Raw genomic sequence first — 57,671 nt, forward strand, 5'->3', positions numbered from 1 at the left:
GCCTCTCCCTCACCCTCCCCGCCCTGCACCACGCCCGCCAGGTGTGGCTGCTGGCCGCCGGCCCCGACAAGGCCGACGCGGTCGCCCTGGCCCGCACCGCCCCGGGAGCCGCCACGGCCCCGGCCGGCGCGGTCACCGGCACCGAGCGGACCTTGTGGCTGCTGGACGAGGCGGCGGCGGGCAAGCCCGCCTGAGTCCGCACGTCGCACGAGGCCCGGTCCGGTTCCCCGGACCGGGCCTCGTGCGTCCTGCTACAACTCTGCTGTGGAGACGGAGAACAGCATCACCGGCGGCAGCTTCGCGGCGGGCGTCCTGCAGGTCGGCTCGCTCAGCCTGGACAAGCCCGCCACCCGTCCGTCCGGGCTCCCCCCGCGCGGACTCTTCGTCGGCCGCGAACCGCTCCTCGCCGACCTGGTCACCGAACTCGCCACCGGCGAGGGCCCGTTGCTGGTCTCCGCACTCGCCGGACTGGGCGGCATCGGCAAGACCGCCCTGGCCGTCGAAGCCGCCCACCGCACCCGGCACCTCTTCCCCGGCGGCACCCTCTTCGTCGACCTGCGCGGCTACGACGAACACCCCGTCGCCCCCGAGCAGGCCCTCGACACCCTGCTGCGCGCCCTCGGCGAGGACCTCCCGCCCGAGGACCCGGCCGCCAAGCAGCACCGCTACCGCACCCTGCTGGCCGCCGCCGACGGCCCGCTGCTGCTGATCGCCGACAACGCCTCCTCCCCCGCCCAGGTCACCCCGCTGCTGCCCGGCGACCCGCGCCACCGCGTCCTGGTCACCAGCCGCCACGTGCTGTCCGACCGCACCCTCACCCCGCACCACTTCCGGGTCGGCACCCTGGACGAGGACGAGTCCGTCGCCCTGCTCACCGAGCTCTCCGGCCACCCCGACCCCGCCTTCACCGAAGTCGCCCGCCTCTGCGGCCACCTCCCGCTCGCCCTCCGGGTGGCCGGCGCCCTGCTCACCGACCGCACCCCCGCCGAACTCGCCACCGACCTCACCGACACCCGCGAACGCCTCACCGAACTCGACTACGGCCCCGACCTGACCGTCCGCACCGCCTTCGACCTCTCCCACCACCACCTCGCCCCCGCCGAGGCCCGCCTCTTCGCCCTCCTCGGCCGTCACCCCGGCCCGGACCTGGCCCTGGACGCCGCCACCGCCCTCGCCGACCTCCCCGAACGCGAGACCCTCCGCCTGCTGCGCTCCCTGACCCGCGCCCACCTGGTCGAAGCCGCGGACCGCCGCTACCGCCTGCACGACCTGGTCAAGCTGTACGCCGCCGAACGACCCGCGGACGACGCCGAGCAGGGCATGGTCCGGCTGGCGCGCTTCTACGCCGCGGTGGCCGCCACCATCGAACCGAACTTGCGGGCCCGCGGGGAGTGGATCTCCGCCGAGGGCGAGAACGTCTTCGCCACGCACCATGCTGTCGGATTCGGACTCGACCCCCACGTCTCCGCCGCACTGGATGACGGCATCACGTGGTATCTGCTGCAGAGCGCGGTCTTCCGAGCCATCGCGGTCGGGAACGTCGGGGCCGCCCGGGGCAGTGCCCCGCACCGTGAGGACCTCACCGAAATGATCCGAATCGAATCGGTCGACGATCTGTTCACCAGCTCCGCCTCCCTGCCCCGTGGTCCCGAGTTGAGCAGCCTGCTCGTACTGCTGAAGGAACTGACCGCCAACGCCGCCCAACCCGAGCTGACCCCGGACGTGCTGCCCGAGTATTTCCGTCTGCTCTCCGACGGCCTCTGCCGTTTCCGGGCCGGCGCCGAGCGGATGGGCGGCCTGCTCGGCCCACAGGAGGCGGAGCTCCGCGAGCTGGAGGAACAGCTGACCGACATGGCGAAGGGCGCCACCGGTGGCCGGTGACGCCCTTCGCGTGGTGCTGTCGCGCTCAGATCTCGCCGCGCAGCTTGGCCAGCGCCTCGGCGAGGATCGCCTCGCCGTCGGCGTCGGTGCGGCGCTCGCGGACGTAGGCGAGGTGGGTCTTGTAGGGCTCGTTGCGGGCCGGGGCGGGCGGGTTGTGCTCGTCCTGGCCGGCCGGGAAGCCGCAGCGCGGGCAGTCCCAGGTGTCCGGGATGGCCGCCTCGGCGGCGAAACTGGGGCGCGTCTCGTGCTTGTTGGCGCACCAGAAGGAGATGCGGTTGCGCGGGGCGGATTCACCGCGCTCCGCCTCGCCCATCGGGCCGGCGCCGACTCGGCTGCCTCGGATCGCGTTGCCACTTGCCACGGTCTGACTCCCTGCGTGCTGGTGCCGTCCGGCCGCGGCTGGGCGGACGGTGGCGAAGTCGTCCTAGTGTAAGCGCGAGTTAAGCCGGCGCCACCATCGCCCGGCGACTTCCTGTCAGTTGTTCTTGAGCAGCAACCCGAGCACCACGATGCAGGCGAACCACGCGATCCCGAGGATCACGGTGATGCGGTCGAGGTTGCGCTCGGCCACCGCGGAGCCGCCACCGGTCGAGGCCGCGCCGCCGCCGAACATGTCGGACAGGCCGCCGCCCTTGCCCTTGTGAAGCAGCACCATCAGGATCATCAGCACGCTCAGGATGATCAGAGCAATCTCGAACCCGAGAACCACGACGGGACCAACTCTCTCGAATCTTCGGCGAAGGGGCCGGGCCCGCTCCACGCGGTCCGGCCCCAAAGCCTACGTTGCTGCGGCGGCGTTAGCCTACTGCCTGCTCACGGTAGCGCACGATCTTGACGAACTCGTCGGCGTCCAGGGAGGCTCCGCCGATCAGGCCGCCGTCGACGTCGGGCTTGGCCATCAGGCCGGCCGCCGACGAGGACTTCACCGAACCGCCGTACAGGACACGGACCTTGTCGGCCAGCTCGGCCCCGTACAGCTCGGCGAGCCGGGCCCGGATCGCGCCGCAGACCTCCTGCGCGTCCTCGGGGGTGGCCACCTCGCCGGTGCCGATCGCCCAGACCGGCTCGTACGCGACGACGATGCTCTCGGCGTCCGAGGCCGGGACGCCGTCGAGGGCGCCGTCGAGCTGGGCCAGGGTGTACGCGACGTGGGTGCCGGCCTTGCGGATCTCCAGCGGCTCGCCGATGCACAGGATCGGGGTGATCCCGTTGCGGTAGGCGGCCTTCACCTTGGCGTTGACGATCTCCTCGTTCTCGCCGTGGTACTGGCGGCGCTCGGAGTGGCCGATCACCGCGTAGGCGACCTTCAGCTTCGCCAGCATCGGGCCGGACACCTCGCCGGTGTAGGCCCCGCCGTCGTGCTGCGAAATGTCCTGCGAGCCGTACTTGAGCTTCAGCTTGTCGCCGTCGACCAGGGTCTGCACGGAGCGCAGGTCGGTGAACGGGACCAGGACGGCGACCTCGACGGCCGCGTAGTCCTTGTCGGCCAGCGAGAACGCCAGCTTCTGGGTGTGCTGGATGGCCTCGAGGTGGTCGAGGTTCATCTTCCAGTTGCCCGCCATCAGCGGGAGACGCTCAGTCATGATCCTTCTCAGTCCTCCAGGGCGGCGAGACCGGGGAGGGTCTTGCCCTCCAGGTACTCGAGGCTCGCGCCACCGCCGGTCGAGATGTGTCCGAACTCCGTCTCGTCGAAGCCCAGGGTGCGCACCGCCGCCGCCGAGTCGCCGCCGCCGACCACGGTGAACGCGTCCGAGTCGAGCAGCGCCTGGGCGACCGCGCGGGTGCCGTCGGCGAACGCCGGGTGCTCGAAGACGCCCATCGGGCCGTTCCAGAACACGGTCTTCGCGTCGGCGATCTTCTCCGCGAACAGCTGCGCGGTCTTCGGGCCGATGTCCAGGCCGAGCGCGCCGTCCGGGATCGCGTCCACGTCGACGACCGCGTAGTCCTCGACCGGGGCGCCGCCCTTGACGTCCGGGAAGCTGCCCGAGACCGCGGTGTCGACCGGGATCACGAACTCCACGCCCTGCTCGGCGCCGCGCTTCAGGTAGTCCTGGACGACCGGGATCTGGTCCTCCTGGAGCAGCGAGGCGCCGACGCCGTGGCCCTGGGCCGCGATGAAGGTGTACATCATGCCGCCGCCGATCAGGATCCGGTCGGCCTTGCCGAGCAGGTTCTCGATCACGCCGACCTTGTCGGAGACCTTGGAGCCGCCGAGCACCACCACGTACGGGCGGGCCACGTCCTCGGTGAGGCGCTTGAGGACGCCCACCTCGGTGGCGATCAGGTCGCCGACCGCGTGCGGCAGCCGGGCCGGGAGGTCGTAGACGGAGGCGTGCTTGCGGTGCACCGCGCCGAAGCCGTCGCCGACGTACACGTCCGCCAGGGTGGCCAGGGCGTCGGCGAACGCGCCGCGCTCGGCGTCGTCCTTGGACGTCTCGCCGGCGTTGAAGCGCAGGTTCTCCAGCAGCGTGACCTCGCCGTCGCCGAGGGCGGCGACGGTGGCCTTCGCGCTGTCCCCGACGGTGTCGGTGGCGAACGCCACCGGCCGGCCGAGGATCTCGCCGAGGCGGACGGCCACCGGCGCGAGGGAGAACTTCGGGTCCGGCTCGCCCTTGGGACGGCCCAGGTGGGAGGCGACGACGACGCGGGCGCCGCGCTCGACGAGCTTGGCGATGGTCGGCGCGACGGCGCGGATCCGGCCGTCGTCGGTGATGGTGTCACCGGACAGCGGCACGTTGAGGTCGGCGCGGACGAACACCCGCTTGCCGGAGACCTCCAGGTCTTCGATCGTCTTCACGGTCTTGCTCCTCAGGGGGTGGAACGGTGCGCAGACGGCGACACGACGGCGGGCCACCGGTATCGAGGGGTAGGACGGACGGGGGCGGGCGCAGCGGCAGGGCCCGGTCGGCGGTGACAGCCGTCCGGGCCCTGCCCCTCACGTCACGTCAGCTACCGCTGGGATCAGAGCTGGTCGCCGACGAGCGAGACCAGGTTGACCAGGCGGTTCGAGTAGCCGAACTCGTTGTCGTACCAGCCGAGCACCTTGACCTGGTTGCCCTGCACCATGGTCAGCTGCGAGTCGAAGATGCAGGAGTGCGGGTCGTTCACGATGTCCGAGGAGACGATCGGGTCCTCGGTGTACGCCAGGTAGCCCTTGAGCGGGCCCTCCTGCGCGGCCTTCTGGAAGGCGGCGTTGACCTCGTCCTTGGTGACCTCGCGCTCGAGGGTGACCACCAGGTCGGTGATGGAGCCGGTCGGGACGGGGACGCGCAGCGAGGTGCCGTCCAGCTTGCCCTTGAGCTCCGGCAGGACCAGGGCGGTGGCCTTGGCGGCACCGGTCGAGGTCGGGATGATGTTCTGCGAGGCGGCGCGGGCGCGACGCAGGTCCTTGTGCGGGAAGTCCAGGGTGACCTGGTCGTTGGTGAAGGCGTGCACGGTGGTCATCAGGCCCTTGACGATGCCGAAGTTCTCGTGCAGGACCTTCGCCATCGGCGCCACGCAGTTGGTGGTGCAGGAGGCGTTCGAGATGATGTCGTGCGCCGCCGCGTCGTACTTGTCCTCGTTGACGCCCAGGACGATGGTGATGTCCTCGTCGCTGGCGGGCGCCGAGATGATGACCTTCTTGGCACCGGCGGTGATGTGCTTCTTCGCAGCATCGGCCTTGGTGAAGATGCCGGTGGACTCGACGACGATGTCGGCGCCCAGGGCGGCCCAGGGAAGGTTGGCGGGGTCGCGCTCGGCGGTGACCTTGAAGGTGTGACCGTCGACGGTGATGCTGTCCTCGGTGTGCGAGACCTCGCCGGGGAAGGTACCGAGAGTGGTGTCGTACTTGAGCAGGTGAGCCAGCGTCTTGGTGTCGGTCAGGTCGTTGACACCGACGATCTCGATGTCAGCGCCCTGGGACTTGACCGCACGGAAGAAGTTGCGGCCGATGCGGCCGAACCCGTTGATGCCTACCCGGATCGTCACGAACCGATCTCCTCTTAGGTACGCCGGGCCGGAGCCCGACGGGGGTGAAATTTGGGTTGTCCCCGACCACTGCTGACCCTACCTCCCCCAAGTGTTGCAAGGCACATCGCCTCACCGGTTGGGACGGGGCGGCCCGGGTGCGCGGAAGGGGCGCGCGGAGCGGGTGCGGCGGCTGCCGCGGCCTGCTCCGCGCGCCCCTCGGTGCGCGGTCGGACGGTTGACTTCCCGTCAGTCCCGTCAGTTCAGGGCCATCTCCTCGGTCAGGTTGGCCTCGGTGTTCGGCAGGCCGAGCTCGGCGGCCCGCTTGTCGGCCATCGCCAGCAGCCGGCGGATCCGCCCGGCCACCGCGTCCTTGGTCAGCGGCGGGTCGGCGAGCGCGCCGAGCTCCTCCAGCGAGGCCTGCTTGTGCTGCATGCGCAGCGCGCCGGCCGCGGCCAGGTGCTCGGGCACCTCCTCGCCGAGGATCTCCAGGGCGCGCTGCACCCGGGCGCCGGCGGCGACCGCGGCGCGGGCCGAGCGGCGCAGGTTGGCGTCGTCGAAGTTGGCCAGCCGGTTGGCGGTGGCCCGCACCTCGCGGCGCATCCGGCGCTCCTCCCAGGCCAGCACCGACTCGTGCGCGCCGAGGCGGGTGAGCAGCGCGCCGATCGCGTCGCCGTCGCGGATCACCACCCGGTCGACGCCGCGCACCTCGCGGGCCTTGGCCGGGATGCCGAGCCGGCGGGCCGCGCCGACCAGGGCGAGCGCCGCCTCGGAGCCGGGGCAGGTGATCTCCAGGGAGGAGGAGCGCCCGGGCTCGGTCAGCGAGCCGTGGGCGAGGAACGCGCCGCGCCAGGCCGCCTCCGCGTCGCAGGTCGCGCCGGAGACCACCGCCGGGGGCAGGCCCCGGATCGGCCGTCCGCGTCCGTCCACCAGCCCGGTCTGCCGGGCCAGCAGCTCGCCGTCCTTCACCACCCGCACCACGTACCGGCTGCCGCGTCGCAGCCCGCCGGGGGCCATCACCACCAGATCCGAGGAGTGTCCGAAGATCTCCAGGAGGTCCTTGCGCAGCCGCCGGGCCGCAATGCCGGTGTCCAGCTCCGCCTCGATCACGATGCGGCCGCTCACAATGTGCAGTCCGCCCGCAAAACGCAGGATCGCCGAGACCTCCGCCTTGCGGCAGCAGGCACGGGTGACGGGAAGCCGGGAGATCTCGTCTTTCACCGCTGCCGTCATCGCCATGGGCCGATCCTTCCATGAGTCCGGAAAATCCGGTCGTACGCCGCGGCCAAGAGCTCCGCGTCGTGTCGCGGCGTCCCGTCGTCGCGGGCCACCGAGTCGAGCACCAGTGCGGCGCCCATCCGCTCGGCGGCCTGTTCCAAGCCGGCCAGGTCGGCCAGGCCGAAGGCGCCGCCGCTGACCGCGCGCTCGTCCACCAGGATCGCATCGACCGCCAGGCCGGGGGCGTGGTCGGCGATCACCTCCAGGTGGCGCTGCGGGGTGAAGCCCTCGGTCTCGCCGGGCTGCGGGGCCAGGTTGAGGGTCAGCAGGCGGCGGGCCCGGGTCTCGGTGAGCGCCTTGGCGAGCTCGGGGACCAGCAGGTGCGGCAGCACGCTGGTGAACCAGGAGCCGGGGCCGAGCACCACCCAGTCCGCCTCCAGGACGGCCTGCACGGCCTCCGGGACGGCGGGCGGCTCGTCCGGGAGCAGCCGGATCGACTGCACGGTGCCGGGCGTGACGGCCACCGACGCCTGTCCGCGCACCGCGGTCACCTCGGCGGGGCGCAGCGGGTCGTGGCCGCGCACCAGGGCCTCGATGTCGAGCGGGACGGCGGACATCGGCAGCACCCGGCCCTGCACGTTCAGCAGCCGGCCGACCCAGTTCAGCGCCTCCACCGGGTCGCCGAGCTTCTCCCACAGCGCGACGATCAGCAGGTTGCCGACCGCGTGGCCGCCGAGCTCGCCGGTACCGGCGAAGCGCTGCTGGATCACCTCGGACCAGGTGCGGCCCCACTCGTCGTCGCCGCACAGCGCGGCCAGCGCCTTGCGCAGGTCGCCGGGCGGCAGCACGCCGAGCTCGGCGCGCAGCCGGCCGCTGGAGCCGCCGTCGTCGGCGACGGTGACCACGGCGGTCAGCTCGGTGGTCAGCCGGCGCAGCGCGGACAGCGAGGCGGACAGGCCCTGGCCGCCGCCCAGCGCGGCGATCTTCGGCACGCCGGGCCGCGGTGACTGGACGGCCCGCTCGGCAGGTCTGGTCCGGAGCTGCAGCCGCGCTGGCACGTATCCCGTCACGCCGACCCCATGTTCCTGTCTCGTGCTCGGCCGGGGCGGCGGTACGGGGGTTTCCCGGCCGCTTACTCCCGGCCCATGTCCCGGTGGACCAGCACCGTTTCGACGCCGTCCGCGATCAGACGCTTCGTCAGCTGCTCGGACATCGCCACGCTGCGGTGCTTGCCTCCGGTGCAGCCTACGGCAAGCGTCATGTAGCGCTTCCCCTCGCGGCGGTAGCCCTCGGTGATGATCCGCAGCAGCTCGGTGTAGCCGTCCACGAACTGCTGCGCCCCGGGCTGCTGGAACACGTACTCTGCCACGTCCGGGTCGGTTCCGGTACGGGCCCGCAGCTCGGGCACCCAGTGCGGGTTGGGCAGGAAGCGGCAGTCCACGACCAGGTCGGCGTCGACCGGCAGGCCGTACTTGAAGCCGAAGGACATCACGGTGGCGCGCAGCTCCGGCTCGTCCTGGCCGGCGAACTGGGCGTCCATCTTGGCGCGCAGCTGGTGCACGTTGAGGTTGGAGGTGTCGACCACCAGGTCGGCCTCGCCGCGCAGCTCGCGCAGCAGCTCGCGCTCCTGGGCGATGCCGTCGACGATCCGGCCGTCGGCCTGCAGCGGGTGCGGGCGGCGGACCGACTCGAAGCGGCGGACCAGGGCGTCGTCGGAGGAGTCGAGGAAGACGACGCGCAGCCGGACGCCGCGCTTCTCCAGCTCCTCCAGCGAGGTCAGCAGGTCGTCGAAGAAGGTGCGGCCGCGGACGTCGACCACGACGCCGATCCGCGGCACCGCGCCCTGCGAGCGGGCGCCGAGGTCGACCATGGTGGGGATCAGCGCGGGAGGCAGGTTGTCGACCACGAACCAGCCGAGGTCCTCCAGGCACTTGGCGGCGGTGGAGCGGCCCGCCCCGGACATCCCCGAGATGATCACCAGCTCGGGGGTGGTCTCCCCCCCGTTGGACACTGTCACGTCTCTTCCCCGCTTCTCGGTACTGCTGTGGCCGTGCTGTCTTCGATGATCTCGCCGGTCGCGGTGTTGACCGCGAATGCGGCAGGTGTACGGGAGGCCAAGGCTGCGGCAACAGTCTCGGCGGTGCGGCGCCCGACCCCGGGCACTTCGCACAGTTCGTCGACGGTCGCCGCGCGCAGTTTCTTCAGCGAACCGAAGTGCTTGAGCAGGGCCCGGCGGCGAGTCTCGCCCAGCCCGGGGACGGAGTCCAGCTCCCCCGCCGTGAGCCGCTTGGCGCGCTTGGCCCGCTGGTAGGTGATGGCGAAGCGGTGCGCCTCGTCGCGCACCCGCTGCAGCAGGTAGAGGCCCTCGCTGGAGCGCGGCAGCACCACCGGGTCGTCCTGGCCGGGCAGCCAGACCTCCTCCAGCCGCTTGGCCAGCCCGCACACCGCGACGTCGTCGATGCCCAGCCCGTCCAGCGCCCGGACGGCGGCGGCGACCTGCGGCTGCCCGCCGTCGACCACCAGCAGCTGCGGCGGGTAGGCGAAGCGCTTGGGGCGGCCGTTCTCGTCGGTCAGCGCCTCCTCGCCCTCGGCGGGCTCCTGCTCCGGGACCGCCCACTCGCCGGTCTGCTCGCGCTCCTGGAGGTAGCGGCGGAACCGGCGGGTGATCACCTCGTGCATCGAGCGGACGTCGTCCTGGCCCTCGAAGGTCCTGATCTGGAAGCGCCGGTACTCGCTCTTGCGGGCCAGGCCGTCCTCGAACACCACCATGGAGGCCACCACGTCCTCGCCCTGGAGGTGCGAGATGTCGAAGCACTCGATGCGCAGCGGCACCGAGTCCAGCTCCAGGGCGTCGGCGATCTCCTGGAGGGCCCGGCTGCGGGTGGTGAGGTCGGAGGCGCGCTTGGTCTTGTGCAGGGCCAGCGCCTGCTGGGCGTTGCGCTGGACCGTCTCCATCAGGTCCTTCTTGTCGCCGCGCTGGGGGACGCGCAGGTCGACCTGGGCGCCGCGCAGGGCGGACAGCCACTCGTGCACGGCCTCCCCGGGCAGTGCGGGCACCAGCACCTCGCGCGGGACCTGCTCGCTGCCCTCGCCGTACAGCTGCTGGAGGGCGTGCTCGACCAGGCCGGCGGTGTCCACGTCCTCGACCTTGTCGGTGACCCAGCCGCGCTGGCCGCGGACCCGGCCGCCGCGGACGTGGAAGATCTGCACGGCCGCCTCGAGTTCGTCCTCGGCGACGGCCAGCAGGTCGGCGTCGGTGCCGTCGCCCAGGACGACCGCGTTCTTCTCCATCGCGCGCTTCAGCGCGCCCAGGTCGTCGCGCAGCCGGGCGGCCTTCTCGTACTCCATCTCGGCAGCGGCCTGCTGCATCTGCTGTTCGAGCCGGCGCAGGTAGTTGCCCGTCCGGCCGGCCATGAAGTCGCAGAACTCCTCGGCGAGTTCGCGGTGCTCCTCGGCGGACACCCGGCCCACGCAGGGCGCCGCGCACTTGCCGATGTACCCCAACAGGCAGGGGCGGCCGACCTGTTGGGCCCGCTTGAAGACGCCGTTGGAGCAGGTGCGGACCGGGAAGACCCGGAGCATCAGGTCGACCGTCTCGCGGATCGCCCAGGCGTGCCCGTACGGGCCGAAGTAGCGCACGCCCTTCTTGTGCGCCCCGCGCATCACCTGGACCCGGGGGTACTCCTCGTTGAGGGTGACCGCCAGCTCCGGATAGCTCTTGTCGTCCCGGTACTTGACGTTGAACCGCGGGTCGAACTCCTTGATCCAGGAGTACTCCAGCTGCAGCGCCTCGACCTCGGTGGAGACCACCGTCCACTCCACGGACGCCGCGGTGGTCACCATCGTCGCGGTGCGCGGGTGCAGGTGCGCCACGTCCTGGAAGTACGAGGAGAGCCGCTGGCGCAGGCTCTTCGCCTTCCCCACGTAGATGACCCGGCCGTGCGCGTCGCGGAACTTGTACACCCCGGGCGAGAGCGGGATCGCCCCCGGTGCGGGGCGGTAGGTGGACGGGTCAGCCATGCCCCTACCGTACCGACTGGCGCCGACACTCCGCGGCGCCCGCCGCGGTTCGTCAGCTCTTGGTGACCTGGAGGTTCCCGTTCTGCACCGCCACCTGGTAGGCGGGCAGCGGCTTCGGCGCCGGGCCGTCCTGGACGGCGCCGTCGGCGATGCCGAACCGGCTGCCGTGGCACAGGCACTGGATCTGCTCCTTGACCACGCCGTTGACCAGGCATCCGGCGTGCGTGCACTTCGCGCTGAACGCCTTGTACTCCCCCGCCGTCGGCTGCGTCACCACGACGCCCTGCTCCCGGTAGACCTTCCCGCCGCCGACCGGGACGTCCGCGGCGGCGCCGAGGTCGACCGGGCCGGTCGTCGACTTCGCCTCGTCCTTGCCTCCACCGGAGGAGGAGCACCCGGCGGCCGTGGCACCGGCCAGCGCGACGGCCGCGCAGCACAGGACGGTACGGCGGGAGGCGGTGGGCTCGGGCATCGGGACTCCTCGGTGCGGGGAAGGGCGCCAGCAACCCAGCAACGTAGCACGCACCGACGGGTCCGCCCGGGGAGCGGCGGGCGCTCCCCGGGCGGACCCGGTGGACGGCGGGCTACTTCTTGCGGCGCTTCGCCGCGGGCGCCGCGTCCGAGACGCCCGGCAGGATGTCGCGCAGGAACTTCCCGGTGTGGCTGGCGGTGGTGGCCGCGACCTCCTCCGGGGTGCCCTCGACGACCACGCTGCCGCCGCCGGAGCCGCCCTCGGGACCCATGTCGACCAGCCAGTCGGCGGTCTTGATGACGTCGAGGTTGTGCTCGATGACGATGACGGTGTTGCCCTTGTCGACCAGCCCCTCCAGGACCTTGATCAGCTTGCTGATGTCCTCGAAGTGCAGGCCGGTGGTGGGCTCGTCCAGGACGTAGACCGTCCGCCCGGTGGAGCGCTTCTGCAGTTCGGCGGAGAGCTTGACGCGCTGGGCCTCGCCGCCGGAGAGCGTGGTGGCGGGCTGGCCGAGCCGGACGTAGCCGAGGCCGACCTCCTTGAGCGTCTTCAGGTGCCGGGCGATCGCGGGGACGGCCTCGAAGAAGTCGAGCGCCTCCTCGATCGGCATGTTCAGCACCTCGGCGATGGACTTGCCCTTGTAGTGGACCTCCAGCGTCTCCCGGTTGTAGCGGTCGCCGTGGCAGACCTCGCAGGGGACGTAGACGTCCGGCAGGAAGTTCATCTCGATCTTGATGGTGCCGTCGCCGGAGCAGTTCTCGCAGCGGCCGCCCTTGACGTTGAACGAGAACCGGCCGGGCAGGTAGCCGCGGACCTTGGCCTCCTGGGTCTCCGCGAACAGCTTGCGCACGTGGTCGAAGACGCCGGTGTAGGTGGCCGGGTTGGAGCGCGGGGTGCGGCCGATCGGCGACTGGTCGACGTGCACCACCTTGTCGACCAGGTCGGTGCCGGTGATCCGGGTGTGCCGGCCGGGGACGCTGCGGGCGCCGTTCAGCTCGCGGGCCAGGTGCGCGTACAGGATGTCGTTGACCAGCGTGGACTTGCCGGAGCCGGAGACGCCGGTGACGGCCGTGAAGGTGCCCAGCGGGAAGGCGACCGTGACGTCCTTGAGGTTGTGCTCGCGGGCGCCGTGCACCACCAGCTGGCGCTTCTTGTCCCGCGGGCGGCGGGCCGCCGGGATCGGGATGGCGCGCTTGCCGGACAGGTACTGGCCGGTCAGCGACTCCTCGTTGGCCAGCAGTTCCTTCAGCGAGCCGGAGTGCACCACCTTGCCGCCGTGCTCGCCGGCGCCGGGGCCGATGTCGACGATCCAGTCGGCGGTCTTGATGGTGTCCTCGTCGTGCTCGACGACGATCAGGGTGTTGCCGATGTCGCGCAGCCGGACCAGGGTCTCGATCAGGCGGTGGTTGTCGCGCTGGTGCAGGCCGATGGACGGCTCGTCCAGCACGTAGAGCACGCCGACCAGGCCGGAGCCGATCTGGGTGGCGAGCCGGATCCGCTGGGCCTCGCCGCCGGAGAGCGTCCCCGCGGCACGGTTGAGCGAGAGGTAGTCGAGGCCGACGTCGACCAGGAAGCGCAGCCGCTCCAGCACCTCCTTGAGCACCCGCTCGGCGATCTGCTTGTCCCGCCGGTCCAGGCGCAGTTCGCCGAGGAAGTCCGCGCAGTCGCTGATCGACATCGCGGAGACCTCGGCGATCGAGCGGTCCATCACCGTGACGGCGAGGACCACCGGCTTGAGCCGGGTGCCCTTGCAGGTCGGGCAGGGCACCTCGCGCATGTAGCCCTCGAAGCGCTCGCGGCCCGCGTCGCTCTCCGACTCGGAGTGCCGGCGCGTCACGAACGGGACGACGCCCTCGAAGGCGGTGGTGTACGAGCGGTCGCGCCCGTAGCGGTTGCGGTAGCGGACCTCGACCTGGGTCTTGTGGCCGTACAGCAGCGCCTTCTTCGCCCGGACCGGCAGGCCGGCCCACGGGATGTCGGTGCGGAAGCCGAGCTCGCCGGCCAGCGCGTTGACCAGCCGCTGGAAGTACTCCTTGGTGGCGCCCTGCGACCAGGGGTGGATGGCGCCCTCGTCGAGCGACTTCTCCTCGTCGGGGACGAGCAGCTCCGGGTCGACCTCCATCCGGTTGCCCAGGCCCGAGCAGTCCGGGCAGGCGCCGAACGGGGAGTTGAAGGAGAAGGAGCGCGGCTCCAGCTCCTCGAAGGAGGCGTCGTCGTACGGGCAGTAGAGGTGCTCCGAGAACATCTTCTCGCGCTCGGGGTCGTCCTCCGCCAGGTCGACGAAGTCGAGCACCACCATGCCGCCGGCCAGCTTGAGGGCGGTCTCCACCGAGTCGGTGAGCCGGCGCTTGGCGCTCGACTTCACGGTGAGGCGGTCGATGACCACCTCGATCGTGTGCTTCTCCTGCTTCTTCAGCACCGGCGGCTCGGTCAGCTGGACGGTCTGCCCGTCCACCCGGGCCCGGGCGTAGCCCTTGGACTGCAGGTCGGCGAAGAGGTCGACGAACTCGCCCTTGCGCTCCCGGACCACCGGGCTGAGCACCTGGAACCGGGTGCCCTCGGGCAGCTCCAGCACCTTGTCGACGATGGCCTGCGGCGACTGCCGAGCGATCGGGCGGCCGCAGTGCGGGCAGTGCGGCTTGCCGATCCGGGCGAACAGCAGGCGCAGGTAGTCGTACACCTCGGTGATGGTGCCGACGGTGGAGCGCGGGTTGCGGTTGGTGGACTTCTGGTCGATCGAGACGGCCGGGGAGAGGCCCTCGATGAAGTCCACGTCCGGCTTGTCCATCTGGCCGAGGAACTGCCGGGCGTACGAGGAGAGCGACTCGACGTAGCGCCGCTGGCCCTCCGCGAAGATCGTGTCGAAGGCGAGGGAGGACTTGCCGGACCCGGAGAGGCCCGTGAAGACGATGAGGGAGTCCCGGGGCAGGTCGAGCGAGACGTTCTTGAGGTTGTGCTCGCGTGCACCACGGACGACGAGGCGGTCTGCCACTGCTACTGGCGCCTTTCTCCGGGTCGAAGGGAGGAGGGAGTTGAGCTTCTTCAGTGCTTCTTCCAGGATGCGCCCGCCAGCGTACTGGCTCATTCGTTCGAATCTGAGCCTGTCCAGCCGGAGCCACCCGGACGGGTGAACGGCACCCGCGCTCGACGGTAGCGTCAACGACTGACAACCGACTCGGGCAACGCCCGGGTCCGGGTCGCACCGCCGTGCCCCGTCCCACCCGACCGTCGAAAGGCACCGCCCCGATGAGCGACGCCACCGCCGCAGCCGCCGCAGCCGCCGAGCAGCTGCGGGCCACCGCGGAGAGCACCGAACTGCTGCTGCACACCCTCGCCGAGCTGGAGCCCGCGCAGCTGCCCGAGCCGTCCGGACTGCCCGGCTGGACCCGCGGGCACGTGCTGACCCACATCGCCCGCAACGCGGACTCGCTGGTCAACCTCCTCACCAGCGCCCGCACCGGCGAGAACATTCCGCAGTACCCGAGCCCGGAGGCCCGGGACGCCGACATCGAGGCCGGCGCCGGGCGCCCGCTGGCCGAGCAGGTCGCCGACGTCCGGGCCAGCCAGCAGCGCTTCCAGGACGCCGCCGCCCTGCTGGCGCCCGAGCACTGGACCGTCCCGCTCACCCACCGCTCCGGCTACGTCTTCCCGGCCTGGCAGCTGCCGGTGAAGCGGCTCGCCGAGCTGGAGTACCACCACGTCGACCTGAACGCCGGCTACACCCCGGCGCACTGGCCCGAGCCGTTCGCGGTCGCCGAGTTCCGGCGGCTGGGCGCGCACTTCGGCGAGCTGCCGGGCCTGCCCGCCGTGCTGCTGGTCGCCGAGGACGCCGGGCTGGAGGCCCGGCTCGGGGGCGACGGCGACGGCGGCGGCAGGCCCGGGCTGGTCGCGGAGGGTCCGGTGCGGGCGCTCACCGGCTGGCTGTCCGGCCGCTCGAACGGGGACGGCCTGCAGGTCCACCGCGGTGACGAGGGCCTGGTCGACCCCCGCACGGCGCTGCCCGAGCTCCCCCCGATGGGATGATGGGGCCGGTTGACGGGAGAACCCCCAGCGGCGAACGAGGAGCGGCGTGATGACGTACCACGGAGCGGTGAAGGTCGGCGGGGCGCCGGACGTCCGGGAGCTGGCCCACCTGATCGTCACCAAGGTGGCGGTCGGCCCGCACGACAACAACGCCTACCTGCTGCGCTGCCGGGCCACCGACGAGCAGCTGCTGATCGACGCCGCCGCCGACGCCCCGGTGCTGCTGGAGACCGTCGGCCCCCGGCTGGCCGCGGTGGTCACCACCCACCGGCACCGCGACCACTGGGGCGCGCTGGCCGAGGTGGTGGCCGTCACCGGGGCCCGCACGATGGCCGGGCGGATCGACGCGGAGGGCATCGACGTGCCCACCGACCTCCCGCTGGAGGACGGCTCGGTGCTCCGGTTCGGGCAGATCGAGCTGACCGTCCGCCACCTGGTGGGCCACACCCCGGGCGCGATCGTGCTGGTCTACGACGACCCGCAGGGCCACCCGCACCTGTTCACCGGCGACTGCCTGTTCCCCGGCGGGGTGGGCAACACCTGGGGCGACCCGGCCGCCTTCGACTCGCTCCTCCGGGACGTCACCGAGAAGATCTTCGACCGGCTCCCGGACGAGACCTGGGTCTACCCCGGCCACGGCGACGACACCACGCTGGGCGCCGAGCGCCCGCACCTGCCGGAGTGGCGCGAGCGCGGCTGGTGAGCCGCACGCCCGAGGGCCCCCGCCGACTCCGGCGGGGGCCCTCGGGCGCGGGCGGGATCAGGCGTCGATCCGCTCCGGCTCCGCGGCCTCCTCGGCCGCCTGCTTCTTGGCGGCGACCAGGCTGGTGACGGTGGTGACCGCCAGGGTCAGCACGATGAAGGCCAGCGAGACCGGGATGCTGATCTCCGGCACGTGCACGCCGCTCTCGTGCAGCGCGTGCAGCACCAGCTTGACGCCGATGAAGCCGAGGATCACCGACAGGCCGTAGGAGAGGTGGACCAGCTTCTTCAGCAGGCCGCCGATCAGGAAGTACAGCTGGCGCAGGCCCATCAGCGCGAAGGCGTTGGCGGTGAAGACGATGTACGGGTCCTGGGTGAGGCCGAAGATGGCCGGGATCGAGTCCAGCGCGAACAGCACGTCGGTGGTGCCGATGGCCAGCATCACGATCAGCATCGGGGTGACCAGCCGGCGGCCGTTCTCCCGGACGAAAAGCTTGGTGCCGCGGTAGTCGCCGGTAGCCGGGACGCGCCGCTGGACCGACTTGAGCAGGCGGTTCTCCTCGAACTCCTCCTCTTCCTCGTCGGCCCGGGCCTCCTTGATCAGCTTCCAGGCCGTCCAGACCAGGAAGGCGCCGAAGAAGTAGAACACCCAGGAGAACTCGGAGACCAGCGCCGCACCACCGGCGATGAAGACCGCCCGCAGCACCAGGGCGATGATCACGCCGAACATCAGCACCCGCTGCTGGTAGATCCTCGGCACCGCGAACTTGCCCATGATCAGGATGAACACGAACAGGTTGTCGACGCTGAGCGACTTCTCGGTGATGTAGCCGGCGAAGAACTCACCGGCCGGCTTCCCGCCGCCGTGCCACCAGAGGAAGCCGCCGAACAGCGCGGCCAGCGCCACCCAGACCGCCGTCCAGATGCCGGCCTCCTTGACGGAGACCTCGTGCGGCTTGCGGCCGCCGATGAAGAAGTCGGCCACGATCAGGGCGATCAGCACCGCGATGGTGCCGGCCCACAGGCCTGCGGATACGTCCATGTCTGCTCCTCCGGCAGATAGGCGAACACTCGTCACTGCCGGAGGTCTCTTCCGCCGCGCGGCCCGCACCCGGCGGGCACCGCACGGCCAGCGCCCCGGGACGCCGCGATGGGCGCCCGTGATGACGGGGTCGCTGAACGGGGAATACTCCCCTCCGCTCCCAGAAGGTTAACAGGAAGCCCAAGGGAAGGTAAAGAAGGTAAAGAACCCCCTCGGTCGAACGGTCGGACGGCCGAATGATCAGGCGTCAGGTCCCGGAACGCGGATCACGGGTCCCGGATCAGAGGAAGGGCTCGATGAAGGGCAGCATGTCCCGGAAGGTGCGGCCGCTGGCGGGGGCGCCGATCGCGGTCATCTTCCAGCCGCCCTCGCCGTCCCGCTCGACCTTGGCCATGATCTGCCCGGTGTGCGGCCCGCCGCCGGTCAGCTCGTAGCGGGCCAGCTCCTTGCCGGTGGTCTCGTCGACCAGCCGGCAGTGGGCGTTCTGGACCTCCATGAAGTTCTGGCCGGTGTACGAGCTGACGGTGAAGACGATCTGGGTGACCCGGCGGGGCACCTTGGTCAGGTCGACCATGATGCTCTCGTCGTCGCCGCCCGCCCCGGCCCCGCCGACCAGGTTGTCGCCGGTGTGCCGGACCGAGCCCTCGTTGCTGACCAGGTGGGAGAAGAACACCACGTCGCTCATCACCTTGCCGTCGTACAGCAGGGCGGACGCGTCGAGGTCGATCTCCTTGGGGCGGCGGCTGAAGAAGCCGCGCTTGCCGGGGGCGGACTTCCATCCGAGGCCCATCCGGACCACGGACAGAGTCTCGCCGGTGGACTTCAACAGGCTCACGCTCTGGCCCTTGGCCAGGTTCACGGACACGCTGCCGACCTCTGCTTCCTCCGGGCCCCGCCCGGCGTCCTGTCGCACGTCCGGCCGTACCCGGAACGTCCTGGCCCCGGGCAGACCGCGCCCCACCCTACGCCGCCGTTCCGCCCTCGCGCCGCCCCTGCGGCGGGGAACGGGCGGGCTGTGGCCAAACTACGACACAGCGCCCCCGGCCGGGCGGAGAATCGGCTGCGCCCGACCGGAGGTGACGCCGGATCAGGCCATCCCGGCCTCGCGCATCTGCCGCAGCTCGCGCTTGAGCTCCTTGACCTCGTCCCGCAGCCGGGCCGCCACCTCGAACTGCAGCTCGGCCGCGGCGGTGTGCATCCGGTCGGTCATGTTCTGGATCAGCTCGGCGAGCTCGGCCGCGGGCAGGCTCTTGGCGGGCTTGCGGTCGATGCCCAGCGCCGGGACCGGCGCCTTGCCCTTGCCCTGCTGCCGGTACCCGGTGGCGAGCAGCTCCTCGGTGTCGACGTCCTCCCCCGCCATGGTGGAGAGCAGGTCGCCGATCTTCTTCCGCAGCGGCTGCGGGTCGATCCCGCGCTCCTCGTTGTACGCCTGCTGGACGGCGCGCCGGCGGTTGGTCTCGCTGATCGCCAGGTCCATCGCCGGGGTGATCTTGTCGGCGTACATGTGCACCTGGCCGGACACGTTGCGCGCCGCGCGGCCGATGGTCTGGATCAGCGAGGTGCCGGAGCGCAGGAAGCCCTCCTTGTCCGCGTCCAGGATCGCCACCAGCGAGACCTCGGGCAGGTCGAGGCCCTCGCGGAGCAGGTTGATGCCGACCAGCACGTCGTACTCGCCGGCCCGCAGCTCGCGCAGCAGCTCGATCCGGCGCAGCGTGTCGACGTCGCTGTGCAGGTAGCGGACCCGGATGTCGAGGCCGAGGAAGTAGTCGGTGAGGTCCTCGGCCATCTTCTTGGTGAGCGTGGTGACCAGGACCCGCTCGTCCTTCTCCACCCGCTGCCGGATCTCGTGCACCAGGTCGTCGATCTGGCCCTCGGTGGGCTTGACGATCACCTCGGGGTCGATCAGGCCGGTCGGGCGGATGATCTGCTCGACCTGGCCGTCGCCGCGGGCCAGCTCGTACTTGCCGGGGGTGGCCGACAGGTAGACGGTCTGGCCGATCCGCTCCTGGAACTCCTCCCACTTCAGCGGCCGGTTGTCCATCGCCGAGGGCAGCCGGAAGCCGTGCTCGACCAGCGTGCGCTTGCGCGAGGCGTCCCCCTCGTACATCGCGCCGATCTGCGGGACGGTGACGTGCGACTCGTCGATGACCAGCAGGAAGTCGTCCGGGAAGTAGTCGAGCAGGGTGTTCGGCGGGGAGCCGGGCTCGCGGCCGTCGAAGTGCATCGAGTAGTTCTCGACGCCCGAGCAGGTGCCGATCTGGCGGAGCATCTCGATGTCGTACGTGGTGCGCATCCGCAGCCGCTGGGCCTCCAGCAGCTTGCCCTGCTTCTCCATCCGGGCCAGGCTCTGCTCCAGCTCGGCCTCGATGCCGGCGATCGCCCGCTCCATCCGCTCCGGGCCGGCCACGTAGTGCGAGGCGGGGAAGACGTGGATCGCGTCGTCCTGGCTGATCACCTCGCCGGTCAGCGGGTGCAGCGTGTACAGCGCCTCGATCTCGTCGCCGAACATCTCGATCCGGACGGCGAGCTCCTCGTACACCGGGAAGATCTCGATGGTGTCGCCGCGGACCCGGAAGGTGCCGCGGGTGAAGGCGAGGTCGTTGCGGGTGTACTGGATGTCGACGAAGCGGCGCAGCAGGGCGTCCCGGTCGACCTCCTCGCCGACCTTGAGCCGGACCATCCGGTCCACGTACTCCTGCGGGGTGCCGAGGCCGTAGATGCAGGAGACCGACGCGACCACCACGACGTCCCGCCGGGTGAGCAGGCTGTTGGTGGCGGAGTGGCGCAGCCGCTCGACCTCCTCGTTGATCGAGGAGTCCTTCTCGATGTAGGTGTCCGTCTGCGGGACGTACGCCTCGGGCTGGTAGTAGTCGTAGTACGAGACGAAGTACTCGACCGCGTTGTTCGGCAGCAGCTCGCGGAACTCGTTCGCCAGCTGGGCGGCCAGCGTCTTGTTCGGCGCCATCACCAGGGTGGGGCGCTGCAGCTTCTCGATCATCCAGGCCGTGGTGGCCGACTTGCCGGTGCCGGTCGCGCCGAGCAGGACGACGTCCTTCTCGCCGGCGCGGACGCGGCGCTCCAGCTCGGCGATGGCCGCCGGCTGGTCACCGTTGGGCTGGTAGGGACTGACGACCTCGAAGGGCGCCACGGACCGCTCGATACTCGTGATGGGACGCACGCCCCCCACCGTACGACCGGCCACCGACAGAGCGGGTGCTACTTCGCGGAGTCCCGGGCCAGCGCCACCAGCCGGGAGACCGCCCGCAGGTACTTCTTGCGGTAGCCGCCGCGCAGCATCTCCTCGGTGAACACCTGGTCGAACGGCACGCCGGAGGCGGTGATCGGCAGCTCCCGGTCGTACATCCGGTCGGCCAGCACCACCAGGCGCAGCGCGGTCGACTGGTCGTCGACCTGGTGCACCCCGCGCAGGAACACCGCGCCGACCTCGTCCAGCAGCGCGCCGTACCGGCTGGGGTGCACCTCCTTCAGGTGCTCCAGCAGCGCGTCGAAGTCGTCCAGCGAGGCGCCCGGGGTGCGGGCCGCGCGGGCGGTCACCTCGGCGTCGTCGTACGGCGGCGGGGCGTCCGGCAGGCCGCGGTGGCGGTAGTCCTGGCCGTCGATCCGCACCGGGCGGAAGTGCGCGGACAGGCCCTGGATCTCCCGCATGAAGTCGGCGGCGGCGAACCGGCCCTCGCCGAGCTTCTCCGGCAGCGTGTTCGAGGTCGCGCACAGCTTGACGCCGTTCTCCACCAGCTTGCCGAGCAGCGTCGACACCAGGACGGTGTCGCCCGGGTCGTCCAGCTCGAACTCGTCGATGCACAGCAGCCGGTGCGAGCTGAGCGTGCGCACCGCGCCCTGGAAGGTCAGCGCGCCGACCAGGTTGGTCAGCTCGACGAACGTCCCGAACGCCTTCGGCCCGGGAACCGCGTGCCACAGCGAGGCCAGCAGGTGCGTCTTGCCGACGCCGTACCCGCCGTCCAGGTAGATCCCGGCCGGCCCGGTGGGCGCGGGCGCCGAGCGCCGGAACCAGCCGCGTTTCGGGGGCTCGGCGGCGCCGTTCAGCCCGGCGGCGAAGGACTCCAGGATCTGGACGGCCTCGTACTGGCTCGGCTGCGCGGAGTCCGGCAGGTAGCTGCCGAAGCTCACCCCGGCGAAGCGCGGCGGCGGCACCATCTCCGCGACCAGCCGTTCGGCCGGTACCACCGGACGCCGATCGGACAGGGCTATCGCGGTGTGAATATCGGACTCCGAGGCTGCAGACACGAGACAACAGGGTACTCGCGCCGGAAGACCCGCCGCCTCCGCCTGCGAGACTCGGACCCATGAGGCAACTGATCGGCGAGACCCCCGGCACCCCCGGCAGCTTGGAGTGGCTGGCGCAGGCGTACGCGTACCCGGACGACGGGGCGTGGCTGCGGGCGAACATGGTGACCTCGCTGGACGGTGCGGCCCGGTTGGACGGCCTCTCGGAGGGGCTGTCCAGCGAGGCGGACAAGCGGATCTTCGGGGTGCTGCGGGCGCTGTGCGACGTGGTGCTGGTGGGGGCCGAGACGGTGCGGGCCGAGGGGTACCGGCCGGCGCGGGCCCGGCCCGACTTCGCGGAGCGGCGGGCGGCCGCGGGCCAGTCGCCGGCGCCGGTGATCGCGGTGGTGTCGCGCAGCCTGGAGCTGGACCTGTCGGCGCCGCTGTTCACCGAGCCGCTGGTGCCGACGGTGGTGGTCACCACCGTCGACGCGCCGCCCGGGAAGCTCGCCCGGGTCGCCGCCGCAGCCGATGTGATCACCGCAGGAACGGGCTCGGTGGACCTCCCCCGGGCGGTGGCCGCGCTCACGGAGCGTGGTTGGCGCCGGCAGCTCTCGGAGGGCGGTCCCCACTTGCTCGGTCAGCTCGCGGCGGGCGGCGTGCTGGACGAGTTGTGCCTGTCGGTGGCGCCCCTGGTGACGGCGGGTGATTCACCGAGGATCGTGAACGGGCCGGGAATCCCGGACGTCCGGCCGATGCGGCTGGTGTCATTGATCGAGGAGAAAGGTTTCCTCTTCACCCGCTATCTGCGGCCGACCGATCCGGACCGCTCCCCGAGCGTCCCCGCCCGCACCTGAGACACATCCTGACCGATGTGGATCATGTGATCGCTGTGGCGCGTGTGCAGCGTGAGGAATCCTTCCTCCGGGCACTATGAAGGAGGGGAGCAGGGAGCCGGACCCGGGGGCCCGCACCAGCGAAGGGACTCACGTGTTCAAGACCGTACTGATGATCGAAAAGGCGCTCTCCGACGCCGACGTGGAACTGGTCACCACGCTCCACGGCGAGGAGAAGGTCTCCTTCGTCGTCCTGATGCAACCCCGCGGCAAGCAGGACGAGTTGCTGCGCGCCCTGGACGACGTGGCCCTCGGCCATCTGGACAAGGCGGTGCACGAGCGCGACGAGGGCGAGGAGGAGGCGCCGACCCTCGCGGGCGAGTCCCTCGAACACAGCCTGCGCCACCTGCAGCGGGCCGGCGCGGAGGCGGTCGGCGAGGTGGTCGGGGCGCACCCGCTGGTGCGGCTGCGCGAGGTGGTCGAGGAGAACCGGGCCGACGAGGTGCTGGTGCTGACCTCGCCGCACTTCGTCGAGGAGTTCTTCCACCGGGACTGGGCCTCCCGCGCCCGGCACGAGGTCGGCGTCCCGGTGCTGAAGCTGTTCGCCAGCGAAGCCTGACCGGTCTCCCGGTTAGGGCAGAATCGTCCCGTGTCACGTAAAAGTTGCACCGGGGGACACGGGACGACTTCTCCCTCCGCCACTCACGCCCGTACGGAGCCAGCCTTGAACGACGCCGCCCACGACCTGCACGCCCCGCACTTCATCGGCATCGGCGGCGCCGGCATGTCCGGCCTGGCGAAGATCCTCGCGGTGCGCGGCGCGACCGTCTCGGGTTCCGACGCGAAGGAGTCGGAGACCGTGCGGGCTCTGCGCGAACTGGGCGCGACGGTGTTCGTCGGGCACGCCGCGGAGCACCTGCCGGCCGGGACCAGCAGCGTGGTGGTCTCCAGCGCGATCCGGGCCGACAACCCGGAGCTGGTGGCCGCGCGGGAGCGCGGCGTCCCGGTGGTGCACCGCTCCGACGCGCTGGCGGCGCTGATGGGCGGGCGCCGGGCGCTCGCGGTGGCGGGGACGCACGGCAAGACCACGACCACCTCGATGCTGGCCGTCAGCCTGGGCGAGCTGGGCCTGGAGCCCTCGTACGCGATCGGCGGCGACCTGGACGCGCCGGGGTCGAACGCGCACCACGGGGCGGGCGAGATCTTCGTCGCGGAGGCGGACGAGAGCGACCGCAGCTTCCACAAGTACGCGCCCGAGGTGGCGATCGTGCTGAACGTGGAGCTGGACCACCACGCCAACTACGCGTCGATCGAGGAGATCTACGAGTCCTTCGAGACCTTCGTCGGCCGCATCCAGCCCGGCGGCACCCTGGTGGTCTCGGCCGACCACGAGGGCGCCCGCGAGCTGACCCGCCGGGTGGCGGGCCGGGAGGGCCTGAACGTGGTGACGGTCGGCGCCGCCGCCGACGCCGACCTGCGGGTGCTGGAGGTCGAGGCGCGCGGCATGACCAGCGAGGTGACGGTCGAGCTGGCCGGCGAGCCGCTGACCTTCACCGTCTCGGTGCCCGGCCGGCACTACGCGCACAACGCGGTCGCGGCGCTCGCCGCGGGCATCGCGCTGGGCGTCCCGGCCGAGGGGCTGGCGAAGGCGCTGGGCGCGTACACCGGGGTGCGGCGGCGGCTGCAGCTCAAGGGCGAGGCGCGCGGCGTGCAGGTGATCGACTCCTACGCGCACCACCCGACCGAGATGGCCGCCGACCTGGAGGCGATCCGGGAGGCGGCGGGCCCGGGCCGGGTGCTGGTGGTCTTCCAGCCGCACCTGTTCTCGCGCACCCAGCAGCTGGCCGAGGAGATGGGGCAGGCGCTGGCGCTGGCCGACGCCTCGGTGGTGCTGGACATCTACCCGGCCCGCGAGGACCCGATCCCCGGCGTCACCGCCGAGCTGATCATCGACGCGGCCCGCCGGGCCGGTGCCGACGTCCGCGCCGAGCACGACTTCGCGGCCGCCCCGGCGCTGCTGGCCGCGCTGGCCGCCCCCGGCGACCTGGTGCTGACCATGGGCGCGGGCGACGTCACGAACCTGGGCCCGGAAATTCTGGCCGCCCTGGCGGACGTTGCACCTGCTGTCTGACGTCCCGTTCCGAGCTGGAGAGCTGGAGAGTCGCCGTGAGCTACGAGGTCCAGAAGTCCGACGCCGAGTGGCGCGCCGAGCTGACGCCGGAGGAGTACCACGTGCTCCGCGAGGCCGGTACCGAGCGGCCGTTCGTCGGCGAGTACACCGACACCAAGACGGTCGGCGTCTACAGCTGCCGGGCGTGCGGCGCCGAGCTGTTCAGCAGCGAGACCAAGTTCGACAGCCACTGCGGCTGGCCGTCGTACTACGCCCCGCTGGCCGGTGACTCGGTGGAGTACCTGGAGGACAGCAGTCTCGGCATGCGCCGGGTCGAGGTGCGCTGCAAGAAGTGCGGCAGCCACCTCGGGCACGTCTTCGAGGGCGAGGGGTACGACACCCCGACCGACCAGCGCTACTGCATCAACTCGATCTCGCTGACGCTGAAGCCCGCCGAGTAGGGTCCGGGCCCGCCCGCCCGCGTGGAAGACTGGATCTTCTTCCGGACGGTCTTGGACGTGGGTGGGGCGGGCGTGGCGCGGCGGCGTGGTTCTGGCGTGTGGTCGGTACTGGCGGAGGCGCAGCGCGAGCAGCACCGCCGGGCGGAGGCGCAGCGGCGGGCGGCGGAGGCCCGGCAGCGGGAGGGCGAGCGGGCCCGGCGGGAGGCGCAGCGGGCGGCGGCGCGGGGTGAGCGCGAGGCGCTGAAGGCGTACCAGCAGGGGCGGGAGTCGGATGCCGTCCGGCGCAGTGCCGAACTGGACGAGCGGGTGGCCGAGTTGCGCGGGGTGCTGGCGGCCGGGCTGGCCGGGCCGGGGTTCTCGCTGGTCGCGGGGGGCCGTCCGGCGGTGCCGCCGTTCGACCCGGGGCCGTTGGGCGTGCCGGTGCCGATGCCGGACCAGAACTGGTACCTGGTGCCGCCCCCGGCCGGGCCGCAGGCGTACCACCCGGGGGCGCGCCGGCAGTGGGAGGAGCAGTCCGCGCAGGCCCGGGCCAGGTTCGAGCACGACTGGCAGGCCGCCTGGGCCGCCGAGCAGCAGCGGCAGCACCAGCTCGCCGACTACCGCGCCCAGTACGACGCGTGGGCGGTGGAGCGGCACCGGCTGCTGGCCGGGCAGGCCGCGCAGGCGGGGCGGCTGGCGGCCCGGTTGCGGGCGGGCGAGGCGGCGGCGGTCGCCGAGTACTTCGAGGCGGTCGTCGACTGGCGCGAGGACTGGCCGGACGGCTTCCCCGCCGACGGCGAGGCCGTCTGGGACGCCGCGGCCCGGCGGCTGGTGGTGCGCTGGGAGCTGCCGCCGTACGAGGTGGTGCCCGCCCTGTCGAGGTACCGGTACGTCCGGTCGGACGACCGGGAGGACGAGGTGGCCCGGCCGGTCGGACAGCGGCGGGAGCTGTACCGCGAGGTGCTGGCGCAGTGCGCGCTGCGGGTGCTGGCGGAGGTGTTCCGGGCCGACGCCGGCGGGCTGCTGGCCTCGGTGGGGCTGAACGGCGTGGTGGTGGCGACCGATCCGGCGACCGGACAGGAGGGGGAGCGCTGCCTGCTGGCCGTGGAGGTCGGCCGGGAGGTGTTCGCGGGCCTCGCGCTGGACCGGGTGGACCCGCTGGAGTGCCTGGTCGGCGCGCTCGGCGGGCGGATCGCGGCCCGGCCGGAGAAGGGCGGAACGGTCGCCGAGGTGCCGGCCTCGGTCGAGCCCGCGCCCGTTCCCGTCCCGGTGCTCGCGGTGGACGGCGAGGGGCCGGACCTGTTCGAGATGGACCCGCTGGAGTTCGAGGAGCTGATCGCCGAGCTGTTCCGCCGCCGCGGCCTGCGCACCAGCACCACCGCGCGCAGCGGTGACGAGGGCGTGGACGTGCTGGCCGAGGACCCGGACCCGATCACCGGCGGGAAGATCGTCATCCAGGCCAAGCGCTACCGGAAGACCGTGCCGCCGAGCGCCGTCCGCGACCTGGAGTCCACCATGCGCCGGCAGGGTGCCAACCGGGGCATCCTGGTGACCACGGCGGGCTTCGGTCCCGGCTCCCGCAAGCACGCCGAGGGCCAGCCGCTCACCCTGGTGGACGGTCCGATGCTGCTCGCGCTGCTGCGCGAGCACGGCCTGCCGGGCCGGCTGGGCCCGGCCGTCGCGGTGTCCGTCCGACCCGCCGCCCCCGCCGTGGAGTTGGTGCCGGGTCAGAACCTGGTGCTGCCCGACCGCGAGGTCAAGGTCCGGTTCCGGTCCGGTGGTGCGGCGGCCGATCTGACGCTGCTGCTGCTCGACGCGGGCGGGCGGGTCCGGCACGACCGGGACTTCGTCTTCTACCACCAGCCCGCCGCGGAGGGCGGCGCCGTGACGCTCCGTCCGGACGAGCGCACCGCGACCGTCCGCACCGCGCAACTCCCGGACGCGGTACGGCGGGTGGCGATCGCCGTCAACCTGGACGCGGACGGCGACGGCACCTGCGCGGACCTGGTCGACCCGGCGGTGGAGCTCGCTTCCGGTGGCGGCCGGTGGCTGTTCCGCCCGCCGGCCGACCCGGCGGTCTCCGCGATGCTGGTCGCCGAGGTCTACCGCCACCCGGCCGACGGCTGGAAGCTCCGCGCGGTCGGCCAGGGCTGGTCCGACGGCCTGGCGGGCCTGGCCCGCGCCCACGGCGTGGACGTCGCTTAGCCGCCTCCCGCCGCGCGCAGTTCCCCGCGCCCCGAGCTGTCGCCCCGCCCGCGGCTACCCGCCGAGCGCCTTGGTGTGCTTCCACTCGGCCGCGCACGCGCGGTAGCCGAACCAGTCGTTGATGGCGAGCATCGGGGCGTTGCCCTCGTCGTTCTGGGTGTACGCGGCGGTGAGGCCGCGGGCCTTGGCGCGGTGCAGCGAGTGGGCCTTGGCGAGCTTGGCCAGGCCGCGGCCGCGGTGGGTGGAGCGGGTCGCGGTGAAGGAGGACCAGTAGGTGCGGCGGCCGTCGGTCTGGGCGGCGGAGAAGGCGACCGGTTCGCCGTCCGCGAGGACCACCGCGGTGAGGGTGTGGTCCTGGTCGGGGCGCTGCCAGATCTCGGCGAGCCAGCCCTCGTAGGGCTGGTCGTCGAGGACCAGGTCGCCCGGTTCGGCGCGGGCGCCGTCGATGTCGACCAGGTAGATCGGGTACGGGTCGTCCAGGAAGTCGGCGGCGGTGCGCAGTTCGACGCCGGGCGGGGTGGGCGGCAGCGGGCGCAGCGGGGCGGTGAGGTCGAGGCCGGAGAAGCGGCCGGCCCGGCCGCTCCTGCGGTAGCCGCGGGCGGCGGCGAAGCCGAGCGCCTCGGGGGTGTCGTCGGCCCAGCCGTGGGCGTCCCGGGTGCCGAGGGCGGCGAGGTCCCGTTCGGCGGCGGCGAGCAGGGCGGTGCCGATGCCCGCGCCGCGGTGCTCGGGGAGCACGCTGACGTTGAGGAAGCCCTGGTCGGGGGTGGTGCTCTCGGTCACCGGGCCGAACCGGGCGGTGCCGACGACCTGTCCGGCCCGCTCGGCGACCAGCAGGTGGTAGTGCGGCAGGGCGGCCTGCCAGGCGACCACCTCTGGGGTGGTGACCAGGTGCGGGCGGCCGGCCCGGTAGGCCTCGGCGGCCCCGGGGGCGTCGGCGGATGCGAACGGGCGGATGCGGTACGGCGTGGAAGTCATAGGCATGTCACGTTAGCCAGTCGTTCGTCCGCGCGCCGCTGAATTTCCCCCCCGCGCGCGTGTGCGTTCAGTGAAGCCGAAACCTCAAGTTCAGCTCTGAGTTTCCGGTGTCCCGCTTGGCATCGGCGCGCGGTGGATACACCCTCGGCAACGGGGAGTCGGGCGGTCCGAAAGGCCCGACGGAAAGGGGGTGGAATATGTCTTCGTCCGATATTCCGCGATTGGGCACCGGCCTCGGCTGGCGCCCCGAGATCGACACCGCGGTGGAGCGGCTGCCCGGCCTCGACTGGGTGGAGGTGGTGGCCGAGAACGTCTGCGCCGAGCACCTTCCGCCCTCGCTGGCCGAGCTGCGCTCCCGCGGGGTCACGGTCGTCCCGCACGGCGTCTCGCTCGGGCTGGGGGACGCCGCCGAACCGGACCCGGCCCGGCTGGCCCGGCTGGCGGGCGTGGCCGAGGCGCTCGGGTCGCCGCTGGTCAGCGAGCACCTGGCGTTCGTCCGGGCGGGCAGCCTGGAGGCCGGGCACCTGCTGCCGGTGCCGCGCACCCGGGCCGCGCTGCGGGTGGTGGTGGCCAACGTCCGGATCGCCCAGCGGGAGCTGCCGGTGCCGCTGGCGCTGGAGAACATCGCCGCCCACCTGGCCTGGCCGGGCGACGAGCTGACCGAGGCCCAGTTCCTCGCCGAACTGGTCGAACGGACCGGCGTCCGCCTGCTGGTGGACGTCGCCAACCTGCACACCAACCGGGTCAACCTGGGCGTCGACCCGGCCGCCGAGCTGGACCGGCTGCCGCTGGAGGCCCTCGCCTACGTGCACGTGGCTGGCGGCGTCGAGCGCGACGGCGTCTGGCACGACACCCACACCCACCCCGTCACCGCACCCGTGCTGGAGGTGCTGGCCGCGCTCTGCGAGCGGACCGACCCGCCCGGGGTGCTGCTGGAACGGGACGGCGCATACCCGCCGCCCGCCGAACTGTCCGCCGAACTCGACGCCATCCGCCGCGTCCAGCGCCTGCACCGGAGGGAAGCCGCCCGTGTCTGAGCACCACGAATACCTGATCCGCGACCGCGCCGACGCCGAACTCGCCCTCGCCCGGGTCGAACTGGCGCACCGCCAGGAGGAGTTGCTGGCCGCCCTGACGGCCGGCGGCCCGGCCCCGGCCGGCTTCGACCCCGAGCAGCTGCGCGTCCAGGCCGCGGGCCTGCTCGCCAAGCGCCGGGAGACCGTCGGCCACCTGATGCCGGAACTGCCCGACCTGCTCGGGGCGGACTTCGCCCCGCTGTTCGCCCGCTACGCCGCCGGCCGGCCGCTCACCGGCGGCTACCGGGCCGACGCCCGGGCCTTCGCCGAGTGGGCCCTGGACAGCGGCCCCGTTGGCGCCGACTGGCGGCCCGCGCTGCGCCGCCTGCTGCGCCCCGCCGCCTCCCGGTGGAGCCGCCTGCTGCCGCACCGCGACCGCGCCGCCAAGGCGCACCCGTAACCACCCGTACCGCACAGAAGGGAACCACGGGGGATGTGGAACTTCCGGTTCGTCCTGGCGTTCGCGCTCGTCGTGTGCTCGATCGCCGTCGCCGCCGTCTTCAACCGGCGCAGCACCCGGGTCACCGACCCGCGCGGCCTGCCCGGACGCGGCCTGCCGCTGCTGGAGGTCGCCTTCCTGGCCGGCGGGCCCGCCCGGGTCGTCGACACCGCGCTGGTCCGGATGGAGCGCGAGGGCCGGGTGGTGGTCTCCCGGGCCCACCGGGTCACCGTCACCACCGACCGGACCACCGACCCGGTCGAACGGGTCCTGATCACCGCGGTCGGCGGCCGGGCCGGGCGCGACCTGTCCGTGCTGCGCACCTCGGTGCCGGGCAGCCCCGAGGTGCAGCGGATCGGCGACGGGCTCGCCGCCCGCGGCCTGCTGCGCCACCCGGGCGCGCTGAAGGCCGCCTGGCGGGCCCGGCGGCTGGTGGTGCTGGCGCTGGTCGTCACGCTGGTGCTGGGCGCGGTCTCCACCGCCCAGTGGCTGGACGCGCCCGACCGGGACTCCACCGCGCCGCCGTTCTTCCCGTTCGGCGTGCTGGCCCTGTTCACGCTGATCAGCCTGGTCGCCACCCGCCCCGCGAAGCGCCGGATCACCCCGGCCGGCCTGCGCCAGCTGCAGCTGGTCCGCGGCAGCACCCCGTGGCGGCCCCGGGAGGTGGAGCGGGCGCACGCCGAACTGGTCGGCGCGTTCGCCCTGGACGGCACCGCCGCGCTGAAGGGCTCCGACCAGCAGGCGCTGCGCGAGGCGCTCGGCGGCGGCACGGCGCCGGCCGGCCGGCTGGTGAAGAGCGGGCGGAGCGGGCGGAACTCCGACAGCGGCAGCTCGGACTTCGCGGCCGGGGCCGGGGCCGGGGTGTGGTGCGGGTCGTCCCCGTCCTCGTCCTGCGGCTCGTCCGGCGGCCACTCGGGCGGTTCCTCGCACCACTCCTGCGGGGGTTCCTCCTCGCACTCGTGCGGCGGTTCCTCGCACTCCTGCGGTTCGTCCAGCTCCTGCGGGTCGAGTTGCGGCGGGGGCGGCTGCGGCGGGTCCTGACCGTTCCTCGAGTCACAGTTCGGTATCGCGGCGCGGGTATCCGTTCCGCTTCCGGCGCGCACAGGACTAGAACAGCAAGCATGTGGGTGTTGCTGCTGATCCCGTCCTGCGCCGCCGCGGTGCTCTCCTGCCTCCGGCTGGTGCGGGTCGCCGCGATCGCGGACGCCTGCACCGGCCGGGTCCCGCACCCGCTCCACCGGGCCTCCGGCGTCGGCCTCTACGAGACCGCGTACCTGGCCGGCGGCCCGGCCCGGGTGGTCGACCTGGCGCTGGTCCGGATGGCCGCCCTCGGCCGCCTCCACCTCGCCCACACCGGCTGGACCACCGTCGTCGACCCGCAGGGGCGCGGCCGCCTGGAGCGCGCGCTGATCGGCGCGATCGGCCCGGACGGCCAGTGCCGCACCGCCCAGTTGAAGGCCGCGCTGGCCGCCCACCCGACCGTCCGCGACATCGGCGACCGGCTGGCGCAGGCGGGGCTGGCGACGCCGGCCGTGGTCCGCGACCACGCCCTGCGGGCGATCCGGCAGGTCCGCTGGGCGCTGGCCGGGGCGGCCTCGATGCTGCTGCTGACCGTCCTGCTCACCGCCCCCGACGGCACCGCCGCCCGCACCGCCGTCGCCTGGTACGCGCTCCCCCTGGTGCTCACCGGCGGCACCCTCCTGATGGCCCGGGTCGACGTGCACGCCTACACCGCGTGGGCCGCCCCGGCCGGCCAGACCCTGCTGCGGGCCCTGCCCTGCCGCCACACCGCCACCGACGACCTGCTCACCGCCGTCGCCATCTCCGGCCCCGCCGCCGTCCCGGACCCGCGCCTGCGCGCGGCCCTCGGCTCCTAGCGGGGAGCACGGGGCCGCGGGCTCGGCCGGGGGTCAGTACAGGCCGGAGAGGAGTTCGGCGACCGGCTTGCGGCGGCCGGTGAAGAAGGGGACCTCCTCGCGGACGTGCAGGCGGGCCCGGGAGGGGCGCAGGTCGCGCATCAGGTCGACGATCCGGTGCAGTTCGTCGGCCTCGAAGGCCAGCAGCCACTCGTAGTCGCCGAGGGCGAAGGAGGCCACGGTGTTGGCCCGCACGTCCGGGTAGCCGCGGGCCATCATGCCGTGCTCGGCGAGCATCGCCCGGCGCTCCTCGTCGGGGAGCAGGTACCACTCGTAGGAGCGGACGAAGGGGTAGACGCAGACGTACTCGCGGGGCCGCTCGTCGGCGAGGAACGCAGGGATGTGCGACTTGTTGAACTCGGCGGGGCGGTGCAGCGCCATGTTCGACCAGACCGGTTCCAGGTGGCGGCCGAGCCCGGTGCGGCGGAAGCGGTTGTACGCCTCCTGCAGGTCGTCGGAGTCCTCGGCGTGCCACCAGACCAGGATGTCGGCGTCGGCGCGCAGGGCGGAGACGTCGTAGGTGCCGCGGACGACGACGTCCTTGGCGGCGAGCTGCTCGAAGAGGGAGTCGACCTCGGCGGCGAGCGCGGTGCGGTCCTCGGGGAGGGCGTCCTTGAGCTTGAACACCGACCACATGGTGTAGCGGATGACCTGGTTGAGGTCGCGGGCCTTCTTCTTCACGGGCTGCTCAGTGCTTTCGGTCATGAGCCCATTGTCCCTTCTGTGCGGGTGGTGCCGGTGCCGGGGGTGAGGTGCTCGGCGGCGCGCCGGGCGCCGGCGATGACGGCGGGGATGCCGACGCCGTCGTACGCGGCGCCGCAGACGGCGATCGCGCCGAGCGCGTCGAGGTGGGCGCGGATCCGGGCGACCCGGTCGAGGTGGCCGACCGGGTACTGCGGGAGCCCGGCCCGCCAGCGGGTGACGGCGTGGTCGTACGGGGTGGCGCGCAGGCCGACGGCGGTGCGCAGGTCGGCGAGCGAGCGGGCGACCAGGTCGGCGTCGTCCAGGTCGAGGGCGGCGTCCTCGCGGTGGCGGCCGAGCGAGGTGCGCAGCAGGAAGGTGTCGGGGGCGGCGCGCTCCAGCCAGCCCCACTTGTTGCTGGAGAAGGTGGACGCCTTGATGCTGCGCCGGTCGACGGGCGGGACGAGGAAGCCGCTGCCGGTGAGCGGGCTGTCGGCGAGGTCGGCGCGCCGGAAGGCCAGGGTGACCAGGGCCATGGACGCGTACTCGACGGCGCGCAGTTCGGCGGCGGCGCCGGGGGCGTCGGCGGCGAGCAGTGCGGCGGCCTGCGGGGCGGGGACGGCCAGCACGACGGCGTCGGCGGCGAGTTCGCGTCCGGCGGTGGTGACCAGCCAGCCGTCGGGGGTGCGGCGCAGGGCGTCGACCCGGTGGCCGGTGCGCAGGTCGGCGCCGTGCGCGCGGTCGTGGGCGGCGACGGCTTCGGGGAGGGTGCCGAGTCCGCCGCGCAGGCCCTGGAAGACCGGCCCGGTGGCGGTGGCGCGGCGGCTGAGCTCGCGGATGGATGCGGTCAACTCGCCGCCCTGCTGGGCGAGTTGGAGCAGCTGCGGGACGGCGGCGCGGATCGAGATCTCGTCGGCGTGCCCGGCGTAGACGCCGCCGAGCAGCGGTTCGACCAGCCGGTCGACGACCTCGCGGCCGAGCCGGTCGGCGATGTAGCGGCCGATCGGGGCGTCCTCGCCGAGTTCGGCGGGCTGCTCGCGGCGGGCCCGTTCCAGGCCCGCGGGGGTGAGCACGCCGGAGGCTTCCAGCGCGTCCAGGTCTCCCGGCACGCCCATGAGCTGGCCGCCGGGCAGCGGGCGCAGGCCCTCCCGGGTCCAGATCGCGGCCTTGGCGGTGGTGGGCGGTTCGAGCTGCTCGCCGAGGCCGACCCGGCGGGCCAGTTCGACCGCTTCGGGGCGGCGGGCGAGCATCGACTCGGCGCCGAGGTCGACCCGGACACCGCCGACCTCGCCGCCGCGCAGCTTCCCGCCGAACCGCGCCGACGCCTCCAGCACCGTCACCCGCGCCGCCGCGTCCCCGAGGAACGCGGCCGCGGCCAGGCCCGCGATGCCGCCACCGACCACCACGACGTGAGGTTTCGCCATGCCGACCAGTCTCCCAGCCCTTATCCGGTTCGCCGGAATCGGCCCCGGGGCGCCCCGAGACCGGGGTGAGTCCGCAGCGTGATCGTTCCGGTACCGCCGGTGCGGGTCCGGTCCGGGGGCCGCCGCGTCACAGTGCCGTGGGGGCGGGCGGACGGCGCGCCCCGGAACACGGGGAGGGTACCGAATGGACCTGCGGGTACGCAGAGCGGGCGCGGCCGGGGCACTGGCCGCGGTCCTGCTGCTGGCCGGGTGCAGCGCGGACGGGGAGCGCTCGTCGGGCTCGGCGGCCGCGGCCGACGCGAAGGGCCCGGCCCGGACGCAGGGCGCGCCGGCGGCCGCCCCCGGCTCGGGCGGGGCCACCGCCGGGGCCGGCGCCGGGGGAACGACGGCGGCGGGGACGGCCCCGGCGACGGCGGGAACTGCGGCAGCGGCCGCGACGGACCGTCAGATCGCCTACCAGGCGAAGCTGACGCTGCGGGTCGACGCCGTCGACGACGCCCGCACCAAGGCCGTCGACCTGGTCGTCCGGGCCGGCGGGTACGTCGCCGCGGAGAACCTGCGCGGCGGGACGGGCGACACCGCGCAGTCCACGCTGACCCTCAAGGTCCCGTCCGCGGCCTACCAGGCCACCCTGGACGGGCTCGGCGGGCTCGGCACCCGGCTGGGCCTGAACAGCCAGGCCGACGACCTCACCCAGCAGATCGCCGACACCGACAGCCGGGTCAAGTCCATGCAGGCCAGCGTGGACCGGGTGCGGGCGCTGATGGCCGACGCGAAGAGCCTGTCCGAGGTGGTGTCGCTGGAGGGCGAGCTGACCCGCCGGGAGTCCGACCTGGAGTCCCTGCAGCACCAGCAGCAGCAGCTCACCGCCCGCACCTCGCTCTCCACCGTGACCCTGGAGCTGGTGACCCGTCAGCCCGTCCACGTCGAGCCGAAGGAGGAGGGGACCGGCTTCTGGGCCTCCGTCGGCCACGGCCTCTCGAACGGCTGGCACGCCCTGGTCACCCTGGTCCGCGTCCTGCTGGTGGCGCTGGCCGCCGTGGCGCCCTTCCTGGTCCTGCTGGCCCCGCTCGGCTGGCTGCTCCGCCGCCGCCTGCGGGCCCGCCGCACCGGCTCCCCCGCCGTCCCGCCCCGTCCGACGCACGCCCCGGGCACCGACGGGAAGGACGGCGCCGGCGACGGGGCGTGACCCGGGGCGGCGGCGCCGGTCAGGTGGCGGCGGCGTCCGGCCCGTCCCCGTCGGGGCGGGCCGGGGGCCCGGCGGGGGCCTCCCGGCCCGCCTCCTCCCGGCGGCGGCGCTCCCTCGCCTCGGCGGCCGCCCGCTGCTCCCGGCGCACCTCGCCGCGGCGCACTTCGTTCGGGACGAAGAGGCCGTGGGTTCAAATCCCGCCACCCCGACCCAGTTCAGAGGGCCAGTCAGAGTAATCTGACTGGCCCTCTGGCGTTCCTGCCAGCAGCAAAGTACAGCAGCCGCTCCGGCCCTCGATGATTCTCAGCGACCGCCAGCGGGAAGCTCTACTGCCATCGCTGTCTGGGAGGGAATCACATGCGCAAGGACCCGGATGCCATCCGCGACGAGGACGGCATTGTCTGGACCGAGGACATCGACCGGCTGGACTACGTCCGCGAGTCGATCAGTGTGACCTCCGCCCCCCGCCGACGCCCTGTCCCCTGGGACGGCCCTGGCCGCCGGATCGGGTACTCGGTACTCCGACCCGATGCCCCGGGTGACGAGGTCTCGACCGGCAGGTTCAGGAGGCGGGTCTTCTGGGTCAAAGAGCACGACCGCTCCGAGCGGCCAGGTGACACTTACAAGACCGAGATGCCCAGTGAAGGCGTGAATCCCCGAACCGTTGCCCCTGGAGTCTGGGGCGAAGTCACGGAGCGAGCCTGGGGAGGACCGCTACTGAGCGAGCAGGAATCGTCTGTGTCCCCAAAGGCCGCCAAGAAGGGCAGTGAAGCTTCCCTGTGGACCTGGACACCTGGAGACTGGGACGTGAGGTTCCAGAGGAAGTAGAACCAGGTGAGCAACAAGCAGGGCAAGCGGTACTCGGAGGAGTTCAAGCGGGACGCCGTCGCGCTGGCCCGGTCCTCCAGCAAGACGGTCACCGAGGTGGCCCGGGACCTGGGAGTGAGCGCGGAGGGGCTGCGGAGCTGGGGCAAGCAGGACAAGATCGACCGCGGCGAGGGCGGCCGGGTGAGCTGACCAGCGCCGAGCACGAGGAGTTGCGTCGCCTGCGCCGACAGAACCTCGAACAGCAGAAGACCATCGAGGTCCTGAAAAAAGCGACGGCCTTCTTCGCGCGGGAGAGCGACCGGTGAGCGAGATCTACCGGTTCATCTCGGCGGAGAAGGCCACCTACCCGGTCGCCCTGCTCTGCCGCATCCTCGGGGCTCCTCGCTCCTCCTTCTACGACTGGGCCGACGGCGAGGAAGCACGACGCACGCGCCGTCGGGCCGATGATGCACTCGCGCACGAGATCACGGTGGTCCACCTCGCCTCCAGGGGCGCCTACGGCGTCCCGCGCGTGCATGCCGAGCTGCGGCGGTTGGGGCACGAGGTGAACCGCAAGCGGATCGAGCGGCTGATGCGCGAACACGGCATCGCCGGGATCACCCGCCGCCGGCGCCGGTCGCTGACCCGCCCGGACAAGCAGGCCCGACCGGCGCCGGATCTGCTCGGCCGGGACTTCACCGCGGACCGGCCCAGCACCCGGCTGGTCGGCGACATCACGTACCTGCCGACCGAGAAAGGCCGGCTCTACCTGGCCTGCTGGCTGGACCTGGCCACCCGCGAGGTCGTCGGCTACGCGATGACCGACCACCACCGCGCCGACCTCGTCGTCGACGCCTTGCAGATGGCCCACGGACGCAGCCGCCTGGAACTGGACTGCATCGCGCACAGCGACCGCGGCAGCGAATACACCTCGGCCCAATTCCGCAGCGAGGCAACCAGGTTGGGCATAAGAACGAGCACCGGACGCACCGGCTCGTGTTATGACAACGCCTCAGAAAGTGTTGGGTAATCGGGTGATCACTCGTTCTTGAGGTCGTCGGCGAGGCGGCGGGCTGCTTCGGTCTCGATGGGGCCGCGCGGTTCGATCTCCTCGCCGGCGAGGCGGGCTCCTCGCCGGCGAGGCGGGCGGCCATGAGGCGGATCATCGCGACCTTGATCATCGCTTCGGCGTGCGCGCTCTTGCGCTCGTAGTCCCGTGCCAACCGTCTGCACCGTCCCAGCCAGGAGAATGTCCGCTCGACCACCCACCTGCGGGGCAGCACCTGGAAGCCTTTCACATCCGCGTTGCGCGGCACCGCCACGATCGCCAGACTCTCGTGCTCCGCCGCCCAGCCGACCAGGCCGGCATCGACCACATTGACGTAGCCGCCGTCGACCCAGACCAGCCCGACCTGCGGAAACACCTCCCTGATACCGGCCAGGACCAGCTTCGCGCCCGCCCGGTCCTGCACCGAAGCGGAGTGCACCACCGCCCGCAGCACGAGGCCGCAGGTGTCCACCAGCAGGTGCCGCTTGCGGCCCCGCACACGCTTGCCCGCGTCGTAGCCGATCGCCTGACCGCCCTGGTGGCTGTGGGCCGACTGCGAATCCAGCACCGCCGCCGAAGGCTGCGGATCCCGCCCGTCCGCCACCCGGACCCGCACGCGCAGCGTGTCGTGGACCCGGTCCCAGGTCCCGTCCACCGTCCAGGCACGGAACCACCGGTAGGCCACGTCCCACGGCGCCAGATCGTGCGGCACCAGCCTCCACGCACAACCACTGACCAGCACGTACAACCACTGACCAGCACGTACAACACCGTGTCCACGACCAGCCGGCGCGGGAACTTCAACGGACGCCCGGCCCGGCGCGGATCCCGCACCGGCAGCAACGGCTCGATCACCGCCCACTGAGCATCCGTCAACGACGAGTCGTACGAAGGCTTGCAAGCGCAGACACACATGGCGGTGATCTTCGCGGACTCTTCACCGCGAAGATCACCACTAGCCCATCACGGCGCGCAGTTGATCAATTACCCAACACTTTCTCAGCCGAGAGCTTCTGGGTGGTCCTCAAAGCCGAGATCGGCGCCCGCATCCGGCCCGACCGGGCGACCGCCCGCCGCGAGGTCTTCTCCTTCATCGAAACCTTCTACAACCGCCGGCGACTACGCAAGCACCCCAGCTGGGGCTACCTGACCCTGCCCGAGACCCGACAACGACACACCCTCGCCGCACAGGAACGAGTGTCCAAAATCACGGGGGAACTTCACACGACCGGCTCCTCCAGCTTGTCGAACAGATCGAGGCTGGCCTGACATCCAGGGTGGCACGGCACATGAGGCGGCGCCTGCCGCACCTGTTCGGCTACCTGGCACTCGCCCCTGCCCAGGATGCGGCATCCTTCACTTCCCGAGACCCGGACTTCGACGCCCTCGCCGCGACCGGACCGCACCTGCTGGGGCAACTCGTGTTTCGCGAGATGCGGATCATCAACCGCTACCCGCAGCTCTACCTCGCCTTCGAGCAGGCCAAAGCCCTTGAGGCGTGGGACTACTGGAACACTGCAGGTATCCCGACACCGTTCAACGGAACAATCCCGAAAGGCGAGATTGGCATCAACCCAGCCTACCCGCAGTCCAGCTACACGGTGTGGGTGGCGGAGACCTGTGAGCGAGGCCTGTTGCACCCGGTCGAGCAGCTCGACGTGGCCTTCGCCCTCCGCCTCGCCGACCTGTCCATGACCGCAATGCGGCGGGACAAGACAGGGAAAGCTGCAGGCCATCTCCTGTAGACCATGCGGGCGACGTCGACCAGCTTGACGCCTGGCAGGCCGATCGCTCCGTTGGCGGCACTGTGGCCGCCGAATTGATAGATCAGCCCGTGGCAGTCGCAGGGAATGCGGTCGAGGCGCCTAGCTTCGCGCGGCCCACAACTTCAATTCCGCCAGTAGCCTAGCAGGGCGGGATTCACCCAGTGGATCTCACAGCTCACTGAATGCGATCGGCTAAATGGTCGAGTCAGCCCTGATCAGCGCGGAAGGATTGCACGTGGAGCCCTCGCTTTGAACAAGCGATGACTCCACCTGCCGTACGCAGATCGTTAGAGCCCCAGCTGGCTCTTCAGGATGGCTGCCGCCAGCGACGCACCAATGGAGTTCGCCATATCCCACGCCCATTTTCCGGCTTTAGCGAGATGCTGCAGTGCTTTCTTCTCGTCACCACCATTCGCCGCCGCCATGGCCTGCGCCACCTCTGCGACAGCGACGTCGTGCTCAGCATCAGTTGCAGCTGAACGCATCGCTTGACGCAAGCGTGTCAGATCATCCGAAAGCTTCTCCAAGTCGACAGCGGAGCCGCCAGATTGATTCTTCTGGATAATCACGTTCTCGGCCTTCGCCTTCGGCCCAACGGCAGCAGCCTGTTCAAATTCATACTTATCACGCATGTATTCGTCTCCTCCGAATTTAATCGACGCCGCAGAGTTTTGCATGTAGAGTAGCACGCTTTGTGCGCCGCCTCCCTTAATGTCAGGCGGAAGTGACAAAAGTTCATCTCCCAACTTGCCCCCGAGGGTCGGGAGGCGAACTCTCCACATATCTACCGTTTCCAGCGCAGACGACTTCTCGACCAAACGCACCAAATCGCGATCCAGGCCAGTTAGGCTCGCTGGAAGTCGAGGAAAGTAGAATGCCGGATGCGGCTCTAGATCCTCGGGAATATCATCCCAAAATGTAAGCCAGGTTTTATCATTGCTAATATCAGAAGCAGTCAGTATGTGGCCAGTACACTCTTGGATAGCCTCGACGTAGATCTCCTCTCGGTCGCAGCAAATGCCCACCAGGGCGCGCAGCCACCAGTTTGCAGAGTTCTGCGGAAGGGAAACCCCAGAAATCGCAACTCTCGCTCGCTCGGGATTCCCACAGCAAAGCCATGAAAATGCACACTGCGCGGCAAGTGTGTGATATTTTTCATCTCCTTGCAGGTACAGCTCTGACTCTGCGACCTGGGCAGCTCTCTCGAATTCTCCAGCAGCCTGAAGACTAAGAACCCGACAAAGAGCAGAGTATGAGGGCTTTGCCGACATTCTCGAGACCAACTCTTGCATCTTCGAAATTGCGGCGGAATCCCTCCGGGCATGTGCGATAAAAATCGCCTGCTCGAAGAGCCTCCAGGAATACTGGCCATCCAGCAATACAAGTTTCCTATAACCTTCAGTGAGCAGTTCGATGGCCTCTGCACTTCGGTTGTGGATAGTGAGGGTGTAAGCAGTCAGCGAGTAAAGAGGGAGGCAGAACTTTAGCTCGACCTTCTCCAGGGATTCAGCGAGAATTCGGAGGGCATCTTGAGGTTTTCCCGAGTGCAACGCGATAATAGCAAGCTTGCGATACAGAACCCACCAATAGCTTGAATGCAACCCTATGAGCGCTTGACGCGCAGTAGATTCGGCGGCACGGAAACCCTCCAGCTTGGCCGAAAGCTGAACGCGCAGAAGCCATGCCCCGCTCTCGCACGTCGTCCTGGTCGCGTATGTGACCTGACGGAACGCCAGAACGTCATCATCGCGACGATTCCTCTTGAGGAGGAGCCTCGCCAAAAGATATCTGAGCCTGGGATAGCCAATTTCACTGCCAGCCAGGGCTGACGTGAGAATCGAGATCGTTTGCTGAGCAATATCCGGGTCATCTGGAATGCTTTTAATATCCTTATGGCTAGCAAGAATCTGAGCCCGATACGATGCAGCGATCTCCTCGAACTCCGACTCACGTCCAATCCTGAGAAGATGAAAGCGTGCCTCAACGAAGCTTGCACCGTGCTTGAGGAAAGATGCTTCCTCGCGGTCGGCACGAAAATGCCTTGTGAAATGCTCCGCCGCATGCGAGTGGGCAACCTTAAGGCGTCGAGGCTCTCCCATGATTTCTCTTTTGGCGATCTCGCGGACCACGGGGTTCAATGAGAACCAATTCCGCTCTCTCGAGACGAAGAATCGCTTCGAGAGAGCGGCTTGTGCCAACTTTGGTTCGTCGACGACCTTATCCAGTCTATCAATAGCATCTTGCTTGAATGGACTTCTATACACCGCGAGCATTTGAAGAAGCAGCTTGGAACTGATGTCCAGATGCCGCAGAGAGCGCGTCGCAAGTTGCTCCTCAAGTTGTCTAACCAGATCCGGGGAAGCAACTTGATCCCGAGCCTCCCAGGCATCCGACCCCAGTTCAATAAGGTTCTCCAAGGGTTCATCTGCCAGACAGGAAACCAGCACTTCTAGCGCCCTGGGGTTGCATCCCAGCCATTTCACGACGTCCCTTCGGCGATCTATAGGGATCTCGTCCCGCAATCCCCTCGTCGAGAGCAGGTGGTCTAGAATATTTATTCCTTCGGCTTCGTTTGGAGGGTAGACGGTGTGCAGAATCGCATCTTTTCTCCAATCTCCAGCCGGCAGAGAACGGTTTGTGACTAGAAGAAGTCTCCCTGGCCCTGGCGTCCGTTGAGATAGCTTTACGACCAGCTCGCGCAGAGCCTTCGGAGGCAATCCGGTGGCAGGTTCCAGCAGTACATCGATGTCATCCAGAACGATCAAGCATTCTTCGCGAAACAGGGCTAGAAGGCCAGCGAAAAGATCACCGTCCTCGCGACCTGAAAGCGTGGAATCCCCAATCTCCTCAAGCTCAGTTCCGATTCCAATAAGAAGGTCGTCCCAACCAAGCCCATCAGGCGTCGCAACAACCCGGATAGCCGGACCACTTGCTTGGTGGATGACCGCATTAGCAATACGGGTTTTTCCTACCCCGCCAAAGCCTTCCAGGATGCACACATGTGGGCCATCTCTCAACCAATCCGAGCAAAGCCAGTTCTGCAACTCATCTTGGGGAAGGCCTTGAGGCACCGGAAGACTCCCTCCGCACGCTGTTTCTGTTTCCTCGCACAGAGTAGACCCAACCTGTCGCGTCGTCACGAAACTTGCGCAAGTGCTACTGGGTCGATTATGCGCGTGCCGAGCCTGCACCGCACACTCCTACGCACGGAGCCCGCGTGCGTCCGTATTGCTTGTTGAACGACCTACCGGTCCGCCCGAGGCAGCCAAGTAGGACGCTCTCGTCTCATCAGTAGCTGCGGGGCCCCTGCCACAGCCCAGCGACGCAACAGATCAGGGAGCCCAGACAGAAGTGGTATCGGCGCGCGAGAGCACCAACCCGGCGCTCGCCAATCCGGGGTAGCGCTCCTGCCCTCACCGCGATCCACGGCCAGACTCGCTACGCGATCACGCGAATGACGCCTCTCGCACCCCGATCGACGGCTAGCTGTACAGCAACCGGGCTGGCCAGCAGTGACCATCAGCGCCCTTGGCACCACCCCTGAACTGCGCAGGTGACCTCAGCAACCACGCTGCCTGTAATTCGCGACGAACAGCACGAAGCTCGACAGCGGCATGACCAGGCCGGCGAGCGACCAGTCGTCGCCGAAGACGCCCATGACGAACATCCACACGAGCCCGGCCCAGCCGAGCAGCATCAGCAGACAGCTCATGACACCCCCTCCCCGTGATCCACCGTAGCCATCCGGGAGCGCCGCGTAAACGGCCGCGGCGGAGAACGGCCGATTGACGGTGCGTCAGAAAGCTTCCACCGCACGGCCCTTGGTGCAGCGCCAAGCCGCCAGGGCCGCGCAGGGGACGGTGACCAGGGTGCAGAGCAGGGCGGTGGCGGCGAGGGTCGTCCAGGGGAGGACGAGGGGGACGGGGGCGCCCGCGCGGTGGAGGGCGGTGCCCATGGTGGCGAGGGTGGTGAGGGTGGCGGCGGTGCCGAGGAGGGCGCCGACCAGCGTGACGAGGAGCGTCTCGGCGGCGACGAGCCGCAGGACGCGGGCGCGGGTGGTGCCGACCAGGCGGAGCCGGGCGAGTTCGCGGCGGCGGTCGGTGGTGGTGGTGAGGGCGGTGTGGGCGAGGGTGATCACGGTGTAGAGCAGGGCGAGTCCGAGGACGGCGGCGATCCGGCGGATCCGCCGGGGGTCGTCCGCGGGGTGGTGGGCGTCGAGCCAGGCGGCGCGGGTCTCGACGCGGGCGCCGTGGTCGCGGGCGAGCGCGGTGACCGCCGCTGCGGCGGCGTCGCGGACGTCGATCCGGTCGGTGCGGGCGCCGGGCGCGTTGCGCGGGGTGACGTACACGGGGTTGCCGCCCGTTCCCTCGCGCAGCACGGCGGCGACCCGCAGCTCCCGCCGGGCGCCGTCGGCGAGCACCACCCGGACGCGGTCGCCGACCTGCGGGTCCCCCCACTCCTCGGCGAGCACCACGCTGTCGTCGTCGAGCGTCGCGGGGTCGCCCGCGACGACGGGCAGCCGGGTGGTGGCGGCCAGCGCGGCGGGGTCGGCGACGGCCCGGCCCTCGGCGCGGACGGCCGTGCCGTCGGCCTCGACGACGGCGAGCGGCGTCGCGGCGCTCGGCGAGACGACGGCCCCGGGCAGCGCCCGCAGCGCGGCCGTGAGCGCGTCGGCGCCGCCGCTACCTGCGTCGCCGGGGGCCAGCAGGAAGTCGGCGGTGGTCCGGGTGCGGGCTTCGGCGGCGCGGGCGGCGGCGACGGTGGTCGGGGCGCCGACCAGGGTGCCCGCGAGGGCGACGGCGAGCAGGACGGGGGCGGCGGTGGCGCCGGTGCGGCGCAGGCCGCCGAGCGCGGCGGCCCGGACCAGCCGGGGCGGCCGGGCGGCGGGGAGGGTGAGCAGGCGCAGCAGCGGGCGGGCCAGGACGGGGGCGAGCAGGGCGGTGGCGGCGATCAGCAGCATCGGCTGGAGGGTGTAGGTCTTGCGGTGCAGCAGCTCGGCCGGGTCCCCGGCGAGGGCGGCGGCCACCACGGCGGCGTACGTGCCGAGCAGGGCGAGGCCGCCGAGCAGGCGGCCCGCGGTCATCACCCTCAGGTCGACGTCGGCCTCGTGGAGCGCTTCGAGCGGGCGGACCCGGCCGGCCCGCCGGGCGGCGACGGCGGTGCCCGCGAGGGCGACCAGCGGGCCGGTGCAGAACGCGGTGACCAGCGGCCAGCCGGGGGTGCCGGTGCGGAAGCCCGCGGGGGCGAGGCCGGCGGCGGTCAGCGCGCGGGCCAGCAGCGGGGCGGCGGCGCGGCCGAGCGCGCTGCCGGTGGCGGCGGCGAGCAGGCCGAGCAGCAGGGCCTCCAGCAGGACGGTGCGGGTGAGTTGGCCGCGGGTGGCGCCGGCCAGCCGCAGCAGTCCGAACTCGCGGCGGCGCCGGGCGACCGCGTAGGAGGAGGTCGAGGCGACCACGAACCCGGCGGTGAAGAGGCTGACGCCGCCGGTGGTGCCGAGCTGGGCGATCAGCGCGGTGCGGTCCTCGCCGGGCGGCAGGGCGGTGCTCGCGGCGAGGCCGAGCAGGGTGGCGGCGATCAGCGCGACGCCGAGGGCGAGCGCGGTGAACGCCCCGAGCAGGGCGGTCCGTCCGGCGTGCAGGGAGCGCACGGCGATCCTGGTCAGTGCGGTCGTCATGAGCTCCAGCCAAGCGCCGGCGGGCCGTTCGCACAGTGACGCCCGCTCCACCGCGAAGAGTGGAGCCAGCTCTACCGACACCGCCCGGGGCGGCGGCCTAGGGTCGGTCCCGGTGAAAGGAGGTGTCCGGTGTCCGACTGCTGGCAGGCGCTGCGCAAGCCCGGTTTCCTGCGGACGGCCTGGCCGTGGCGCTCGGCGGCGTACCTGCTGGCGTGCGCGTCGGCGGGGGCGGCGCTGTGCGTGGTGCTGCTGCTGTGGGTGGCGGTCGGCGGGGCGCTGTCGGTGCTGCTGGTGGGGGTGCCGCTGCTGGCGGCGCTGCCGCTGGCGGGGCTGGCCTTCGGGGCGTGGGAGCGGCGGCTGGCCCGCTGGATGGGCGGGGCGCCGGTGCCCGATCCGCACCGGGTGCCGGACGGCCCGGGCCCGCGGGCCTGGCTGCGCACCCGGTACGCCGAGGGGGCGACGTGGCGGGAGGCCGGCGGCGCGGTGCTGTCGGCGTTCCTGCTCTGGCCGTTGGAGCTGCTGGTGGTGGCGGGCGCGCTGCTGGTCCCGGCCTGGCTGGTGACGGCGCCGCTCCAACTGGCCCTGGACGGCGAGCAGGTGAACGTGCTGAAGGTCTGGCAGCTGCACGCGCCGGGCCCGGCCTGGGCGGTGGCGGCGGCGGGCGCGGCGCTGCTGGCCCTGGCGGGTTACCCGCTGACGGTCGCGGCGGGTGCCCGGGCGGCGCTGGCCCGGGCGCTGGCGGGCAGCCAGGAGCGGGTCGGCGAGCTGGTCCGCTCCCGGGCCCGCCTGGTGGACGCGTTCGAGGCCGAACGCCGCCGAATAGAACGGGACTTGCACGACGGCGCGCAGCAGCGGCTGGTCGCCCTGTCGATGTCGCTGGGCCTGGCCCGGTTGGACGCGCCGCCGGGCGGTCCGCTCTCCCACCGCCTGGCCGCGGCGCACGCCGAGGCCGACGCGGCGCTGGCCGAGCTGCGCGAACTGGTGCACGGCATCCACCCCCGGGTCCTCGCCGACCGCGGCCTGCCGGACGCCTGCGCGGACTTGGCGGACCGCTCGGCGACGCCGGTCGCGGTGGACGTCTCGCTGCCGGGCCGGCTGCCCGCGGCCGTCGAGTCCGCGGGCTACTTCGCGGTCGCCGAGGCGCTGGCGAACGCGGCCAAGCACGCCGGGGCGTCCGCGGTCCGGGTGCACGGCCGCTGGTCGGCCGGCCGCCTGCGGCTCGACGTCTCGGACGACGGCACCGGCGGCGCCGACCCCGCCCGCGGCACCGGGCTGACGGGCCTGGCCGACCGGATCGCGGTGGCCGGCGGCAGACTGTCCGTCAGCAGCCCGCCGGGCGGCCCGACCCTGCTGCGTGTGGAGATCCCGTGCACCCCGACGACCGACCCGACGACCGACCCCCGCTCCGCCTCGTCCTCGCCGAGGACTCCGTCCTCCTCCGCGAGGGCCTGATCGGCCTGCTGGAGCGCTTCGGCCACACCGTCGCGGCCGCCGTCGGCGACGCCGAGGCCCTGCTCGCCGCCGTCGCCGAGCACCGCCCCGACCTGGTCCTGACCGATGTCCGGATGCCCCCCGGCCTCGCCGACGAGGGCCTGCGCGCCGCCCTGCGGCTGCGCGCCGAACGGCCGGGCCTGCCGGTGCTGGTCCTCAGCCAGTACGTCCAGCGCTCGTACGCCGCCGACCTGCTGGCCGGCGGCGCGGGCGTCGGCTACCTGCTCAAGGACCGGATCGGCCACGTCGAGGAGTTCCTGGCCGCGGTCGGCACCGTCGCCGCGGGCGGCACGGTGGTCGACCCCGAGGTGGTCCGCCGCCTGCTGGCCCGCCGCCGCGACCCGCTGGAGCGCCTGACCCCCCGCGAGCGCGAGGTCCTCGAACTGATGGCCCGCGGCTGCTCGAACGCGGAGATCTGCCGCCGCCTGACGGTCTCGGAAGCGGCGACCTCCAAGCACATCGGCAACATCCTGCTCAAGCTCGACCTCCCCCCGGCCGAGGACACCCACCGCCGCGTCCTGGCCGTCCTCGCCCACCTCGGCGCGGACGAGTAGAGCAGTACGAACGGCGGGATGCACCACCAGGGGCCCGGGGAACGGCGGGGCCGTGCTGCTGCGTGCAGTAAACGGAACCGGAAGCCGATGCGCGCTACGGCAGTGCACCGTCAGCAGACCCGGGCTCGCCGTTCCCCGAGCCCCTTGCGGGGCTCTCTGTCGAGGCTCCCCCTACCTCGCGCTCGCCTCGTGGACGAAGGCGACCAGCCGGGTCAGGGCGTCCGGGTCCATGGTGGGCATGACGCCGTGGCCGAGGTTGAAGATGTGGTGGCTGCCGCCGAGGGCCTGGGCGGCGTGCAGGACCTCGCGGGCCTTGGTCTCGACGACGTGGGTGGGCGCGTAGAGGACGGCGGGGTCGAGGTTGCCCTGCAGGCCCTTGCCGGGGCCGACCCGGTTGGCGGCCTCGTCGAGCGGGACGCGCCAGTCGACGCCGACGATGTCCGCGCCGGCCTGGCCCATCAGGCCGAGGAGTTCGCCGGTGTTGACGCCGAAGTGGATCCGCGGGACGCCGTACGGCTCGACCTCGTCGAAGACCTTCGCGCTGGCGGGCATCACCGAGCGGCGGTACTCGTCGGGGGCGAGCGCGCCCGCCCAGGAGTCGAAGAGCTGGACCGCCGAGGCCCCCGCCTCGATCTGGATCTTCAGGAAGGCGGAGGTGATCTGCGCGAGCCGGTCGACGAGTTCGGCCCACAGCTCGGGGGCGCCGTACATCATCGCCTTGGTGTTCTCGTACGACTTCGAGGGGCCGCCCTCGATCAGGTAGCTGGCCAGCGTGAACGGCGCGCCGGCGAAGCCGATCAGCGGGGTGGCGCCGAGTTCGGCGACCAGCAGGCCGACCGCCTCGGTGATGTAGGGCATGTCGTCGGGTTCGAGCGGGCGCAGCCGCTGGAGGTCGGCCGCGGTGCGGATCGGGTCGGCGATGACCGGGCCGATGCCGCTCTTGATCTCGACGTCGATGCCGACGGCCTTGAGCGGGACGACGATGTCGGAGAAGAAAATGGCCGCGTCCACCTTGTGCCGGCGCACCGGCTGCAGGGTGATCTCCTTGACCAGCTCGGGCTGCGTGCAGGCGTCGAGCATCGGGACGCCCTCGCGGACCTTCAGGTACTCGGGCAGCGAGCGGCCGGCCTGCCGCATGAACCAGACGGGGGTGTGCGGCACCGGCTCGTTGCGGGCGGCGCGCAGGAAGACGGAGTCGTACGCGGCGCCGCGGGGCCGCTGACCGGACTGGGCTGCGGGGGTCTCACTCACGGGTCACATCCTCGCACGCGGCCGGCGGGCCCCCGGCCGCGCGGGCGGCCCGGCCAGGCAAAACGGACACCTCGGACGGTGCCCGCCGGGGCGGCGCCCGCGGCCCGCTCGATTTCCGGGTTTTCGGCACGCCGGAGGCACGAAAGTGCTCGGATTGCGGGTCCGCGCCGCCTAGGCTTCCGGTCATGGCAGCGGTCGGCGGGCAATCCGCGCAGGGTGGAGGAACGGGCAGGGAGTCGGCGCCGATCGAGTTCCGCGACGCGGTCGAGGCGCTGACCGGGGCGCGGCTGCGCCCCGAGGTACGGCTGTCCCCGCAGCCCGCCCCCCGCCGGCTGGCCCCGTACTCCTTCGCGCTCTCCGCCTCGGTCGAGGTGGACGGCGAGGAGCTGGCGGACGGCACCCTGGTGCTGCTGCACGACCCGTCGGCGCCGGAGGCGTGGAACGGGGACTTCCGGGTGGTGACCATGACCCGGGCCGAGCTGGAGCCGGAGATGGCGGGCGACCCGGTGCTGTCCGAGGTCGGCTGGAGCTGGCTGCTGGACGCGCTGCAGGCGCACGCCGCCGGGTACGCCGAGCCGTCCGGCACGGTGACCAGGTGCCACTCGCAGTACTTCGGCGCGCTGGCCGAGCGCGGCTCGTCCACCGAGATCGAGCTGCGGGCGTCCTGGACGCCGGCCGACCGCCGGTTCGAACGGCACCTGGCCGCCTGGGCCGACCTGCTGTGCGGGTGCGCGGGGCTGCCGCCGTCCGCGCCGGCCCAGCTGCCGGCCGACGGGCCGGGCGTGCTGGGCGGGGTGGTGCCGATGCCGGCCCGCCGCCGGCCGCGCAATTCGCACTGACCTCCCGTCAGCCTCCCCGGGCGTTCCCGGGGCGGGTCCGCGGACACCGGGTCCGCAGATGCAGACACCGGGTCCGCAGACACCTCAGGGGGACAACCCCGCGCTCCGGGCCCGGTGCCACCCGCAGGGCTGACGGAGTGTGACTTCGCGCGCGCTCCTGGTCAATTACCTGCACGTTTGCGATCGCCGTGGCGTCGTTCCCGATCGAATGCGTGCGATTTCCAGGCATGTCGTACCGGTCATCTGCACGATTTGTCCGTATTGTTACTCACCAGATCGTGATCACCCGCTAAAGCCGGGCACGGTTGATGCCGAAGGTGTCAGTGACCCTTTCCAGACGCGGAACGCTCCGACCGCCCCCTCGGGGTTCGTCCGCCACTCCCCCCGGAGGCCTCAGGTGTCGGTCCTTCTCGAGCACCCCGCAAACGTGGTCGCCTACCGTCCGACGAAGCCCACCGCCATGGTGGTCATCGCAGATCCCCGGGTCCGGAACACGGTGACCCGGCACCTATGGGCGCTCGGTGTCCGCGACGTCATCGAGGTCTCCTCGATCGCCGAGGCCCGGCCCCGGGTCTCCACCCCGCGCGACATCTGCATCGCCGACGTGCACCTGCCCGACGGCTCCGGCCTGACCGTGCTGGCCGAGACCCGCGCCGCGGGCTGGCCCAACGGCCTGGCGCTGTCCGCCGCCGACGACATCGGCGCGGTCCGCTCGGCGCTGGCCGGCGGCGTCAAGGGCTACGTGGTGACCGGCACCCGGACCAACATGCCGATGCCCGGCCGCCCCGGCCTGCCGATCGGCGCCGGCCTGGCCGGCCGGATGCGCCGCCCCGGCATCCCCGGCCACCACCACCCCGGTGCGCCCGGCCACCACGGCGCCCCCGGCCAGCCCGGTGCCGCCCCCGGCGCCCCGGGTGCGCCCGGCGCCCAGCCGTCCGCCTACCGCGAGCTGTCCGGCCGCGAGGTGGAGGTGCTGCGGCTGGTCGCCGAGGGCCAGTCGAACAAGGCGATCGGCGTGGCGATGGGCCTCTCGGCGTTGACGGTGAAGAGCCACCTGGCCCGCATCGCCCGCAAGCTGGGCACCGGCGACCGGGCCGGCATGGTGGCGGTGGCGCTGCGCACCGGCATCATTCACTGACCCGCATCGTCCCTGGTGGCGGCCCGGAGGAACGTTTCCTCCGGGCCGCCGTCGTGCGCTCCGCCCCCGCCCCGCGCCCCGGCTCCCGCCCCAGCCTGACGGACCGTCAGCGGCCTATCGGCGGTCCGTCTGCGGCCCGCCGAGGGCCCGCCGGCCGCCCCGCGGCGCCCCGCCGCGCCGGGAGCGGGACGGCCCGCCGCCCCCGGTTGGCATATGTCCGAACGCGGTCCGACCAGTCAGACAACACTCCCGGCGGCGACACACGACGTACCCTTGGGGGGTGACCGACGCCGTAGCCTCCATCCCCGAAGAGACCGCCCCGGTACCGCTCCTCGAGCCCAGGGACGGACTCCCACCGGTGGTGGCGGACGAAGCGGCCCTCGCCGTCGTCGTCGAGGGCTTCCGCGGCGGCACCGGGCCGGTCGCCGTCGACGCCGAGCGGGCCTCCGGCTACCGCTACGGCCAGCGCGCCTACCTGATCCAGCTGCGCCGCCAGGGCGCGGGCACCGCGCTGATCGACCCGATCGCCTGCCCCGACCTGACCGGCCTGAACGCCGCGCTCGCCGACGCCGAGTGGGTCGTGCACGCCGCCACCCAGGACCTGCCCTGCCTGTTCGAGGTGGGCATGCACCCCGGCGTGCTGTTCGACACCGAGCTGGCCGGCCGGCTCGCCGGGTTCCCCCGGGTCGGCCTCGGCCCGATGACCGAGAACGTGCTGGGCCTGTCGCTGGCCAAGGAGCACTCCGCGGTCGACTGGTCCACCCGCCCGCTGCCCGAGCCCTGGCTGCGCTACGCCGCGCTGGACGTCGAGGTGCTGGTCGACCTGCGGGACGCGCTGGAGGCCGAGCTCGACCGGCAGGGCAAACTCGACTGGGCGCACCAGGAGTTCGCCGCGCTGGCCGCCGCTCCCCCGCCCTCCCCCCGGGTCGACCCGTGGCGGCGCACCTCCCAGCTGCACAAGGTCCGCCGCCGCCGGCAGCTGGCCGCGGTCCGCGAGCTGTGGCTCGCCCGGGACCGGATCGCCCGCGAGCGGGACGTCTCCCCCGGCCGGGTGCTGGCCGACGCCGCCATCGTGAACGCCGCGCTCGCCATGCCCGCCAACGCGCCCGCGCTGATCGCCGTGCAGGGCTTCGGCCCCCGGGTGAACCGCCGCCAGCTCGAACAGTGGCTGGCCGCGATCGAGCGCGCCCGCGAACTGCCCGAGTCCGCGCTGCCGCCGGCCACCGCCCCGCACGACGGGCCGCCACCGCCGCGCGCCTGGGCCGAGAAGGACCCGGTCGCCGCGGCCCGGCTCAGCGGCGCCCGGGCCGCCGTCACCGCGCTCGCCGAGCAGCACCACCTGCCCGCGGAGAACCTGATCACCCCCGACCTGGTCCGCCGGGTCTCCTGGGAGCCCCCGGCCCACCCGGACGCCGACGCGGTCGCCGAGGCCCTGCGCGCCATGGGGGCCCGGGCCTGGCAGACCGAGCTGGTCGCCCCCGTCATGGCGGCGGCGTTCCGGACGGCGGCGGAGGGCTAGGACGGGCGGGGGACGGGCCTGGGAGGGGCAGGGAACGGGCCTGGGCCGGGCCGGGGCTGGGCGGGGCGGCGTGACCGCCCTCACGGTCCTTGCCCGGCGTTGTTACTCGCGGGTAGATTGGTGAGCGCAGCAGCGCCGCTCCGGTGTGCGCTCATCGTCATGTCCCCCTGGGAGGAGAGCCCCCGTGCCTCGTACCGCGAGGGACGTCGTCTTCGTCGACGGCGTCCGCACCCCGTTCGGCAAGGCCGGCCCGAAGGGCATCTACCACGAGACCCGCGCCGACGACCTGGTCGTCAAGTGCATCCGTGAACTGGTGCGCCGCAACCCGAGCCTGCCCGTCGAGCGGATCGACGAGGTCGCCGTCGCCGCGACCACCCAGATCGGTGACCAGGGGCTGACCATCGGCCGCACCGCCGCGCTGCTCTCCGGCCTGCCGAAGTCGGTGCCGGGCTACGCGATCGACCGGATGTGCGCCGGTGCGATGACCGCCGTCACCACCACCGCGGGCGGCATCGCCTTCGGCGCGTACGACGTCGTGGTGGCCGGCGGCGTCGAGCACATGGGGCGGCACCCGATGGGCGAGGGCGTGGACCCGAACCCGCGGTTCGTCTCGGAGAAGCTGGTCGACGAGTCCGCCCTGTTCATGGGCATGACGGCGGAGAACCTGCACGACCGCTTCCCGCACATCACCAAGGAGCGCTGCGACGCGTTCGCGGTCCGCTCGCAGGAGAAGGCCGCCAAGGCGTACGCCAACGGCGACATCCAGCCGGACCTGGTGCCGATCGCGATCCGCAACACCAACCCCGAGGTCGGCGAGACCGGTTGGGGCCTGGCCACGGTGGACGAGCCGATGCGCCCGGGCACCACGATGGAGTCGCTGGCGGGCCTGAAGACCCCGTTCCGCCCGCACGGCAACGTGACCGCGGGCAACGCGGCCGGCCTGAACGACGGCGCCACCGCCTCGCTGCTGGCCGCCGAGGACGTGGCCCGCGAGCTGGGCCTGCCGGTCAAGATGCGCCTGGTCAGCTACGCGTTCGCGGGCGTCGAGCCCGAGGTGATGGGCATCGGCCCCGTCCCGGCGACCGAGAAGGCGCTGGCCAAGGCCGGCCTGACCATCGAGGACATCGGCGCGTTCGAGGTCAACGAGGCCTTCGCCGTGCAGGTGCTGGCCTTCCTGGACCACTACGGCATCGCGGACGACGACGAGCGGGTCAACCCGTACGGCGGCGCGATCGCGTTCGGCCACCCGCTGGCCTCCTCGGGCGTGCGCCTGATGACCCAGCTGGCCCGCCGCTTCGAGCAGCGTCCGGACGTCCGCTACGGCATCACCACCATGTGCATCGGCTTCGGCATGGGCGGCACCGTCATCTGGGAGAACCCCCACTTCGAGGGTGGTAAGTGACCATGAGCACCACTGAACTGCTGCAGCGCGCCGCCGAGCTGTTCCCCGGCGAGGTCGTCACCACCGCGCACGTGCGCCACCTGGACCTGCCGCTGCGGGCCGGCAAGCTGGCCCTGATCACCCTGGACAACGGCTTCGACCACACCAAGCCGACCACCTTCGGCCCGGGCTCGCTGGCCAAGCTGTCCGAGGCGCTGGACCAGGTCGAGGCGGAGGCCGCCGCGGGCAAGGTGGTCGCGGTCGCCGTCACCGGCAAGCCGTTCATCTTCGCGGTCGGCGCCGACCTCAAGGGCGTCGAGCTGCTCAAGGAGCACGCGGACGCGCTGGCCATCGGCAAGGGCGGCCACGACGTCTTCAAGCGGATCGCCGCGCTGCCCGTCCCGTCCTTCGCGTTCTACAACGGCGCGGCGATGGGCGGCGGCGTCGAGGTCGGCCTGCACTGCACCTACCGCACCGTCAGCGCGGGCGTCCCGGCGTTCTCGCTGCCCGAGGTCTTCCTCGGCCTGGTGCCCGGCTGGGGCGGCTGCACCCTGCTGCCGAACCTGATCGGCCCCGCCAAGGCGGTCAAGGTCATCATCGAGAACTCGATGGCCCAGAACAAGCAGCTCAAGGGCAAGGACGTCTTCGAGCTCGGCATCGCGGACGCGATCTTCGAGCCGGCCGACTTCCTGGAGCAGTCGCTGCTGTGGGCCGCCAAGGTGCTCACCGGCGACGTGGTCGTCGAGCGCGAGGAGTTCGACCGCGGCAAGGCGTGGGACGACGCCGTGCTGTGGGGCCGCTGGGTCGCCGACGCCAAGGTGCACGGCGCCGCCCCGGCCGCCTACAAGGCGCTGGACATCATCCAGCAGGTCAAGGACGGCGACCTGCAGGCCGGCTTCGACGCCGAGGACGCGGCGCTCGCCGACCTGATCATGAGCGGCGAGCTGCGCTCCGGGATCTACGCCTTCAACCTGGTGCAGCGCCGCGCCAAGCGGCCGTTCGGCGCGCCGGACAAGTCGCTGGCCCGCCCGGTCTCCAAGGTCGGCGTGGTCGGCGCCGGCCTGATGGCCTCCCAGCTGGCGCTGCTGTTCGCCCGCCGGCTGGAGGTGCCGGTGGTGCTCACCGACATCGACCAGGCCCGGATCGACAAGGGCGTGGGCTACGTCCACGGCGAGATCGACAAGCTGCTCGACAAGGGCCGGATCGGCAAGGACAAGGCCAACAAGCTCAAGGGCCTGGTCTCCGGGCACCTCGACAAGGCCGTCGCGTTCGGCGACGCGGACTTCGTGATCGAGGCCGTGTTCGAGGAGATGGGCGTCAAGCAGAAGGTGTTCGCGGAGCTGGAGGCGGTGGTCTCGCCGACCGCCGTGCTGGCCACCAACACCTCCTCGCTGTCGGTCACCGAGATGGCCTCCAAGCTCCAGCACCCGGAGCGCGTGGTCGGCTTCCACTTCTTCAACCCGGTCGCCATCCTCCCGCTGCTGGAGATCGTCCGGGCCGAGCAGACCGACGACGCCTCGCTGGCCACCGCGTTCGGGGTCGCCAAGAAGCTGAAGAAGACCGCGGTGCTCACCAAGGACGCCCCGGCGTTCGTGGTCAACCGCATCCTGACCCGCTTCATGGGCGAGATCCAGAACATCATCGACGAGGGCACCCCGTTCGAGACCGTCGAGGCCGCGGTGAAGCCGCTCGGCCTGCCGATGTCCCCGATCGCCCTGCTCGAACTGGTCGGCCCGGCCATCGCCCTGCACGTCTCCGAGACCCTGCACGGCGCGTTCCCGGAGCGGTTCTCCGTCTCCGCGAACCTCGGCAAGGTCGTCGAGGCCGGCAAGCGCGGCTTCTACATCTGGCAGGACGGCGCGCAGGTCCTCGACCCCGAGGTGCTGGCGCTGCTCTCCTTCGGCGACAGCGTCCTCACCGAGGAGCAGGTGCGCGCCCGCGCGCTGGAGGCCGTCGCCCAGGAGATCGGCCTGATGCTGGACGAGGGCGTGGTCGGCGAGGCGCAGGACATCGACCTCTGCATGATCACCGGGGCCGGCTGGCCCTTCCACCTCGGCGGCATCACCCCGTACCTCGACCGCGAGGGCGTCTCCGAGCGCGTCAACGGCAAGAAGTTCCTGGCCCCCGGCCTGGCTTCGGTCCCCGCCTGACGCAGCGGCGCACGGCCGCCGGGCGGCGCCCCCTCCCACCGGGGAGCGGGGCGCCGCCCGGCGGCTTTTCTGTATGCTGCCGGTCCTTTCGGATGCAAGGGGGCGTGGGGCGCGTGCTGGTGCTGGTGCACGGTGGGCTGTGGGACGAGGCGATGGACGCGGCGGCGTTCTGGGAGAGGCCCGGGGTGGTCGACGGCCTGCGCGCGGCCGGGGCCGCCGTGCTGGCGCCCGACCGGGCGATGCGGGCCGGGAGCTGGGCGGCCGAGGCGGAGCACCTCGCGGCGGCGCTGCCGGACGGGCCGCCGGTCGTCCTGGTCGGCGGCTCCAACGGCTGCTCGGCGACCCTCCGGCTGGCCCTGGCCGCGCCGGACCGGGTCCGGGCCCTGGTGCTGGCCTGGCCCGCCACGGCGGGCGACGAGCGGCTGGACGGGCGGATCCGGGCGGCCGCGCCGGAGGCGGCCGGGCTGCTGGCGGGCGGGACGCTGCGCGGCGTCACCGACGCCGAACTCGCCGGGCTGCGGCTGCCGGTGGCGGTCCTCCCCGCCGCCCCGGAGAACCCCGTCCACCGGCGCCGCACGGCGGACGCGCTGCTGGGGCTGGTCCCCGGCGCGGTGGAGCTGCCGGGGTGCCCGGAGCCGCCGCACCCGGCCTTCCGGCCGGAGCCGCTGGTCGCCGCGCTCGTCGGCTTCGCCGGGTAGTCCGCGGTCCGGCGGCGCGCTCCGGGCGGCGGGGCCCTCGTGGCGGGGGCGCCGGCGGCGGGAACACCGGCCGCGGGGTCGCCGGCGGCGGGAACGCCGGCCGCGGGGTCGCTACTTCTTCTTGAGGCGGTAGATCACCGTGTCGCCCGTGACGCCGACGACCTCGTAGTAGGTGTTGAGCAGGCTGGCGATGCGCGGGACCTTGTCCGGCTGGTAGGGGGCGGTGCCGGAGTCGTCGACGAAGACCTCGGGGAGGCCGTTGGTGGAGATCTCGTTGTCGAAGGTCTGCCAGGCGTCGGAGACGGAGTACTGCTCGCCGACCTTCTCGGCGCCCTTGCCGCCGCTGAAGTTGGTGAGGAAGCCCGCGGTGAGGTAGCGGCTGGCGGGGCGGCGGTCGGCGAGCCAGTAGAGCTCGGGGTGCATGCCCCAGACCAGGACGGTGTCCTTGGGGGTGGTCTGGGCGGCGACGGCGGTGGCGACCTCGGTGGTCTGGGTGAGGCGCTGGCCGGGCCAGAAGACCGCGAGGGCGCAGAAGACGCTGCTGGCGAGGGCGGAGTAGGCGACCACGGGGCGCCAGGGCACGGCGGAGGTGGCGACCGCGCCGACGCCGAGCAGGACCAGCGGGGGCATCAGCTGGAGGTAGTAGTGGCCGAAGAAGTGGAAGCCGACCGAGACGGCGACCGCGGAGGAGAGCAGCCAGACCCAGAGGTCGGCGGTGGAGCCGCGCTCGGGGCCGCGGGCGGGGACGGGTCGGCGGCGGCGGCGCAGCCACAGGCGGTGGGCGTAGGGCAGCAGGAAGGCGAGCCCGGCGCTCAGCAGGATCGCCGAGTTGCCGAGGGCGCGGCCGAGCATCTGCGGCCAGTTGGAGCCGAGCACGGCGTAGTCGCCGGAGCCGGTGACGACCCAGAACAGGAAGCCCTTGGGCTTGGTGAGGATGGCGGCGACCAGCGCTATCGGCAGGGCGAAGCCGAAGCCGATCTTGGCGAGGGCGGGCGGCCAGGGGACGCCGCGGCGGCGGGTGTCCTGGAGCAGCATCCAGAGCACCGGGAGCATGACGGCGCCGCCGGTCTGCTTGGTGAGCGAGCAGAGGGCGACGGCGATGCCGGCGGCCAGCCAGCGGCGGCGCTCCGCGTAGCGGAAGGCCAGCACCATGGCGGGCAGCATGAAGACTTCGAAGGTGGCGGCCTGGGTGTCCTCCGGGGAGAGCCCGATGGACACCAGCAGGTAGAAGACGCCGGCGTAGCGGCCGGCCCGGTCGCCCCAGCGGCCGCGGGCGGTGGAGGCGAGCAGGACGGCGGTGGCCAGGTGGGCGCCGATCGCCAGGATGCGCAGCGGCCAGAGCGAGACGGAGCCGAAGAGCGCGAAGCAGGCCTCGTACAGCCAGGGCAGCAGCGGGGGCTTGCGGTCGACGACGGTGTCGTAGAGGACGCCGCCGTCGGCGAGCATCCGGGCCTGGGTGGCCAGGTAGCCCTCGTCGGGGCTCCACACCGGGCGGAGGAAGGAGGGCAGGTGGGTGGCGGTGGCCAGGACCGCGAGCAGCGGGACCAGTCTGGTCCAGTACCCGGCCCGGACGTGCCCGTGGAGGCGGTCGGCGAGGGCGCGGGGGCGGCTCGTGGCGGTGTTGGGCACGGGTGACAACCTACCGGGCGCGAACGGGCGGAGGGGTGCCGGCCCAGGAATGAGTGTGACGGTCCGACAATAGCCGCACCGCCGGGAGCCGTCGGTGCGGCTCCCGGGCGGTGCGTCCACGGAGGTTCCGGAGGGTCAGCTCCGGGCGAAGGAACGGGCGCTGACCAGTGCTTCGATCTTCGCGGCGACGGCCGGGCCGGTGAGCCCGATCTCCGCCATGATCTCGGCCCGCGAGGCGTGGTCGAGGAACTCCTGCGGGATGCCGAAGTCCCGCAGCGGAACGTCCACGTCGGCGTCGCGCAGCGCCTGGGCGATCGCGGAGCCGACGCCGCCGGCCCGGCCGTTGTCCTCGACGGTGACCACCAGGCGGTGCTGGGCGGCCAGGCCGGGCAGCGCGGCGTCCACCGGCTTGACCCAGCGCGGGTCGACCACGGTGCTGGTGATGCCGCGCTCGGCGAGCAGCGCGGCGGCCTCCAGGCAGAGCGGGGCCATCGCGCCGACCGAGACGATCAGCACGTCGGCAGCCTCGTCCGCGGAGCCGTCCGCGGGGCGGTGCAGCACGTCCATGCCGCCGACCTGGCCGACGGCGGGCACTGCCGGGCCGACGCTGCCCTTGGAGTAGCGGACCACGGTGGGGGCGTCGTCGACCTCGACGGCCTCGCGCAGCTGCAGCCGGACCTGCTCGGCGTCGCGCGGGGCGGCCAGCCGCAGGCCGGGGACGACCTGCAGGATCGACATGTCCCACATGCCGTTGTGCGAGGCGCCGTCGGTGCCGGTGACGCCGGCCCGGTCGAGCACGAAGGTGACGCCGAGCCGGTGCAGGGCGACGTCCATCAGGACCTGGTCGAAGGCCCGGTTCAGGAAGGTCGCGTAAACCGCAACCACCGGGT

The 57,671-nt window shown here is 72.1% G+C and carries 49 protein-coding genes, 1 tRNA gene and 4 pseudogenes (1 of these 54 running past the window's edge); 27 read left to right on the top strand and 27 right to left on the bottom strand.

Translation table 11 applies throughout. The features are described from left to right. On the top strand, window positions 1-194 hold a 194-nt coding region (locus tag IH44_RS0112935), incomplete at its 5' end, for a 6-phosphogluconolactonase (protein WP_030459651.1). A 70-nt stretch (window positions 195-264) separates the two neighbouring features. Then, window positions 265-1,881: an NB-ARC domain-containing protein gene (locus IH44_RS49385; protein WP_051816839.1), complete on the top strand. Its 1,617-nt coding sequence runs from the start codon at window positions 265-267 to the stop codon at window positions 1,879-1,881. A gap of 25 nt (window positions 1,882-1,906) precedes the next feature. Here the strand turns inward: IH44_RS49385 and IH44_RS0112945 are convergent, their stop codons facing one another. From IH44_RS0112945 to uvrA, 11 genes are all read right to left on the bottom strand, one after another. After that, window positions 1,907-2,194, bottom strand: a complete 288-nt coding sequence (locus IH44_RS0112945) for an RNA polymerase-binding protein RbpA (protein ID WP_014138616.1) — start codon at window positions 2,192-2,194, stop codon at window positions 1,907-1,909. A 162-nt stretch (window positions 2,195-2,356) separates the two neighbouring features. Beyond that, complete coding sequence (gene secG, locus IH44_RS0112950; RefSeq protein WP_030459653.1) at window positions 2,357-2,590, bottom strand: preprotein translocase subunit SecG; 234 nt, start codon at window positions 2,588-2,590, stop codon at window positions 2,357-2,359. 88 nt (window positions 2,591-2,678) lie between these two features. Next, window positions 2,679-3,464, bottom strand: a complete 786-nt coding sequence (tpiA, locus tag IH44_RS0112955; protein ID WP_030459654.1) for a triose-phosphate isomerase — start codon at window positions 3,462-3,464, stop codon at window positions 2,679-2,681. 8 nt (window positions 3,465-3,472) lie between these two features. Then, window positions 3,473-4,678 (bottom strand): phosphoglycerate kinase, encoded by a 1,206-nt coding sequence (pgk, locus tag IH44_RS0112960; RefSeq protein ID WP_030459655.1) that lies wholly within the window; start codon window positions 4,676-4,678, stop codon window positions 3,473-3,475. A gap of 164 nt (window positions 4,679-4,842) precedes the next feature. Beyond that, window positions 4,843-5,850 (bottom strand): type I glyceraldehyde-3-phosphate dehydrogenase, encoded by a 1,008-nt coding sequence (gap, locus tag IH44_RS0112965; protein WP_014138612.1) that lies wholly within the window; start codon window positions 5,848-5,850, stop codon window positions 4,843-4,845. 237 nt (window positions 5,851-6,087) lie between these two features. Further along, window positions 6,088-7,068 carry a DNA-binding protein WhiA gene (whiA, locus tag IH44_RS0112970; RefSeq protein WP_014138611.1) on the bottom strand — a complete coding sequence of 327 codons (981 nt, stop codon included), beginning with the start codon at window positions 7,066-7,068 and terminating at the stop codon, window positions 6,088-6,090. Beyond that, entirely contained in the window at window positions 7,059-8,093 is a 1,035-nt protein-coding gene (gene yvcK, locus IH44_RS0112975; protein ID WP_030459656.1) for a uridine diphosphate-N-acetylglucosamine-binding protein YvcK, read from the bottom strand. Before yvcK ends, whiA begins: the two co-directional genes overlap by 10 nt. A gap of 86 nt (window positions 8,094-8,179) precedes the next feature. Further along, window positions 8,180-9,010 (bottom strand): RNase adapter RapZ, encoded by an 831-nt coding sequence (gene rapZ, locus IH44_RS0112980; protein WP_232794924.1) that lies wholly within the window; start codon window positions 9,008-9,010, stop codon window positions 8,180-8,182. A 50-nt stretch (window positions 9,011-9,060) separates the two neighbouring features. Next, a complete protein-coding gene (uvrC, locus tag IH44_RS0112985) occupies window positions 9,061-11,067 on the bottom strand; it encodes an excinuclease ABC subunit UvrC (protein WP_030459658.1) in 2,007 nt (668 codons plus the stop codon). Window positions 11,068-11,119: 52 nt separating this feature from the next. After that, the gene (locus IH44_RS0112990; protein WP_030459659.1) at window positions 11,120-11,539 is read right to left on the bottom strand and encodes a Rieske (2Fe-2S) protein; all 420 of its coding nucleotides are present in this window, start codon (window positions 11,537-11,539) and stop codon (window positions 11,120-11,122) included. Window positions 11,540-11,651: 112 nt separating this feature from the next. After that, window positions 11,652-14,531, bottom strand: a complete 2,880-nt coding sequence (gene uvrA / locus IH44_RS0112995; RefSeq protein ID WP_030459660.1) for an excinuclease ABC subunit UvrA — start codon at window positions 14,529-14,531, stop codon at window positions 11,652-11,654. 254 nt (window positions 14,532-14,785) lie between these two features. Between uvrA and IH44_RS0113000 the strand changes: the two genes are divergently transcribed. Together IH44_RS0113000 and IH44_RS0113005 are read left to right on the top strand one after the other, a co-directional pair. Continuing rightward, complete coding sequence (locus IH44_RS0113000; RefSeq protein WP_051816840.1) at window positions 14,786-15,562, top strand: maleylpyruvate isomerase family mycothiol-dependent enzyme; 777 nt, start codon at window positions 14,786-14,788, stop codon at window positions 15,560-15,562. A gap of 49 nt (window positions 15,563-15,611) precedes the next feature. Beyond that, window positions 15,612-16,265, top strand: coding sequence for an MBL fold metallo-hydrolase (locus tag IH44_RS0113005; protein ID WP_030459662.1), 654 nt, complete (start codon window positions 15,612-15,614; stop codon window positions 16,263-16,265). A 57-nt stretch (window positions 16,266-16,322) separates the two neighbouring features. On the opposite strand, the gene IH44_RS0113010 is transcribed toward IH44_RS0113005, so the two are convergent. The 4 genes from IH44_RS0113010 to zapE form a co-directional block, all read right to left on the bottom strand. Then, complete coding sequence (locus IH44_RS0113010) at window positions 16,323-17,306, bottom strand: TerC family protein (protein ID WP_030459663.1); 984 nt, start codon at window positions 17,304-17,306, stop codon at window positions 16,323-16,325. A 280-nt stretch (window positions 17,307-17,586) separates the two neighbouring features. Next, the gene (locus IH44_RS0113015) at window positions 17,587-18,171 is read right to left on the bottom strand and encodes a TerD family protein (protein ID WP_030459664.1); all 585 of its coding nucleotides are present in this window, start codon (window positions 18,169-18,171) and stop codon (window positions 17,587-17,589) included. Between the two features lie 222 nt (window positions 18,172-18,393). Then, entirely contained in the window at window positions 18,394-20,484 is a 2,091-nt protein-coding gene (gene uvrB, locus IH44_RS0113020) for an excinuclease ABC subunit UvrB (protein WP_030459665.1), read from the bottom strand. 38 nt (window positions 20,485-20,522) lie between these two features. Further along, window positions 20,523-21,569 (bottom strand): cell division protein ZapE, encoded by a 1,047-nt coding sequence (gene zapE / locus IH44_RS0113025; protein ID WP_051816841.1) that lies wholly within the window; start codon window positions 21,567-21,569, stop codon window positions 20,523-20,525. Between the two features lie 59 nt (window positions 21,570-21,628). Here zapE and IH44_RS0113030 point away from each other — a divergent pair, with 59 nt between their 5' ends. From IH44_RS0113030 to IH44_RS0113050, 5 genes are all read left to right on the top strand, one after another. Then, entirely contained in the window at window positions 21,629-22,405 is a 777-nt protein-coding gene (locus IH44_RS0113030; protein WP_030459667.1) for a pyrimidine reductase family protein, read from the top strand. A gap of 133 nt (window positions 22,406-22,538) precedes the next feature. Next, window positions 22,539-23,003 (top strand): hypothetical protein, encoded by a 465-nt coding sequence (locus IH44_RS0113035; protein WP_030459668.1) that lies wholly within the window; start codon window positions 22,539-22,541, stop codon window positions 23,001-23,003. A gap of 105 nt (window positions 23,004-23,108) precedes the next feature. After that, window positions 23,109-24,515 (top strand): UDP-N-acetylmuramate--L-alanine ligase, encoded by a 1,407-nt coding sequence (gene murC / locus IH44_RS0113040; protein ID WP_030459669.1) that lies wholly within the window; start codon window positions 23,109-23,111, stop codon window positions 24,513-24,515. A gap of 35 nt (window positions 24,516-24,550) precedes the next feature. Further along, a complete protein-coding gene (gene msrB, locus IH44_RS0113045) occupies window positions 24,551-24,955 on the top strand; it encodes a peptide-methionine (R)-S-oxide reductase MsrB (protein WP_030459670.1) in 405 nt (134 codons plus the stop codon). Between the two features lie 96 nt (window positions 24,956-25,051). Beyond that, window positions 25,052-27,139, top strand: coding sequence for a restriction endonuclease (locus IH44_RS0113050; RefSeq protein WP_035954934.1), 2,088 nt, complete (start codon window positions 25,052-25,054; stop codon window positions 27,137-27,139). A gap of 54 nt (window positions 27,140-27,193) precedes the next feature. Here the strand turns inward: IH44_RS0113050 and IH44_RS0113055 are convergent, their stop codons facing one another. Further along, window positions 27,194-28,114 carry a GNAT family N-acetyltransferase gene (locus IH44_RS0113055; RefSeq protein WP_030459672.1) on the bottom strand — a complete coding sequence of 307 codons (921 nt, stop codon included), beginning with the start codon at window positions 28,112-28,114 and terminating at the stop codon, window positions 27,194-27,196. Between the two features lie 197 nt (window positions 28,115-28,311). Between IH44_RS0113055 and IH44_RS49685 the strand changes: the two are divergent. The 3 genes and pseudogenes from IH44_RS49685 to IH44_RS0113070 all read left to right on the top strand — a co-directional run bounded on the left by IH44_RS49685 (window position 28,312) and on the right by IH44_RS0113070 (window position 31,506). Then, window positions 28,312-29,590, top strand: a pseudogene (locus IH44_RS49685) (DUF692 domain-containing protein). 33 nt (window positions 29,591-29,623) lie between these two features. Continuing rightward, window positions 29,624-30,670, top strand: coding sequence for a TIGR04222 domain-containing membrane protein (locus tag IH44_RS0113065; protein WP_051816843.1), 1,047 nt, complete (start codon window positions 29,624-29,626; stop codon window positions 30,668-30,670). Between the two features lie 80 nt (window positions 30,671-30,750). Further along, on the top strand, window positions 30,751-31,506 hold the full coding sequence (locus tag IH44_RS0113070) for a TIGR04222 domain-containing membrane protein (protein WP_030459674.1): 756 nt from the start codon (window positions 30,751-30,753) through the stop codon (window positions 31,504-31,506). 33 nt (window positions 31,507-31,539) lie between these two features. On the opposite strand, the gene hemQ is transcribed toward IH44_RS0113070, so the two are convergent. Both hemQ and hemG read right to left on the bottom strand, forming a co-directional pair. Then, window positions 31,540-32,250 carry a hydrogen peroxide-dependent heme synthase gene (hemQ, locus tag IH44_RS0113075; protein WP_030459675.1) on the bottom strand — a complete coding sequence of 237 codons (711 nt, stop codon included), beginning with the start codon at window positions 32,248-32,250 and terminating at the stop codon, window positions 31,540-31,542. After that, the gene (gene hemG / locus IH44_RS0113080) at window positions 32,247-33,650 is read right to left on the bottom strand and encodes a protoporphyrinogen oxidase (protein WP_030459676.1); all 1,404 of its coding nucleotides are present in this window, start codon (window positions 33,648-33,650) and stop codon (window positions 32,247-32,249) included. The genes hemQ and hemG overlap by 4 nt, the downstream gene beginning before the upstream one ends. A gap of 184 nt (window positions 33,651-33,834) precedes the next feature. Here hemG and IH44_RS0113085 point away from each other — a divergent pair, with 184 nt between their 5' ends. Further along, window positions 33,835-34,839 (top strand): DUF4349 domain-containing protein, encoded by a 1,005-nt coding sequence (locus IH44_RS0113085; RefSeq protein ID WP_035954938.1) that lies wholly within the window; start codon window positions 33,835-33,837, stop codon window positions 34,837-34,839. 19 nt (window positions 34,840-34,858) lie between these two features. On the opposite strand, the gene IH44_RS46475 is transcribed toward IH44_RS0113085, so the two are convergent. Continuing rightward, window positions 34,859-35,002, bottom strand: coding sequence for a hypothetical protein (locus IH44_RS46475; RefSeq protein WP_157852294.1), 144 nt, complete (start codon window positions 35,000-35,002; stop codon window positions 34,859-34,861). Here IH44_RS46475 and IH44_RS0113095 point away from each other — a divergent pair. The 4 genes and pseudogenes from IH44_RS0113095 to IH44_RS0113110 all read left to right on the top strand — a co-directional run. Continuing rightward, a tRNA-Pro gene (locus tag IH44_RS0113095) sits at window positions 34,981-35,041 on the top strand. The genes IH44_RS46475 and IH44_RS0113095 overlap by 22 nt on opposite strands. A gap of 155 nt (window positions 35,042-35,196) precedes the next feature. Next, entirely contained in the window at window positions 35,197-35,667 is a 471-nt protein-coding gene (locus IH44_RS0113100; protein ID WP_051816844.1) for a DUF6009 family protein, read from the top strand. Window positions 35,668-35,673: 6 nt separating this feature from the next. After that, window positions 35,674-35,856, top strand: a complete 183-nt coding sequence (locus tag IH44_RS44200) for a transposase (RefSeq protein ID WP_081966874.1) — start codon at window positions 35,674-35,676, stop codon at window positions 35,854-35,856. Between the two features lie 88 nt (window positions 35,857-35,944). Continuing rightward, window positions 35,945-36,676, top strand: a pseudogene (locus IH44_RS0113110) (IS3 family transposase); the annotation flags it as partial. A gap of 181 nt (window positions 36,677-36,857) precedes the next feature. Here the strand turns inward: IH44_RS0113110 and IH44_RS49690 are convergent. Both IH44_RS49690 and IH44_RS49695 read right to left on the bottom strand, forming a co-directional pair. Further along, window positions 36,858-37,436 (bottom strand): annotated as a pseudogene (locus IH44_RS49690) (IS5 family transposase); the annotation flags it as partial. Between the two features lie 11 nt (window positions 37,437-37,447). Further along, window positions 37,448-37,609 (bottom strand): annotated as a pseudogene (locus IH44_RS49695) (transposase); the annotation flags it as partial. 102 nt (window positions 37,610-37,711) lie between these two features. On the opposite strand from IH44_RS49695, the gene IH44_RS0113115 reads away from it, so the two are divergent. Both IH44_RS0113115 and IH44_RS0113120 read left to right on the top strand, forming a co-directional pair. Next, entirely contained in the window at window positions 37,712-37,963 is a 252-nt protein-coding gene (locus tag IH44_RS0113115; protein WP_030459680.1) for a hypothetical protein, read from the top strand. Window positions 37,964-37,983: 20 nt separating this feature from the next. Beyond that, the gene (locus IH44_RS0113120; RefSeq protein ID WP_030459681.1) at window positions 37,984-38,439 is read left to right on the top strand and encodes a hypothetical protein; all 456 of its coding nucleotides are present in this window, start codon (window positions 37,984-37,986) and stop codon (window positions 38,437-38,439) included. 308 nt (window positions 38,440-38,747) lie between these two features. Here the strand turns inward: IH44_RS0113120 and IH44_RS46480 are convergent, their stop codons facing one another. The 3 genes from IH44_RS46480 to IH44_RS0113135 form a co-directional block, all read right to left on the bottom strand. Further along, window positions 38,748-41,459, bottom strand: coding sequence for an ATP-binding protein (locus IH44_RS46480; RefSeq protein WP_157852296.1), 2,712 nt, complete (start codon window positions 41,457-41,459; stop codon window positions 38,748-38,750). A gap of 560 nt (window positions 41,460-42,019) precedes the next feature. Further along, window positions 42,020-42,172 carry a hypothetical protein gene (locus IH44_RS46485; protein WP_157852298.1) on the bottom strand — a complete coding sequence of 51 codons (153 nt, stop codon included), beginning with the start codon at window positions 42,170-42,172 and terminating at the stop codon, window positions 42,020-42,022. Between the two features lie 84 nt (window positions 42,173-42,256). Beyond that, window positions 42,257-44,131: an ABC transporter permease gene (locus tag IH44_RS0113135; RefSeq protein WP_051816845.1), complete on the bottom strand. Its 1,875-nt coding sequence runs from the start codon at window positions 44,129-44,131 to the stop codon at window positions 42,257-42,259. Window positions 44,132-44,260: 129 nt separating this feature from the next. Here IH44_RS0113135 and IH44_RS0113140 point away from each other — a divergent pair, with 129 nt between their 5' ends. Both IH44_RS0113140 and IH44_RS0113145 read left to right on the top strand, forming a co-directional pair. After that, window positions 44,261-45,583: a sensor histidine kinase gene (locus IH44_RS0113140; protein WP_035954939.1), complete on the top strand. Its 1,323-nt coding sequence runs from the start codon at window positions 44,261-44,263 to the stop codon at window positions 45,581-45,583. Then, the gene (locus IH44_RS0113145; protein ID WP_030459684.1) at window positions 45,499-46,176 is read left to right on the top strand and encodes a response regulator transcription factor; all 678 of its coding nucleotides are present in this window, start codon (window positions 45,499-45,501) and stop codon (window positions 46,174-46,176) included. Before IH44_RS0113140 ends, IH44_RS0113145 begins: the two co-directional genes overlap by 85 nt. Window positions 46,177-46,347: 171 nt before the next feature. Here the strand turns inward: IH44_RS0113145 and hemE are convergent, their stop codons facing one another. After that, complete coding sequence (hemE, locus tag IH44_RS0113150; RefSeq protein WP_030459685.1) at window positions 46,348-47,427, bottom strand: uroporphyrinogen decarboxylase; 1,080 nt, start codon at window positions 47,425-47,427, stop codon at window positions 46,348-46,350. Window positions 47,428-47,612: 185 nt separating this feature from the next. Between hemE and IH44_RS0113155 the strand changes: the two genes are divergently transcribed. From IH44_RS0113155 to IH44_RS0113180, 6 genes are all read left to right on the top strand, one after another. After that, complete coding sequence (locus tag IH44_RS0113155) at window positions 47,613-48,266, top strand: DUF3000 domain-containing protein (protein WP_030459686.1); 654 nt, start codon at window positions 47,613-47,615, stop codon at window positions 48,264-48,266. Window positions 48,267-48,663: 397 nt separating this feature from the next. Beyond that, window positions 48,664-49,404, top strand: a complete 741-nt coding sequence (locus IH44_RS0113160) for a response regulator transcription factor (RefSeq protein ID WP_030459687.1) — start codon at window positions 48,664-48,666, stop codon at window positions 49,402-49,404. A 280-nt stretch (window positions 49,405-49,684) separates the two neighbouring features. Beyond that, entirely contained in the window at window positions 49,685-50,923 is a 1,239-nt protein-coding gene (locus IH44_RS0113165) for a ribonuclease D (RefSeq protein ID WP_081966875.1), read from the top strand. 184 nt (window positions 50,924-51,107) lie between these two features. Further along, window positions 51,108-52,325: an acetyl-CoA C-acyltransferase gene (locus IH44_RS0113170; RefSeq protein ID WP_030459689.1), complete on the top strand. Its 1,218-nt coding sequence runs from the start codon at window positions 51,108-51,110 to the stop codon at window positions 52,323-52,325. Between the two features lie 2 nt (window positions 52,326-52,327). Then, window positions 52,328-54,454, top strand: coding sequence for a 3-hydroxyacyl-CoA dehydrogenase NAD-binding domain-containing protein (locus IH44_RS0113175; protein WP_030459690.1), 2,127 nt, complete (start codon window positions 52,328-52,330; stop codon window positions 54,452-54,454). Between the two features lie 104 nt (window positions 54,455-54,558). After that, window positions 54,559-55,152, top strand: a complete 594-nt coding sequence (locus tag IH44_RS0113180) for an alpha/beta fold hydrolase (RefSeq protein ID WP_232794923.1) — start codon at window positions 54,559-54,561, stop codon at window positions 55,150-55,152. Window positions 55,153-55,263: 111 nt separating this feature from the next. Here the strand turns inward: IH44_RS0113180 and IH44_RS0113185 are convergent, their stop codons facing one another. Together IH44_RS0113185 and dxs are read right to left on the bottom strand one after the other, a co-directional pair. Beyond that, window positions 55,264-56,781 (bottom strand): glycosyltransferase family 39 protein, encoded by a 1,518-nt coding sequence (locus IH44_RS0113185; RefSeq protein WP_030459692.1) that lies wholly within the window; start codon window positions 56,779-56,781, stop codon window positions 55,264-55,266. Between the two features lie 135 nt (window positions 56,782-56,916). Further along, window positions 56,917-57,671, bottom strand: partial view of a 1-deoxy-D-xylulose-5-phosphate synthase gene (dxs, locus tag IH44_RS0113190; protein ID WP_035954942.1) — the end only. 1,147 nt of this gene lie beyond the right edge of the window; the window shows 755 of its 1,902 coding nt (coding positions 1,148-1,902); its start codon lies off the right edge, out of view; the stop codon is at window positions 56,917-56,919.

This window comes from Kitasatospora sp. NRRL B-11411 (assembly GCF_000721345.1).
GTDB classification, from domain to species: domain Bacteria; phylum Actinomycetota; class Actinomycetes; order Streptomycetales; family Streptomycetaceae; genus Kitasatospora; species Kitasatospora cineracea.

What these genes read in the sequence shown, in the direction of transcription:
- IH44_RS0112990 (WP_030459659.1), bottom strand. Translation starts at nt 11,539, where the DNA reads ATGCCCGAGCCCACCGCCTCCCGCCGTACCGTCCTGTGCTGCGCGGCC.
- uvrC (WP_030459658.1), bottom strand. Translation starts at nt 11,067, where the DNA reads ATGGCTGACCCGTCCACCTACCGCCCCGCACCGGGGGCGATCCCGCTC.
- IH44_RS0113135 (WP_051816845.1), bottom strand. Translation starts at nt 44,131, where the DNA reads ATGACGACCGCACTGACCAGGATCGCCGTGCGCTCCCTGCACGCCGGA.
- IH44_RS0113175 (WP_030459690.1), top strand. Translation starts at nt 52,328, where the DNA reads ATGAGCACCACTGAACTGCTGCAGCGCGCCGCCGAGCTGTTCCCCGGC.
- IH44_RS0113070 (WP_030459674.1), top strand. Translation starts at nt 30,751, where the DNA reads ATGTGGGTGTTGCTGCTGATCCCGTCCTGCGCCGCCGCGGTGCTCTCC.
- IH44_RS0112945 (WP_014138616.1), bottom strand. Translation starts at nt 2,194, where the DNA reads ATGGGCGAGGCGGAGCGCGGTGAATCCGCCCCGCGCAACCGCATCTCC.
- IH44_RS0113065 (WP_051816843.1), top strand. Translation starts at nt 29,624, where the DNA reads ATGTGGAACTTCCGGTTCGTCCTGGCGTTCGCGCTCGTCGTGTGCTCG.
- IH44_RS0113010 (WP_030459663.1), bottom strand. Translation starts at nt 17,306, where the DNA reads ATGGACGTATCCGCAGGCCTGTGGGCCGGCACCATCGCGGTGCTGATC.
- IH44_RS0113120 (WP_030459681.1), top strand. Translation starts at nt 37,984, where the DNA reads ATGAGGCGGCGCCTGCCGCACCTGTTCGGCTACCTGGCACTCGCCCCT.
- whiA (WP_014138611.1), bottom strand. Translation starts at nt 7,068, where the DNA reads ATGGCGATGACGGCAGCGGTGAAAGACGAGATCTCCCGGCTTCCCGTC.
- hemQ (WP_030459675.1), bottom strand. Translation starts at nt 32,250, where the DNA reads ATGACCGAAAGCACTGAGCAGCCCGTGAAGAAGAAGGCCCGCGACCTC.
- IH44_RS0113000 (WP_051816840.1), top strand. Translation starts at nt 14,786, where the DNA reads ATGAGCGACGCCACCGCCGCAGCCGCCGCAGCCGCCGAGCAGCTGCGG.
- IH44_RS0113155 (WP_030459686.1), top strand. Translation starts at nt 47,613, where the DNA reads ATGGCAGCGGTCGGCGGGCAATCCGCGCAGGGTGGAGGAACGGGCAGG.
- IH44_RS46485 (WP_157852298.1), bottom strand. Translation starts at nt 42,172, where the DNA reads ATGAGCTGTCTGCTGATGCTGCTCGGCTGGGCCGGGCTCGTGTGGATG.
- hemG (WP_030459676.1), bottom strand. Translation starts at nt 33,650, where the DNA reads ATGGCGAAACCTCACGTCGTGGTGGTCGGTGGCGGCATCGCGGGCCTG.
- IH44_RS0113055 (WP_030459672.1), bottom strand. Translation starts at nt 28,114, where the DNA reads ATGACTTCCACGCCGTACCGCATCCGCCCGTTCGCATCCGCCGACGCC.
- IH44_RS0113100 (WP_051816844.1), top strand. Translation starts at nt 35,197, where the DNA reads ATGCGCAAGGACCCGGATGCCATCCGCGACGAGGACGGCATTGTCTGG.
- rapZ (WP_232794924.1), bottom strand. Translation starts at nt 9,010, where the DNA reads ATGTCCGGGGCGGGCCGCTCCACCGCCGCCAAGTGCCTGGAGGACCTC.
- IH44_RS0113085 (WP_035954938.1), top strand. Translation starts at nt 33,835, where the DNA reads ATGGACCTGCGGGTACGCAGAGCGGGCGCGGCCGGGGCACTGGCCGCG.
- IH44_RS0113005 (WP_030459662.1), top strand. Translation starts at nt 15,612, where the DNA reads ATGACGTACCACGGAGCGGTGAAGGTCGGCGGGGCGCCGGACGTCCGG.
- IH44_RS0113030 (WP_030459667.1), top strand. Translation starts at nt 21,629, where the DNA reads ATGAGGCAACTGATCGGCGAGACCCCCGGCACCCCCGGCAGCTTGGAG.
- tpiA (WP_030459654.1), bottom strand. Translation starts at nt 3,464, where the DNA reads ATGACTGAGCGTCTCCCGCTGATGGCGGGCAACTGGAAGATGAACCTC.